This is a genomic window from Pseudomonas corni (assembly GCF_057128765.1).
The window spans coordinates 95,192-143,476 of record NZ_JBSKHW010000019.1; the positions used below are offsets into that span (position 1 = coordinate 95,192).

At 53.5% G+C, this 48,285-nt stretch carries 33 protein-coding genes and 1 pseudogene; 17 read left to right on the top strand and 17 right to left on the bottom strand.

What is annotated here, in order from left to right; genetic code table 11:
• Positions 1-362 precede the first annotated feature (362 nt).
• Positions 363-1,757 carry an ApeA N-terminal domain 1-containing protein gene (locus ACWKV9_RS24400; protein ID WP_483838669.1) on the top strand — a complete coding sequence of 465 codons (1,395 nt, stop codon included), beginning with the start codon at positions 363-365 and terminating at the stop codon, positions 1,755-1,757.
• 631 nt (positions 1,758-2,388) lie between these two features.
• Here ACWKV9_RS24400 and ACWKV9_RS24405 read toward each other — a convergent pair.
• From ACWKV9_RS24405 to ACWKV9_RS24420, 4 genes are all read right to left on the bottom strand, one after another.
• Positions 2,389-2,679, bottom strand: coding sequence for a hypothetical protein (locus tag ACWKV9_RS24405; protein WP_483838670.1), 291 nt, complete (start codon positions 2,677-2,679; stop codon positions 2,389-2,391).
• A gap of 57 nt (positions 2,680-2,736) precedes the next feature.
• The gene (locus tag ACWKV9_RS24410) at positions 2,737-3,120 is read right to left on the bottom strand and encodes a hypothetical protein (protein WP_483838671.1); all 384 of its coding nucleotides are present in this window, start codon (positions 3,118-3,120) and stop codon (positions 2,737-2,739) included.
• 82 nt (positions 3,121-3,202) lie between these two features.
• On the bottom strand, positions 3,203-3,625 hold the full coding sequence (locus ACWKV9_RS24415) for a hypothetical protein (RefSeq protein ID WP_483838672.1): 423 nt from the start codon (positions 3,623-3,625) through the stop codon (positions 3,203-3,205).
• A gap of 60 nt (positions 3,626-3,685) precedes the next feature.
• Positions 3,686-4,081, bottom strand: coding sequence for a DUF6957 family protein (locus ACWKV9_RS24420; RefSeq protein WP_483838673.1), 396 nt, complete (start codon positions 4,079-4,081; stop codon positions 3,686-3,688).
• A 228-nt stretch (positions 4,082-4,309) separates the two neighbouring features.
• Here ACWKV9_RS24420 and ACWKV9_RS24425 point away from each other — a divergent pair, with 228 nt between their 5' ends.
• The 4 genes from ACWKV9_RS24425 to ACWKV9_RS24440 all read left to right on the top strand — a co-directional run bounded on the left by ACWKV9_RS24425 (position 4,310) and on the right by ACWKV9_RS24440 (position 8,837).
• Complete coding sequence (locus ACWKV9_RS24425) at positions 4,310-4,792, top strand: helix-turn-helix domain-containing protein (protein ID WP_483838674.1); 483 nt, start codon at positions 4,310-4,312, stop codon at positions 4,790-4,792.
• 7 nt (positions 4,793-4,799) lie between these two features.
• Positions 4,800-5,165, top strand: coding sequence for a hypothetical protein (locus tag ACWKV9_RS24430; protein ID WP_483838675.1), 366 nt, complete (start codon positions 4,800-4,802; stop codon positions 5,163-5,165).
• A gap of 418 nt (positions 5,166-5,583) precedes the next feature.
• Positions 5,584-6,804: an RDD family protein gene (locus tag ACWKV9_RS24435; protein WP_483838676.1), complete on the top strand. Its 1,221-nt coding sequence runs from the start codon at positions 5,584-5,586 to the stop codon at positions 6,802-6,804.
• 401 nt (positions 6,805-7,205) lie between these two features.
• Entirely contained in the window at positions 7,206-8,837 is a 1,632-nt protein-coding gene (locus ACWKV9_RS24440; RefSeq protein WP_483838677.1) for an AAA family ATPase, read from the top strand.
• Between the two features lie 485 nt (positions 8,838-9,322).
• Here ACWKV9_RS24440 and ACWKV9_RS24445 read toward each other — a convergent pair whose 3' ends face one another.
• The gene (locus ACWKV9_RS24445) at positions 9,323-10,090 is read right to left on the bottom strand and encodes an SIR2 family NAD-dependent protein deacylase (RefSeq protein ID WP_483838678.1); all 768 of its coding nucleotides are present in this window, start codon (positions 10,088-10,090) and stop codon (positions 9,323-9,325) included.
• Between the two features lie 326 nt (positions 10,091-10,416).
• Here ACWKV9_RS24445 and ACWKV9_RS24450 point away from each other — a divergent pair, with 326 nt between their 5' ends.
• Both ACWKV9_RS24450 and ACWKV9_RS24455 read left to right on the top strand, forming a co-directional pair.
• A complete protein-coding gene (locus ACWKV9_RS24450; RefSeq protein WP_483838679.1) occupies positions 10,417-11,322 on the top strand; it encodes a hypothetical protein in 906 nt (301 codons plus the stop codon).
• A 612-nt stretch (positions 11,323-11,934) separates the two neighbouring features.
• A complete protein-coding gene (locus ACWKV9_RS24455; protein ID WP_483838680.1) occupies positions 11,935-12,732 on the top strand; it encodes a hypothetical protein in 798 nt (265 codons plus the stop codon).
• A 333-nt stretch (positions 12,733-13,065) separates the two neighbouring features.
• On the opposite strand, the gene ACWKV9_RS24460 is transcribed toward ACWKV9_RS24455, so the two are convergent.
• A complete protein-coding gene (locus tag ACWKV9_RS24460) occupies positions 13,066-14,382 on the bottom strand; it encodes a hypothetical protein (protein WP_483838681.1) in 1,317 nt (438 codons plus the stop codon).
• A gap of 1,685 nt (positions 14,383-16,067) precedes the next feature.
• Here ACWKV9_RS24460 and ACWKV9_RS24465 point away from each other — a divergent pair.
• Together ACWKV9_RS24465 and ACWKV9_RS24470 are read left to right on the top strand one after the other, a co-directional pair.
• Positions 16,068-16,958 (top strand): restriction endonuclease, encoded by an 891-nt coding sequence (locus tag ACWKV9_RS24465; RefSeq protein ID WP_483838682.1) that lies wholly within the window; start codon positions 16,068-16,070, stop codon positions 16,956-16,958.
• Between the two features lie 155 nt (positions 16,959-17,113).
• Entirely contained in the window at positions 17,114-17,599 is a 486-nt protein-coding gene (locus ACWKV9_RS24470) for a GIY-YIG nuclease family protein (RefSeq protein ID WP_483838683.1), read from the top strand.
• A 94-nt stretch (positions 17,600-17,693) separates the two neighbouring features.
• Here ACWKV9_RS24470 and ACWKV9_RS24475 read toward each other — a convergent pair whose 3' ends face one another.
• Both ACWKV9_RS24475 and ACWKV9_RS24480 read right to left on the bottom strand, forming a co-directional pair.
• Entirely contained in the window at positions 17,694-20,291 is a 2,598-nt protein-coding gene (locus tag ACWKV9_RS24475) for an AAA family ATPase (protein WP_483838684.1), read from the bottom strand.
• 503 nt (positions 20,292-20,794) lie between these two features.
• Positions 20,795-25,315, bottom strand: a complete 4,521-nt coding sequence (locus ACWKV9_RS24480; protein ID WP_483838685.1) for an NACHT domain-containing protein — start codon at positions 25,313-25,315, stop codon at positions 20,795-20,797.
• A gap of 409 nt (positions 25,316-25,724) precedes the next feature.
• Between ACWKV9_RS24480 and ACWKV9_RS24485 the strand changes: the two genes are divergently transcribed.
• Positions 25,725-26,645, top strand: coding sequence for an HNH endonuclease (locus ACWKV9_RS24485; RefSeq protein ID WP_483838686.1), 921 nt, complete (start codon positions 25,725-25,727; stop codon positions 26,643-26,645).
• A gap of 259 nt (positions 26,646-26,904) precedes the next feature.
• Here ACWKV9_RS24485 and ACWKV9_RS24490 read toward each other — a convergent pair whose 3' ends face one another.
• The 3 genes and pseudogenes from ACWKV9_RS24490 to ACWKV9_RS24500 all read right to left on the bottom strand — a co-directional run.
• Positions 26,905-27,867 carry a DUF2806 domain-containing protein gene (locus ACWKV9_RS24490; RefSeq protein ID WP_483838687.1) on the bottom strand — a complete coding sequence of 321 codons (963 nt, stop codon included), beginning with the start codon at positions 27,865-27,867 and terminating at the stop codon, positions 26,905-26,907.
• 928 nt (positions 27,868-28,795) lie between these two features.
• Positions 28,796-29,728, bottom strand: a complete 933-nt coding sequence (locus ACWKV9_RS24495; RefSeq protein ID WP_483838688.1) for a DUF808 domain-containing protein — start codon at positions 29,726-29,728, stop codon at positions 28,796-28,798.
• Between the two features lie 412 nt (positions 29,729-30,140).
• A pseudogene (locus tag ACWKV9_RS24500) lies at positions 30,141-30,464 on the bottom strand (calcium:proton antiporter); the annotation flags it as partial.
• 303 nt (positions 30,465-30,767) lie between these two features.
• On the opposite strand from ACWKV9_RS24500, the gene ACWKV9_RS24505 reads away from it, so the two are divergent.
• The 3 genes from ACWKV9_RS24505 to ACWKV9_RS24515 all read left to right on the top strand — a co-directional run bounded on the left by ACWKV9_RS24505 (position 30,768) and on the right by ACWKV9_RS24515 (position 34,071).
• Positions 30,768-31,865, top strand: a complete 1,098-nt coding sequence (locus ACWKV9_RS24505) for a BMP family ABC transporter substrate-binding protein (protein WP_483838689.1) — start codon at positions 30,768-30,770, stop codon at positions 31,863-31,865.
• A 128-nt stretch (positions 31,866-31,993) separates the two neighbouring features.
• Entirely contained in the window at positions 31,994-32,962 is a 969-nt protein-coding gene (locus ACWKV9_RS24510; protein WP_483838690.1) for a 2-oxoglutarate and iron-dependent oxygenase domain-containing protein, read from the top strand.
• A 155-nt stretch (positions 32,963-33,117) separates the two neighbouring features.
• Positions 33,118-34,071, top strand: a complete 954-nt coding sequence (locus ACWKV9_RS24515; RefSeq protein WP_483838691.1) for an adenosine deaminase — start codon at positions 33,118-33,120, stop codon at positions 34,069-34,071.
• 108 nt (positions 34,072-34,179) lie between these two features.
• Here the strand turns inward: ACWKV9_RS24515 and ACWKV9_RS24520 are convergent, their stop codons facing one another.
• Positions 34,180-34,872, bottom strand: coding sequence for an ArsR/SmtB family transcription factor (locus ACWKV9_RS24520; RefSeq protein WP_483838692.1), 693 nt, complete (start codon positions 34,870-34,872; stop codon positions 34,180-34,182).
• Between the two features lie 765 nt (positions 34,873-35,637).
• Positions 35,638-36,846, bottom strand: a complete 1,209-nt coding sequence (locus tag ACWKV9_RS24525) for a multidrug effflux MFS transporter (protein ID WP_483838693.1) — start codon at positions 36,844-36,846, stop codon at positions 35,638-35,640.
• A gap of 229 nt (positions 36,847-37,075) precedes the next feature.
• Here ACWKV9_RS24525 and ACWKV9_RS24530 point away from each other — a divergent pair, with 229 nt between their 5' ends.
• Together ACWKV9_RS24530 and ACWKV9_RS24535 are read left to right on the top strand one after the other, a co-directional pair.
• Entirely contained in the window at positions 37,076-37,435 is a 360-nt protein-coding gene (locus tag ACWKV9_RS24530; protein ID WP_483838694.1) for a hypothetical protein, read from the top strand.
• 101 nt (positions 37,436-37,536) lie between these two features.
• Positions 37,537-38,034, top strand: a complete 498-nt coding sequence (locus tag ACWKV9_RS24535; RefSeq protein ID WP_483838695.1) for a GreA/GreB family elongation factor — start codon at positions 37,537-37,539, stop codon at positions 38,032-38,034.
• A 151-nt stretch (positions 38,035-38,185) separates the two neighbouring features.
• Here the strand turns inward: ACWKV9_RS24535 and ettA are convergent, their stop codons facing one another.
• Entirely contained in the window at positions 38,186-39,850 is a 1,665-nt protein-coding gene (gene ettA / locus ACWKV9_RS24540) for an energy-dependent translational throttle protein EttA (RefSeq protein ID WP_483838696.1), read from the bottom strand.
• Positions 39,851-40,256: 406 nt separating this feature from the next.
• Here ettA and ACWKV9_RS24545 point away from each other — a divergent pair, with 406 nt between their 5' ends.
• Together ACWKV9_RS24545 and glyA are read left to right on the top strand one after the other, a co-directional pair.
• On the top strand, positions 40,257-44,099 hold the full coding sequence (locus ACWKV9_RS24545) for a sensor domain-containing protein (RefSeq protein ID WP_483838697.1): 3,843 nt from the start codon (positions 40,257-40,259) through the stop codon (positions 44,097-44,099).
• Positions 44,100-44,317: 218 nt separating this feature from the next.
• Positions 44,318-45,571, top strand: a complete 1,254-nt coding sequence (gene glyA, locus ACWKV9_RS24550; RefSeq protein WP_483838698.1) for a serine hydroxymethyltransferase — start codon at positions 44,318-44,320, stop codon at positions 45,569-45,571.
• A gap of 171 nt (positions 45,572-45,742) precedes the next feature.
• Here the strand turns inward: glyA and yjiA are convergent, their stop codons facing one another.
• From yjiA to ACWKV9_RS24565, 3 genes are all read right to left on the bottom strand, one after another.
• Entirely contained in the window at positions 45,743-46,717 is a 975-nt protein-coding gene (yjiA, locus tag ACWKV9_RS24555) for a GTPase (protein ID WP_483838699.1), read from the bottom strand.
• Positions 46,718-46,842: 125 nt separating this feature from the next.
• Positions 46,843-47,040, bottom strand: a complete 198-nt coding sequence (locus ACWKV9_RS24560) for a YbdD/YjiX family protein (protein WP_037018459.1) — start codon at positions 47,038-47,040, stop codon at positions 46,843-46,845.
• A gap of 18 nt (positions 47,041-47,058) precedes the next feature.
• A partial coding sequence (locus tag ACWKV9_RS24565) for a carbon starvation CstA family protein (protein WP_483838700.1) occupies positions 47,059-48,285 on the bottom strand: 1,227 nt, incomplete at its 5' end.

Here is a 48,285-nt window from a genome sequence, read left to right on the forward strand (position 1 = left end):
GCCAGCATCCGAGCGGTCATCATTCTGACCAGCGTCGGAACGGTCATCGTTCTCGCCGGCATCCGAACGGTCGTCATTCTGACCAGCGTCGGAAAGGTCGCCATCGTCTGTGTCGCCGGTCGCGATTTGCGTACCAGTAAGCGTTATCAGCGCGAGGAGTAAAGCTGTCAGCAAGGCCCGGACATTGGTATTTGCTCGCACGATTCGCCCCGTTGAGTAACCACATAAGATTCATACATAAAGCACCGGCTATTTCGGTATAGCTCGCGGATTGTAAGATGCAAGTGGTGACATGAACCAGCGATGGACAGTGCGATACGACTTGGGCGAGAGTGTAGACACCACCAAATTGGAAGTGCGGAATGTTCATCGCTGAGCCCATTACGAAAAGCGGTTTTTTCTTTCTCCCCGCTTCACCGCAACGCAAGTTTCCAGGCGTGCTTAAGATTTCAGACGGTGGCAAGGCTGAGCTTGAAATTACCTCCACCACAATAGCCTTCCCGACCGCTAATGGAACGCTGATTGGACGTCTGGTTGGTGAGGTGGAGGGAGGATATGTGACGCTTGAGAGCTGTTCTTATCGAAATATGGCGCTACCATTCGGTGAAATGCTAGGAAGGTCGCTTATAGGTGTCGAGACGGTTTTTGATGGTGTGGGGTTTACCGAGAGTCCAACATTCACGGCCATACGATTCTGCGTGGACGGCCTTAGTGAATGGTTCGGTGAGTCAGCTTTCAAAATCACCCACACAGACGCTTTTATAGGTACCACGGTTTCCGTTCAACATGCCGAGGAGGTCAAATGTGTACTCGCTGATGGATCCGTTTTCGAGATCAACATGGAAGTGAGAATACCTGGAATTATTAGGTACCCAAACTTAGAGCTCTTCCAGCAAGCCTACATCCAGGTGACAGCCTCAGAATCGAAGTCTCTGCGGTATTTTCAGCAACTCTCTCATCAACTCACCCGGTTTTTTTCGTTTGCAATAGGAAAAACAGTGGCTATTCACTCAGTGGTAGCCGTATTCGAAGACGAGAAGCTTTCGAAGCATCAATGCCACGTAAACGTCTACTATCAAAGTTTGAATGGCACCACAAAGGCAGTGTTTAATCGTGAGGCAATGCTTTTGCATTACCGCACCATGGCTCCAAGGCTGGATACAGTCCTGAAGGCGTGGGTCGAGGGTTACGAGAATTTAGTACCTGCGTTGCATCATCACTACTCGGTGCAGGATGGGGCTCAGCGTTATGCGGATACAAAGTTCATCGCCATCGCACAGGCCCTGGAAGCGCTACATCGCCGTTCTTCGGAAGTGCGTAAGTGGCCAAAAACCGAATATCAACAGCGAGTTAAATCAATACTAGAGGGATGTCCTGAGGACTATCGTCTTTGGCTCAAAGGCAAGCTTGCCCATGGGAACGAAATCTCATTAGCAGAACGGCTGCACCAGCTCATCGATAGATTTGAATTGGTATTTGGAGGGAATGACGAGACGCATCAAATCGTACGCGGCGCCGTGAACACTAGAAACTATCATGCGCATTATGACGCTCATGGGCGAGCCAAGGCGGTGAAGGGGCCAGCTCTGGTCGCTCTGACTTATCGACTTCGCGTATTGTTCACGCTCAGCTTACTGGTACACCTTGGATACCCCGTCGACGAGGCCATTGAACTCGCCGGGAAGGACTATTTAAAGCGCATGTTGTTAACAGCCCAAGCTTTAGATAATCATTCCCAGGATCCTGCTGCAGAGTGATCTCACGACGTCCCGACGGCTGGGCTTTAGATGCTCGACGGGTCGGCGGTCTCCATCGCCGGCTGCAGGCGCGCATAGCGAAGATATTTTCTCATTGAATGCAAGAGCCATAAAAAAGCCCCAATTAAGGGGCTTCTGAAACGCTTCTGGACTACGAACATCGCTGAAGTACACGCTGCAACACTGTGGACGAAGAGGAGAGAGACGTCAGTACAGAATGAAAACACTGTATATCCAGCCATTACTTTTGTCAACCCTGAGGATCGGGTGCGAGCGTCGAGTCATTCAATAATTGGACGTCGCCTGAACCAGATATGCAAACTCATCCCGGCGATGGCCTAATCATCATCTAGCGACAGCGGCCTTTGGAGCTCAATCTCGACATGCCCAACCAAATCTCTAAACCTGCCCACCGTCTCTTCATCTATCAGCCTGAGCTTCCCAGGATTGCAGAGCACGTAGCGGTCGATAATGTCGAGTATCGACAACACCTCCGGATCCACGGGAGAGTGATCTCCCGGATGGCATAACGCGTTGTGGGAATGTTTCATAGACTGACCTGGGAACGTAGTGGCAGACAAAGGAAACAGGCATTCACAGTGGAGGCCCGCAAGGTCACTCAAGGCGGCGATTAGATGTCGTACCACGGCTCCTCACCTACATCGAATTCGCCGAAGGAGCCTAGGTAAAGCCGGCGGCAAGGCATCAAGGTGATGAAGCCCTCTTCGAGGAGCATCTTCGGGATTGTCCACATCAGATCTGTTATTTCCCATGGTTCCGACACCGCCGGCTTGAGCCGCTCGACGATGGCGTCCAAGTCGAAATCCCGCATCGCGATAAATGGCCCAGACCTGTCGTAACTCTCGTAGATACCCGACGCGATGGAGATGACTTCGCCTTGTTTTACGATCGTGCCGGACATGTGTCTTCCCTCAAAGCTAAGCGGATTGCGGGCTCGTGTTGTGCCATTCCCTCATGATCAATGCGATACATACGGAGGCAAAGGATGCTGGCCGCTTGCTGGGCGCAGGAAGTCGCGAAGGCTTTTTCGACCAATGCCTTTTCGGAACGTAGCAATGGCATACCTGCTATTCAGCGTCGTCAGCACCCAGAAACGCCCCTCGCGCTGTGCCATAACGATGTCCGAAGTTCGGATGAAATGCCCATCTTCAAATCGTCCCAGGTCGTCTTTTCGTGTATGGCCGAAGACTACTCCAACGGCGGTTCCGGCCATGACGAATACACTGCAAAGATAAGCAGTGACAGGCCTGTGAAAGCCTTGGTCTTGAGCTTTAGAAATGCGCTTGAGGTCAAAATAGGTAAGTCGTTTCCCGTGGTAGTTAATTTCGATCGTATTAGTCATGTCGTGCACCTGGTACTCGTTTGCTGGCTGCAAGAACACACCGCCTCAAACGTGCAGGTTTGCTGAGGGCGCCTGTCTGAATTCAGGCAGCCTGGATCATGGTCGACAGGAAAATCGGCCGCAAATTTGTGAGCAAATCCGAGCGGAAATCTGGTTCGTGGGAACTGTGGTACGAGGAGCCATCCTCGACGGCTAGCAAATACACTTCGCACCCGGTCTGATCTCGGCCAACGGTCACTTGGGTGAGCGGCTCCGTAACCCATTTATTGCTGCCGTTCATCCATCCAGGCGTCGACACTTGAACATCAACGATCTTCATATCGGGATCTTGCGCGACAAGTAGCTGCTGAAGCTGTGGCTCGCTGTCCGCCAAGAACAAGACTTCAGTGCTGTGATCATCGCGCTTGGCTTCAACGATGACGTGGTAATAGTGGGATCTAAGCACTCGTGATATGAGGTGCCAGTGCGATAGGCCTTCCCCAAACATTCCAGGAAGGCCGGCCATGTCACGATCTTGGGTTCTAAACATTTGTAGGTGATCTCATGGGGCTGAGGCTCGAAGCGTTCATTTGAAGATGGAGAAGATGTCTTTGAGGCTTGCAGGCTGCTCATGACCCGAGCCTATAAGCACGTAGACCGTATTCCTCGTTTCTAAAAACACGCCATCCTCGAAGGTTTTGCACATGGTGGAACGTACAAAATCACCAGGCTGAAACCGGTGACAGCTGTCCTCAACCACTTTGTGGGCAAATACAATCCGGGGGAGGAGCCCGGCTTCGGAAAGTTTCACGAGCTCCTTGTCGGTGACTTCGACATGGAAAACTGTCCACTCCTCGACAAGGCAATAGGGCTTATCAGGGAAGCGCTTGGTTACCAAAGCTCGAGCTTCTGAGCTATCTGGCAGTCCCAGGGACGGCGTACTTGGCGCATCAAACCACTTCGTGTTTCCGACGGTAGCCATGGGCGTCCTTTCAGTAATATTCCGCAAATTGACAATTCAGTAATGATCGGTACCGCTGGCTCTGGACTAGGTCGTGGCCCCCGAACGGCCGCTGCATCGCTCGGCTCAAGAAGATCCAAGCCATGTAAAGTCAGCATCAAATAGCAAGCAGCACCACAAAACGGATGATAGCCCGTGTTATGGTGCTTCGCAATATGGCCTTATCCTCGATTTGCTCGGGGAGAAGTCATGGAGGCCGCAGAAGCGCTAGCTGTAGTGGTACGAGCAGTGCGCCGAAAAAAAGGGCTATCTCAAGAAAACCTGATCGGCATCGACCGCTCTTACTGGGGGCAGATAGAACGTGGAGAGGTAAACATCACCATTGATGTCCTCACTCGGCTGGCGGCCATACTGGAGATTGAGGCAGCTTCGTTGATCCTCATGGCGACCTCTCTGCAGTCCGGCGAACCATTCGCAGAAGGCTTGAGGCGACTGAGGAAGCAACTAGATAGGGTAAAAAAAGATGGTACCGATCTCGAGATGGGATCGTTGCTGCGAGCAGGGAAGTCATCACCTGGTCGCCCCGTCCGATCTGAAGCGGCCCAGAAAGTGGCAGAGGCTAATCGTCTTAGAGATGCGGGAGTGTCGGTGGCCGATATCTCAGTAATGCTGCGGCTATCGAAATCTACTGTTCGCAGATATTTGATCTCACCCACACCTGAACAACCATGAGCTTCGAATGACCAGCACACGGCTGAGCATGTCTCAGGAAGGGCAGCTTTGGAAAATTGCTCTAAAGCAGTTCGGCTCCACTGGCCTCAATGATTTTATCGTCAAACAGTGGGTAAAGGCGGGATCACCAGGCCGTGCAACTGTCGAGTACCTGGACATCGAATTTGTTGGAAAGGATGTGCTGAGTATTCTGAGAATTGCCCAAATGGCCGTTGATGCGGGCGTACCTGGCAGGCCCGCTGAGCCAGGAAGGATCGCTCTCTACTGCGCTCACGCCGAGCATCTGGCCGACGAGCTAATGAAGATCATGCCAGTCGGGAAGTTGTCGCGTAGCTTGCGAGGGAATCGGCTTGAGACTGACCTAGGAATATAGATCTTAGGACAATGGGAAGAGCGGTTGTTAGGCTAGCAAAGTAACCCTTAGGGATCAGGCTGACATGAGAGTGCAAAATTGCCCTCTGCTTGCTCACCTAATTGCATCGGTAGTGACCAATCAGTTGCATTGCATGTGATCATGCATACTCAGTAGCCATGATCGACTGAGAGCTTTGTATTGCTGCCGGTGGCGACAGGCAGTCATTCATAAGCGGGTGCTTCCGGCCAATAGCACCGTTCGCGAGAGGCCGATTTCAACCCGACGCAATCTGTCGCATGCGGTTGCAATTGACATAAGAAACAGCAATTGTATGATCAAATCCATTGGGTAGTTCTTGATCACTTTCATTTCGCTCATGGGAATTCATTATCAAAGCAACTAACAGACAAGTAGATTTCAAAAAAAAGGAATAAGAATGAGCACTTGGTGGTATGTAGTCAAGGATAAGAAGAAAGGCCCAGTTGATATTGAAGAACTTAAGAAATTAGTTCAGTCCGAGAGTATCGGAATTAAAACGATGGTATGGCGCGAAGGAATGGAAGCTTGGAAATCCATCGACGAAGTCGAAGAACTACGCCCAGTGATGTCAGTCATTCCACCACCATTTCCGTCTAAACAAGCAGTCAATCCGATAGATTTCCCAATGACAAATCGGTGGGCTAGATTTTTTGCGCGTATATTTGATGTTTGGTGGGAAACTCTACTCGTTGCGACGTGCTCCGCTTATTTTTTAGGCAGATACTCGGCTCACTTCGTTGAATGGATCAACTCCTACGGATCCAGCCAGATTTTCAGCATTTTATGCATGCCAGTTGCGCTGATCCTCGATGCAATTATCCATAGAGTGCTTGGCAATACCCCCGGCAAATCCCTACTGGGGATAAAAGTTAGAACAATTTGCGGAAAACGCCTAGGCTTCATCCAATATCTTATTCGTAACTTTTCAGTTTGGATGAAGGGCTTGGCTTTTGGTATTCCTCTCATCAATCTCGTCACAATGTCAGCCCAATCATCCAGGCTTGGCAAGGGTTTAGAGGCAAGTTACGACGAATCTTTAGGTTTTACTGCTCGATCAAAATCTCCAAACTGGATCAGAAAAATCGCTTTCGGGATCGCGTTCACATGCCTTTTTGGATTCATAGCCGTTCTTAATGAGGTTGAGAAAAACTCCGAGCGAGAATCGAGACTGATGACCATACAGAAAGATCTTTATTGGGAGAATCCTAAAACCTTGCGGAGCATCAAGGTTGATTCCCGGTGGAAACTCACCACACAGCCGATCAAAAACGGCATGCCGGTATATATCTTCACCGAGGCCGCTGGTTATGCCGTAGTCATTCTGGCCATGGAAGAATTCCCTGGCTATTCACTGAGTCAGTACGCACAAGCCTTCCAAAAAGGAACCGCCGCCACTATGAGTTTTTCGGATGGCGGACGTATTTTTGAGAGAGAGCGGCGTCAATTTTGGGAGGGCACTGGAGGGATGGTCTCTTCCGACAACAATCGCCTCAATGTCCAAATTTCTCAGGTTGGCGCCCCTTTCTGGAGGGTAGTGACCGTCCAGTCAATCCCTTATGACTACTCCAATGCAATGGTCGATAAACTCAAAACCGCACTGTGGAGCACATTGAAGTAGGTGAATCAATGGTGCGCGGAGTAGCGTTACTCTGCGTGCTTTGGCCTTAGCCGTCTGTAGCGCTTAAACGCATGCTCCCGTCAGCGTACGCCATCCCCTAAGTAGCGAGAATGGAGCACAGCTGACGCTAGCCGCAGTATTGCTACCAGCCGATCGTAGCCTGCCGCGATCGGCTGCAATGGGCCTATTGAAGTCGTCTCCAACAGACAGAAAGCAGCCAATAGCAGCCGTTCGCTGATCTCTGCTTTTTCGGCTACAGGTTGTCACATCAATCCTCAAACATTCTTATTGGCTTCCACGCTACTCCGCGCAGCTAGTCCACAAACCTGACAGAGCGTTGGTGGACTCATAGTATCATGGCGGTTTAGCATCATCTAAACCACCACCTCAAGGACGAATCAATGTCGTTAGAAATTAATCTAAAAATTCTAGGCACAGCTATGCCCATTGAACTTCGCGCAGGGTTGTCCACAATAATCGTTGGTGCGAACGGAAGCGGAAAAACGAAGTTGGCAGTGGAGTGCGAACAGCAGTTGCTGAGCAAAGCGCATCGTATTTCTGCGCAGCGGATGCTAGCGCTTGATCCGGATATTGAGAAGGTGAGCGAGGAGGCAGCTCGAGCTCAGCTACGCTATGGCTATCCAAGACCATATGAATATGGCGATGTCGACAAAGGGCGTGGCGCGAATCGATGGGGACAGGCCCAACCGCGCTTCATACTCAATGACGCAGGCGCACTTCTCCAAGTACTTTTCGCCGAACAGGCGAATACCGCAGTTAAGGTCTATAACGCTGCTGCGGATGGAGAACCGATAGTGAGCCCTGATACTTTAGTGCGAAAACTGAAAGCTATATTCCATAGGATTCTGCCAACTCGTCGTCTAGAAATCACGGCAGATAACATTACCGTTTCCGCAGACACTGACGATTCGGTAGGGGAATCGTACAGCATCACACAGATGAGCGATGGTGAAAAAGCTGTTTTTTATATTATCGGCCAAGTGCTAATTGCAGAATCTGACTCAGTTTTCATCATGGATGAGCCTGAAATTCATGTCCATCGCTCCATCCTTAGTCGCCTATGGGACGAATTGGAGGCCGCGCGGACAGACTGCGCGTTTTTCCTAATTACCCATGACTTGGAGTTCGCAGCGTCTCGAGCAGGCAAGAAATACGTGGCGCGTAGCTACACGCCGGCCACCGGCTGGGTTATCGACGAAGTGCCGGAGACGGCAGGGTTCAGCGAAGAGCTTGTCACGCTGATCTTGGGCAGTCGAAAGCCGATCCTTTTCGTCGAAGGTGAACATGGCAGTCTAGATCTTGCGTTTTACCGCGCATGCTACCCTGGCATGACAGTCGTACCCCGAGGCGGATGCGAAAGCGTTATTCACTCAGTTGCCACATTGCGCCGTAACGCAGCTTTTACACGGATTCAATGTGCGGGCTTAGTCGACGCAGATGGTCACGATGAAGCTGACCGCGCCAAACTCTCTGACATCGGCATCCAAGTTTTGCCAGTGTCAGAAATAGAAAACCTTTTGCTACTTCCCACGGTGTCACGTGCGATCCTTGAGATGAACGATCTTGAAGGGTCTGAGTTAGAGGCAAAGCTCGCCAATCTTAAATCTGCAATTTTCGCCGACGCTTCCGATGTACAGAATGCGAGCGAGGTCGTCCTTGGTTACTGCCGTCGACGTATCGATAGAATGCTTAAGCTGATTGATTTATCTGGTGACAAGTCGGTCGCGGATCTAGCTGTCAGCTACCATGCTCGTACGAGTGAACTGGACGTCGTCACGCTAGCAGCTGAAATGGAAACTAAAATCGCGGCCGCAATCGCCGCTGGTGATTTGGCTGCTCTACTTGCTATCTACGATCGCAAGAAGCCACTTCTTGCGCTGGCATCCTCCCACTTACGCAATTGGAAAGTAGAGGTTTTTAGCGCCTGGGCCGCAAGAGCTGTTCAGAGTTCACGCGATGACCGCCTTCGCAATGCCATTCGTAACGTGATGCCGGAGGTCACTACAGCTTGATACTTCCGCCTCTGGCTTCAAACGAAGCATTATTCATTCCCATGCAACGTCTTTACCTGAGATGTTGGCGGCAATGCTGGGCCGCCACTGAATAATTAACAGTTAGAGGCGACACCTATAGTGTAGATCTCGCTGCCGCCGCGTACCCGGTGTGCAATTAGACCTCCGGAGTACTGGAAAAAGTAAGGGCCGATCTATTCCCCGTACTTTACGGCCTAGTTTTTACCGAAAAGCGGATGTTTGTGAATGACCGCTATTGGCCGTAAACAGCCGCTCCAGACTTGCGCAATAACGAATGCCGCCGACTGCTACTTGTCAATAACATGCGCATCGAGCGCAAGCGGAGCGCGCCGGCCCACGATGGGCCAAAGGCTTGAGGATGGAAGCCCGTAGGGCCAAAACCTGCGCAGCAGGGTTTGGTTCACGACAGCCGCCCCCCGAATGGGGGCAAGCCCAAAGCGGATAAACCGTGAATCGCCATCGACCTACGATGCAGGAAGGTAACCGAAGGCCTCGCTCAGTAGACCCTGCGTCATAACCGACGCTTGACCATGGAGAAAGTACTCCTGACTGCTGATATCAAAACGCACCGGATTTATATGAATGACAGTCGCACCATTTCCCAAAGCACGTAACGGGAGTTCAGCCGCCGGGTAGACAATCCCCGACGTACCAATCGAGAGGAATACATCGCATTCCTCTGCAGCTGCCAGACCTGCACTCCATGCATCCTCAGGCAGCATCTCACCGAACCAAACGACGCCAGGACGGATATACCCATTACAGACACTGCATCGCGGGGGCTCAATCCGGCCCCCATTCTCAGGCAGCACGTCGGACGTATGGGGCAACGTATACGCGAGGCCGCAATCGATACACCGGGGAGAGTGCAGACTGCCATGCAGATGAATCACATTCTGGCTGCCGGCTCGCTCGTGAAGATCATCAACGTTTTGGGTGACGACCGTCAGCTTGGGTACATGCTTGGCAAGCTCAGCGATAGCGAGGTGCGCTCCATTCGGCTGCGCCTGGATGACCTTGTTCCGACGCCATTCGTACCATCCCCAACATAGACTCGGATCTGCACGATACGCCTCAGGGGTCGCCAGCTGTGCAGGATCAAACCGCTCCCAGAGCCCAGTTAGGGCATCCCTGAATGTCGGGATGCCGCTTTCCGCTGATGCACCAGCTCCAGTGAAGACCACAACGTGCTGAGCATTCTTCAATTGCTTGGCCAGGGTACTAGCAGTCACGAACTAACTCCTTAAAGGGCGGCAGTTGATCATCGCTCAAGCTGCCTAGGCCTGCTGCAAAATTTGACTTCGGTAAGTTGAATGGGTTGAAGCCGGGCCTTCTTTGCGCCATTCGGAAGCACTTAGTAATTTAAACCACCGTAAATCTTATATTGCGAAAGCCGTCAACGATGGGTAGCATCCACTCAAGGTTTAGAGAACCATCCCCTCCCGCCCCTCTTGGGCACGGTAAATCTCTGTTGAACAATTCTTTGCTGCGCTCCTAACTGAGCACTGAATGGCAATGGGAGGCCCCGTTCTTACATGTGCTCGTCATGGAGAAAGGTATGCCTGCTCTCAGCGTTGCCGAAGCCAAAGAATTAGCACACTACGTAAAACATTCTTACGCTCACATCTTTAATACCGTACCGCTCGGGAAATGGCTGACCGCTATATCCCATGCCTGTGGGTTTCGTAGCTGGAACGCGATGAGCGAAAGAGCGCCCAAAATCCCCGATTCCGCACATGATACGTGGGAGTACTCTGGTCTCGGTTTTGCTGCTGTTAGCGCCGGTGGGCGGGCGGCCTCCTACCATTTGATACATGATCGCAGCAACGCCTCGGACATGGTGCAAGTCGCCGAAAAGCTTGCTCGAAAGATTGCTGTCAGTACAGAACATCGCTTTTCAGGGGCGACTTCCAAGTTTTCGTTGCTAGACCCAGCCGAATCCGTCGAAGAATGGCCAGAATTTAATGCCCCCAGAAGAAGAAAGCATTCCACAGCGCTTCCCCCGGTGCAGGTCACGATACCGGACGGGGAAATTACCATCTGGCTATGGTGGCTACGTCCAAGTTACCGGTTTCGCACAGGCTATCCAGGGGAGCCGGAAAGCTTTGCCTTCTACTCTCTGAATGAGCAATCCACGACCTCCAAAAATGAGTGTGTTACAAGCTCATTTTTGCGCGAGCTAACGGGAAAAGCCTTGCCGAAAAGACACTGTTACTACTCCACCGAGCTTCCAAATGAGCGGCACATTTACAGGCTGATGCTCGTTCAGGAAGGCAGTCGTGATGGGCAGGCTACCGAATACGCCTATGACAATCTTGACTCCGCAACCCGGCAAAAAATGGAGTTGAATTCGAGCCTTGGATTGAGTCAGCGTGATGCCGAAGCCATATCAGCGGTATTCGCCATGTATGACCCTTACTACGAAGAAGATTACTTCGACGACTACTCGCACAACAACGACTGACTCAGCCACTGCCAGCTAGGAATCAATCTATATGTCAACGTATCACTATCAGTGCCAACATTGTTATTGCACCACCAGCATGTGGGAGGTGGAAGATGGCGAAGACGATTTTTATGGCGGTGCCATTGAAGACTGTGGCTGTACGTCGCACCATGGTAATCAAGATGACGATGATGACTAAGGCTTGACGTTTATAGGTCATGACGCAAGCGGAGCGCGCCGGCCCTTTGGGCCAAAGGCCTGAGGATGGTAACCGTCCGGGGACACACCTTCCTGAGGTCATCGCTTAAGGCGATGGTGTCCGTCTAAATTTGATTGGACGCCATTTCTAGCCTTTTTAAGCGGACACCCATGCCACAAGAACGCCGTTCCTATAAAAAAACCCACGTCATCGCCGAGTGTGCGCAGGCTGACACCTCGGTTGCCAATGTCGCCTTGACCCAAAACCTCAAATGCAAACTTTGTCCATAAATATATTTGCGGGCACAGGTTGCCTAGCAGTAAGCCTCGTTCCCGAAAAATATGTCAGCCCCAGATAGTGCTGGGTTGAATCTGTTAACAGATTTCTGCGAAGATCCGCTACGAAGGACACCAATATGGAAGGAGCCAGGCATGATCTGCGCATACTGTAAAAAAGACGCTCCAGCAACTCGTGAGCATGTAATTCCAGCGTTTATATATCGCTTTCAGAAAGAGCTGCAAGCTAAAGTGATTGGCTGGAATGAAGTCGCTAGCAAAATGGTAGGCGGCGAGCACCAAGTGAAAGATGTCTGTGAAAAATGCAATGGCGGAGTGCTATCCAGCCTTGACGCTTACGGAAAAGAATTTCTTATCGCCAATGGGTTCTTGACCCAGAATTACATCCAGCGCCGCGCCGAGCTTTCATATGATTATGACAGGTTAGTACGCTGGCTTTTGAAGATATCCTTCAATTCAACTCGCACTGACCAAGGCCACGTCCATTTATTTGAAAAATTCATACCTTATATTTTGAATGGTTCTCCATCACCTCAAAAGATGAATTTTGCAGTGCTGGCAACTCTAGCAGCTCCAGTAACCACTGAAGAACTAAATGGCCAATACAAAGTGTTTGATGATCTTGCAAACGGATCCGGCGTGGTGAATCCATTTTTAATGAGAATCGCCTATGGGCCTAATCAGTACGAAACATTTACATTAAGGGTGATAATGTTCGGCCCATTGACATTTTTCCTGCTTATGTATGTACCAGGCGTGTCGGCTGGCGAAGCGTCCATCGAAACCAAGCGGCTATTCAAAGAGTTTTCCAACCTCACTCAGCTGAAGCCTGGAACCACGAAAGCTTTTTTGACAGCTGGCTCCGCAACTTGGCTTGATTACTACGCCCCGCAGGTCAACAGAGTCAACGCTCTCGGCACTTACGCGCCTTAATGGACATCGCTGCGGCGCCTTCTACCTAGCGCCCCAGTGTCAAAATTCGAGCTTGCCTATTGATTCCAGCGTGCATTCCGGGGTGGTAACAAAACGGTTTGCAATGAATGCGCCCTTAGGAGGCGTGTAAGTCAACGACGTGACAAAGAATCGCCCTTGAGCCAGCAGGAACGTGATAAGCGCACGATAGTGGTCGCCACTGCATTGGTGCTACTTGCGGGCTGCGATCAGCCAGTGAAGCAGACCTGCAACGCGCCCGCTGAAGCCATTCGCGCCCAATATCCGTTGCACGTGCCGCTGGCAACCGGGGGTAGCCTACACAGCTCAGTTTTCCTAGTGGGCAATCTTACGCAGCGCAGAGTGCCTGACAGTGCAGTTGATACCACAGGCTTTTAGGGAGGCTCGAACCTCCTCTAATTCTACATCTGTGGCACTAGGGTGCATGCGCACTTCATGAATGATTTTTGCAAGTGGATAAGTAAGAACATAGCCTTTACCCTTGCGACGAATCACATGGTGGCTACGAGCCATTGATTCTGGGGACATACACGAGGTGATCTCGGCGCTCTCGTGAGACAACACTCCGCCAACACGTACTTCGTTACGAGCTTCAAATCCCGTCAAAACTGAATACTTCAAGAGATTGAATTCCAGTCGGTACTCATTCTCTTGCTTATAGCTCTCATTTTTTACACGGAACGGTTGTTGGCTAGCTTGCGGCTTGAGCTGGTCGTCATAAGTGAGCGTATAGAATTCGGCGGCTTGATCAAGTGGACGTGGCAAGCCGAACTCTAGAGCATAGTCTGTGCTAAAGATCGCAACACCGCCTTCGCCATAACCCTTCCACATTTCGGAGGACTCTTCGTCAGAGTTGTACCAGCAACTCAAATAGGTGCTTTTGCGTCCTACCTCTTTGCTTCCAAGCATCATTTCATCGACTCTCGACATCAGCTCTTGATCTTGGCCAGGTTGGCTTTGAAGGTGCTTGGTAAGAAACATGTGATCATAATCACCCTCTTGCAAGTCCGATTGATCGCACGCAGCACTTACGTAGATGCCTTTATCTTCTAAGAGATATTTGAACTTACTTAATGTCAGGTAGCGCATGATCGTTTTTGGTCTTGCCATGCTGTGATCTTCTAAGCGGAATGGTGAAAAAGAAATCGGGCTTCTGGACACGCCAGCCTCTGCAAGCAACCACTTACCTTCGCGGCGAAGCAATTCGACCGTGGCAGTCAGGAACACCCGCTCTTGATCTTGCTGGCCCTTGTAGGTAAGCGAAACTCCTAAGATGAGCATTCCGGTTGAATCGGCGTAATCAGTGGTGTCAACCGTCAAAGCGTCTACCGTGAACCCGCTTGCGTTTGTCTCCGCAATCGCACCGGAGAGCTGGTTTTCCAGCTCCTGATTCAGATATGCGTAGACATCGTCCTCGTTGATCGCGTCGCTAAAATCTCTGATCCCAAAGACAGCCATCATCAAGCGTGGATCCTCGGGGTTCCGCTGGGCGACCGTAGAAAACTCGTGGTAATCAGCGAAGCCTGCTTTTTGCACAAGTGTTTTTTGAGCCACAGAAAGCTTCAGGCCCTGATCACGAGCAAGTTGTTTAGCTTGAGATTTGAAGATGTTTAGCGGGGAAAAATCAGACATGGCAATGGTTCCTAATCTCCGACGCTTAGGTGTCCGATTGCCTGTTCACCGGGCAGCGCCTGGGTAGGGACATGCCGATGTAAAACGGGGGGGTATCTACGATGGGCTATTGCTTCGCGAAACAGGCGCCAGGCGACCATCACCGCCTGGCGCTGATCATAGGTCAGACAAATTCACTGCGCAATAGCATCGGAAATGTGATCACCAAGCTGCTTTTGCTGGAGGTGCCTGCGGGTTTGTTCGGATATAGGCCATGATCGCAAGCGGAGCGCGCCGGCCCACGACGGGCCAAAGGCTCGAGGATGGACGCCCGGAGGGCCAAAACCTGGCGAAGCCAGGGTTTGGTTTACAACAGCCGTACCCGACAGGGGCGGGCCCAAGCAGGGTTAGCTTGAATCGCTGTCAAACTATGGCGCAGCCTTCACCATGGCCTCGCGAATTATGCTCTGTATCATTTCGGAGGAGAGGCCTTGGAAACATTGCCACTGGTTGTCGGTAGTCCAGCCACATATGCCAAGGTCGTGTTCACTGGGTGGTGGCCCATCCTTGCACTTATTTGCCGCATCCAATTCGCATAATTCTCCGTAGTTCTACGGATGCCATGGGGCGTGAGCAGACTCACATCGATATTCGCCTTGCGAGCCCACGAGAAACAAATCCTCATCAGCGCCATTGACGATAGTGGACGTCCAGGAGCATTAGCCGCACGGAAAAGGTACTCGCCTTCTGACAACCTTGAGGCCATGACGTACTGTTTAAAGATCGCCCTGTGCCTAGCGGGAATTGCATCAATTACATTTCTGGTCTCACGGGTCTTCACGCCATACACCGCAGTACCGTGCCGCATTCTCGCCGCTAGGATCTCCCACGACCGCAGCGCACCCAGCATGCATGCGAGAAGCGCCCGATCTCTCAAGCTTCCAGATTCGGCAAGCATCTTCTCTAACGTCTGAATATGGTCGTTAGTCAAACCTGGGCGAACCCCACGAACCAAACCTAGTAACGGGTTATGGGCAGCGTCGGGAAAAACTTGTAATGTTTAAAGGCGACGAGCTTTTTCAGGGACAGATCGTCTACAAGGCGATCCAGCTCGAGTTGGCCTCCAGGCAGCTCTGATCCCTGCGAAAGAATACCTTTGATGGCGGAGCTAATTGATTGCCTGACGGCGGTTTCTAGCGGCACAGGTTGATCTGGTGGGCAGGTCTTTGAGGCCTTATTGAGATCGTGGAAGTTTTGATAACCCAGTCCTTGCGCGAGCGCGTCTTGAGCATCTGCCAGCGAGATTGGGGATGGGCCACATCATTGCTTTTGCAGCTGCTTGGCTAAGGTTTTGAAGCCACGATTACGAATCAGATCGTTCGGATAGACTGGGAAGCGCATAGCAATTCTCCGGTCGTCAGGGTGTCGGCTGCCCGCTGACTTTCGTCGAAATGCGTGCAATAAAGAGGGTGTTGCAACCTGTGGCATGGAGCCTTCACGAGCCGACCGTTTGATCCAGGAAGATCAAGGCTAAAACCTAGCATGGCGGTCTGGATGACGTCTATAAATACGACTCAAACTATGGCACGCGCAGGTCGGGGTGCAAGCATGCGTTTTAGCCCGTTTTGGGGCATATTAAGAACCGACTTTTGAACATATCTGGTTCTGGCATCGGATGCTGGGCAGATCAGGGATCGAGGACAGGCGTGGAGAATTTTAAATCGACAGAGATGCGGTTCCTTGATTCGATCTTCAACATGGGCGACGGATACGTTCTCGACTTCTCTAACCGCACGATGGACGAGTTCTTCCTAGAGGAGCTGGAGATTGACATCTCCCACGAGATGTTTTCTAAGGATGGCACCTCAAAGGCCAGGCGTGTCAGATGTCTCCTCCAGCATGCCGATCCTCCTACGGTAATCCGAGTGCTCCAAGCTCTTTGGAAGTACCGGCAATCCGTGCAGGAAAATACGAAAGCTGCTGAAGACGTTGTGAACGCCGAAGGGCGCTTTCTCTCCCTGCTCCAGTCAATTAGGTTGCCAGAGCAGGGCTCCGCAGTTGTACAAAATCCTTTCGCTGCTGCAGACGCTATTGATCATGGCCAAATTCTGGATGCGCTAAAGCAGCGGCTATACGAGCTCCGTGATCTGCCACCGCAGAAGCGTGGTTACGAGTTTGAAGGATTCCTCAAAGAGCTTTTCGACTCGTCCAAGCTCCAGGCGCGTTCACCATTCAGTTTGGTTGGCGAGCAAATAGACGGCAGCTTCCAGCTCGGACACGAAACCTATCTAATCGAGGCCAAGTGGGTCAGAGATCCAATTGGAGCAGCAGAGCTACACACTTTCCAAGGCAAGCTGGATCAAAAGGCTGCATGGGCACGTGGGGTTTTCATCAGTTATGGCGGATTCACGCAAGAAGGCCTCCATGCGTTTGGTCGTGGACGAAAGGTGATTTGCATTTCCGGCGAAGACATCTACAAGGCATTGGGACACCGAATTCCTATCGCGGAGGTGATCGACCGGAAGGTTAGAGCTGCCGCAGAAACTGGCTCTGCGTTCGTACCGCTGGATGAATTATTCGGCCAGTACAAACTATAGGTCGAAATCAGCGACCTAAAATTGTCTGCGGCTTGTTTGCAGGCTGTCGGGAAGACTCAAGAGATAAAACAATTCACGACTACACCATCAATTCGGGCAATCTCTTGGCCGTTATTGAAAGGGTAAGGAATAGCCGGTGTACGACTGGAGCGAAGATGATCTATTTTTTCATTGAAGACAGTAATGAGCAGGTAAAAATAGGTCGCGCCAAGGACATCGAGCGCCGCAGGAAAGGCCTTCAAACCGGGAATCCAAGGAAGCTAGTGCTGCTGGGATGGATTCGTACGGATGATGACGTACGGCTGGAAAAGGAGATCCATCAGCAATTCTCTCATCTGCGTGGCACTGGTGAATGGTTCGACCTAGATCCTTCGTACATTTTGCCGATCCTCGAACACTTTGGCATCGATGGATTCGTCGGTACGACCGAGGACTCCTTTGAGGTCACTGGCCATGATCGGGATGGTGTGCCTGAGTACCTCGGCGTTTGGAACTGGGGTGATTTGGAGTGGAACGAGTGCTGCCCTTTTTGCGGAAGCTTTTGCGGCATGCACTTTCAAGACGCATCGAGTATGTACCACTGCCTAAATTGCGACACGCTGACAACCTTTGATTTCCTGAGTAATCAGGAAGAGGAGTGATAACGCCGTAGATAGGTGTCATGTCGGTTCGATTCCGGTGTTGGGCCGGGTCAGAACCGAGTGCTCGACTGGATCCTGACCCTTGCTCAATATATTAGCTGGTTCTTGATCCAAACTCGGCTATCCATTTTTGCAAGGCTACGGCGTCGGCCTCGAAGACATCGAGTTCAAGAGTGCTGCTGGACTTCTCATCTGACTGTGCATGTTCAAATACTGAGTAGCGAGTCATCAGCTCATCAATGAACACGCAGTCTTCATTCGTCACCTTGGCGACCTTATGGAGCTTGCCCTGGGTGTTGATCGCACGTCTGAACCGGCCTACAACATCCGCCAACAGAATGTGCTCAATCGTTTTTTCGACAATCACCCTGAAGTCACTGCATGCACTTTTACCGAGCGTCTCGTAATCGTCGACTTCAGCCTTCTCTTGGTGTTTTTTCAGCCGCGTAATCGTATTGTCGATCAATCCGCGAACAGCACTTTCCGGCTTCAGGTCTCGAGCGCTAGCGGTCGCAACGATACCAGCCACCTTGTCCAGTCTCCTGAGGGAAGTCAGTGCCGGTTTGACAGATGGCATCCCTGGCATCTTGTTCCATTTTTCCGTAACCGCGTCTACCAATGCAACTAACGATAGTCGGTGAGTAAATATGATGACCTGCCTCGTCTGAGACAAGGACACAAGGCGTTCGACAACCTTCTCCTCAAAGTCTTGGTCGAGTGAAGATATTGGGTCATCGAAAATGAACGGGGCTAGTTGATTTGATCCTGTAGTATCCGCAAGAAACGCAGCGAGTGCGGCGATTCTGGTTTCACCTTCGCTCAAGATGTATTCCAAGCCATGAGTACCGTGCGCACCTACTAGATTCAAGCCAAAGGTGATCTTGCCTTTGCCACCCGATTTGCTTTGTGGAGCTATTGGAATGCGGTGGCCACCGAGCAGCCTAAGTTCTTCAATGAATCGAGCTTGGTAGCCAGCATCCAACTCGGTCTTGGCCAAGTCATTTTTCTTGGTGGTCAGAGCGTTGGTAGCCGCTGAGCGTGAAGCTTTGTCTATCGCGGCAACTGCGATCAGCCTAGCCCTTTCAGCGCTGATTGATGTTTTGTTTTGCGAGAGCCACTGCTTTGCTTGAAGGCGCTGAACTTGGTCACGCATTGCTTGACGATGTTCATCCTTCAATAGGGCCGAAAGGCTCGCTTCTTCGGCAATCAGATCTGCTGACTTAGTTGTTACCGCTTCGTTGATGCTCTTCCAGTCGAACGGTTGCAAGATGCCGACAGGGCTTCCCAACACGATTTGATCACGTCTCGCTTTGAGCATGCCAAGCCAGGAGATCGCATCCGTTTCCTCGAGGCCTAAGGTGGACATTTGAACGATCCAGCTTGTTTCCCCAGGAAGAGTTGGCAACAGGGTTTTCTGATCAGTAAAACTTTTTTCAGCCTTCTTGGCGGCTGTCTCAAGGCCGTCAGTGACGAACTTCTCAAACCCAGCTAGACGGGCTTTGGCGTCCTCATCAAGGCTTTGATGGCAAAGCACGCAGCGTGAATCAGTTGCAATATTGGGGAACTGAGATTGTGTGTAGGCCGTGCCGTTAGAGTATGCGCGTGCGTATTCCCACATATCCTGCCAGGTCGCAGAGCCAACACCGTCGAGCTCGGCTTTACCGAAAATCGCTGCCGCAGCTTCTTCGCTCGAATTCCTGGCCTTAACAGCGGCGTTTTTTAGGGTCTCTAGCGTACCTGCTGTCGCATCGTTCAATCCCTGTTGAAGAGTCGACATTGCTGTTTCAATATTTTTAAGTGCGGTTTTTTCTTTGTTGATGCTTAGTAGCCGACCCGCAATATCCTTCTCTGCGAGTAAGGCCTCTTTCTCTATACGCTCCCGATTAAGCATATCCGTGTACAGACTTTCCTTATCTATACTTGCGGTTGTGGTCGTGCTCTTCAGGCTCTGAAGCCATTTTGCTTCGGCAGTGTGATTCAGAGTTTCCGGAATGGTAGGGAGTGCTTTGCTGAGTAACGCTTTCTCTCTGGCAAGCTCTGCGTTTATCGCGTCCGCCGTGACGATCAGCGCCGATACAAACTTCATCCGACTCGGCTCATAGCATGCTTCAGTTCTGCCCATATACTGCTGAGCAGCCTTGCTGTCGAACACCTGTGCATGTCTTAGAGCTTTGTGTGGCCCGCTGGGAATGTCCCAGTGAACATCAGCCAGCTTACCGTCAATTGAAACCTTGAAATGAGCACGACATGGCGTAGGCGTCGAATCGAAGACATTGCTGCGTATATCGTCCTTGGATCGTGATCCGCAGATCTCTTTCAGCAGCCGTGCAAATCCGCTCTTGCCGGTTCCATTCTGTCCGTAGATCACCGAGAGGTTGCTTTTGCCAAATGGAAGGTGGGCGCCTGCCTTGATTGCGTTCAACCCATGCACATCTAGGATCTCTTCAATCCGAAGCAAAGGTCTGTTGGCAACCTGCGATAACGTGCCGGGGGTTACGGTCAAAAATCCGGGATCAGCTTCATCTTTGGCTTCGAGCTTGCAAAGTCTCGCGAGCGTTTTGATCTCTTCTGGATTCAACTGCCGCTTCGAGTCGATCAGCATGCGAGCTGCTGTCTGCTGCCACTTCGGGCGCCCGTTTAACCATGTCTCAAAATCATCAGCTACTACTGGTGCTATCTCAATCGTCGACATGGTGCGCTCATCTCAAGAGTAATCTTTGAGCATAGTCGCGAACTGGCGTCTTGGAATTATTTAGCCACTATCGTAGCGGCATGGCGTGGAAGTAGGATTCTTAGGTGTAACACAGCGCTTGAACAACGGATTTTCAGGGAGTGAGCAGCTTCGCAAGAAATACCAGCGATTACTCGCGAGCATGTCCCGCCAACTCACTGCCGTCATCTCTCCGCCAAGCGTCAAGTAGAACAAAGCTCTACGACACCTCGACTTGGAGTCGCCAGTGACATGGCGCATGTCACGTCCATCAGGCCATTTCGTGTGCGCCGAATATGCCCTGCTAAAGGTGGCCTTTGACTACTCCCGCATCAACCAGTCAGGGAAAATCGCGCACAGTAGATTTGCGACTCTCGATGGCTGAGATAGGCTAAGACCTAGCATATGGTGGAAAGCGCAGTACTGGCTGCATATCAGTCAGCCGAAGCGACGCAGTATAGGACGGTCTCAATAGAGTCTTTGAGCTAATCGTTGGCCGGAAGGATCATTTTCACAGCAGGGGAGCTTGCAAGCGGCGTGGCCTCCCGGTTCCGCCGGTCGTCCGTCCACGCCTTCATTTTCGCTCTACCTTTCTCATGCCAGACAACTCCCTCAGACCTTCGCCATGCTGCGTTGGAATTGCTTCCATCTGGCCACACAGTTCTTTCTGCAGCAAAAATCCACAAGCACTCCAGCTCATTTTTATTCAGAAAGTCATCAAAAATGTCTCGGCGGACGTAAGCATGCGATCCGTCATCAGTGCTCCTGCCACTGACGAACTGACGAACGCCATTAGGATCAACTTGGATTAGCAAGTTGGAGGCCAAAGGTGTCAGTGCCAAAGCCTTCCCCAACCATGGGGCGGGTATTATTGCAGTGGCGCCGTTAGGGAGTGAGGCGTCAAGGTGTAACTCCCAGCAATAGCTAAAACAAGGGAACGCGATCTCTACTTCTCCCAGTTTATGGAACTGCTCTGGCGTCCACATTTGCTGCTCCCACGTAGACCGCCATGGGGCTTCAAGCAGATAACCAGCATCGGTACAGCTTGGGCCCGACCAGTCCATAACGTTGATAGATTGCTGAGCAGCCAAGTAATCAACCAGTCGTTTGCGGTCTTTTTTCCGGACTATGACCGGCAACAGATAACGCCATTCCTGTTGGCGCAACCCATGCTCACGGCCTTCCTGATCTTCATAGCGATCCGTATCTGAACGATGCTCGTATAAAACTACCCACTCGTCTCCAGCTTGGTCTGTGCGGTGAACAAGATTCGCAATGCCTGTGCTTGGGTTGAGCTCAAATGGCCACTTCCGCAGATCGTCCTCCGACACCTGCTTAAGCACAACCGGAGCCGCATCCACAGAGCATCGTTCTCCAGCAGGAAGATCCGTGAGAATGGTGGGATCAATGTCTCTATGAAAACCCACGTCCAACGTCGTGCGGTATTGGCGCGATCCATCAAGACCTATTTCCTTCATCCATTTGCTATCGGCCAGACGACACAACAGTTCGTCCAATGCCAGCCATTCATATTTCGCACCAATGCGCTCGCACAATGGCCTGTCACGCGAATAGCCGTATCGGCGAGATTGGTCACCTCGGAAAAGGTCATGAGTCCATCCGTGATCATAAGCGCGCTTTGCTACCCAGCGTTGAGCGGCACCAATATCGATGTCTGGGAGACGGTAAGCACTTCCACCGGAAGTAGCAAATCGTGCCTGGAACTCTCCCCTGAATCTCAATTTTTCCTCTGGGTTTAGGAGCCTGAAAAGCGCACTCTCGAGCTGTCTCAACTGCTCAGAATTATCAGTGACATCCCTAACCTTTTCCGGATGCAATAATGCATGGAAAGCGTTGAATCTGAGACTCTCCATTTCCTCTAAGATTTTGCTTCTGTCTGAATAAGGGGAAATGACCTCGGTCTCAAAACGATCATATTTTTCTTTTTGCGTGTAGGGCATTGGAGACGATAACGGCACACTCGAAAAAACCCCGACGCGCGATTTGATTACATCGGCGAAGTCACTGATCCCGCCAGTGCAGGACTGCATTATCTCGTCCCCACCTGCCTTCTTCGCCCTCCCGATAAGACTCGATTTAGACGTGGAGAGTCTTACCGCTTTAGATTTATAGGGAGGCCGGCACACCTCAACATCAATCGTGACTGGTAAGCACGCCCGAGACTCAGCCAGTTCGATTATCCCAAAAGCGTAGTCCCTCAGCATTATCGACAGAGGTACACGTTCTTGGCAGAAAACATGGTCGTAAGCTGTCGTAGAGTACAGCTCCAGTCGTTGGGAGGATCTGTCGATACAGGCTGCTCCGTACCCGGCAGCATGCAATCTTTCCAGCACATACAGGTCGTCGATACCGGAGAATCTCGCGCACAGCTCGCTGTATAACTGGACGTTTGATAGGAGGAGTGAAGAGAGAGCTTTGGTTGCTTTGTCTCTAATTTCCCTGTGCGAAGATGCCGTCAGCCAAGCAACTGTCAAACCGCAGAGCAACTGCACATGAGAATCCGTTTTGTCGTTTTGACTGAAAGCACACCAATCCAAAAGCCGACGTGCAGTGCTGCCCTCATGTAGGTAAAGCTCATTGACCCTGGCTGTCCAAAACGCATCACGCTGTGGCAGTTTTTTATTGATCAATACCTTATGCAGAAACTCAGCATTCCATGGATGATCGATGCTGGCGCTTAGCTCAATTAGGATATGAAAGTGGCTGTCGTCAGAGGTTAGAAGCGCGTTATAAATCTGCAGCGTTCGATCTGAAAATCCCGCCGCATTGCGCCATCGCAAGCTCTCCAAAAAGGCATTTCTGATTGAGTAGTCATTGACCCAAGCATTTACGTCGCCGGGCATCACATCGATTAGCTCCACTCCAAAGTCTTCTGGTATCTGGATAGAAAGCGCTTCGGCTAATCCTGCCCACTCCCATTTAAGCGCCCCATTTTTAAGGATGAAGCTCAAATCACCGTCGCCTAGTGCGCGGCCAGGATCTGTCACATCAGCCAGCAATACGCCGGCCATGAGGTGATCTTGTAGTCGCTGAAAACTAAATCTTACGATGTCTTCTACAGGTAAGAAGGGATCGACCTTGCCAAGGCGTGGTGCTGGATCGCGTCGAAACATGCCGTTTTTCTGAAGCACCTCAAACCAGGTTCTGGAAGATGGTGCTGGATAATTTGCGAACTTCTCCGCTGCAATCTGCACAGCCTCAGCCAAGCTTATGTAGTCGCGCCTATCTTTTGCCATGAGCGCGGCAATGGCTGAGATCGCGGTTGTTGTCGGCACTACGAGCTCATCACTGCCATCTCGGCCCACGCCTAAATTACGCGCGACGCTATGGATGTAAAAAGCGAACACTGTCTTGGTGCCATGCAGTCCTTGAGGAAATTGCTTATACCCATCTCGGGCTAGGGCGATACAGGCACTTCGAAGAAATAACGGGTTCACAAACTCAGCTGAAAGCCATGGCGTGCTTGGTTGGGATATGCCGCGTCTACCTAGGAAGATCTTCGCCGCCCTTGACTGCTCTTCATCAGTTTCAAAACCACGGATGGTGAAGGACTCCACCGCATCAAGCACCTTGGGTGGCACCACATATGGTATGTATTCAGTACGACAGCTGACCACAAGGGCAAGGTTCTCGTAAGCGTTTACCCTAGCGATCAGCTTAGGAAGCTTATTTCTCCAGAGGTCTGCACCAGCACCTTCGTTTATCGCATCGATAAGAATAAGTCCGCGCTTTCCTGCTGCCTCAGCGGCGGCACTCAAGGCCTGCAAAAACGTTTCGGGCTCAACACACCCAAGTCCGACAGTTTCTGTAGCCTGGCCCCAAAATCCTTGAGATCCTAATTGCTGCCCCAAAAATAACAACACTGGGCGCTCGTCCGATATCGCTTTTTGAGCGATGCTCCCAAGCATATGAGATTTACCAGTTCCCGCCTTTCCTGAAAGAAGAGCGAAACGGTTTCGCTCAGCGGAATAGAACTTACCGCCAAGCTTTGAACTTAAGCCATAGATAGCATCAGAAAGCTTGTCTAACTGATGACTAAGATAGTTCAGATCAGGGGAAGAATAGTCCCTTCTGAACTCAGATTTGGGCATATTTTTCCAAGCCCACGACTTCAGTTCATGGATGCTCGACGATGCCATCGACAAGGCCTCTACGCACTCAGCAACCGGCCAAGGCTTCCAAAAGTCGGAGCGGAATTCGCTGCTGAATGCCGCAGCTCTAGTGGTTTCCAGCTCGATACGCTGAACACCAGCTATGAGTCTGGCGTCGACGCCATCTTTGATAAAACTCTTAAGTCTGGAGGACTTGACTAACTCTGAAAAGCTTTCCTCAAGCTCGGCTAAGATTTCTTCGTCCCGAAGGAGTGCTTTGAAGAGAATCTCGATCTGAACCTCAACATGGTCTTCCGGATGATATCGCTCATCTAGAGACTCTATGGCGAGCTCTACATTCTTTCGGAACCACTCCGATGATAACTCCAGTTCACCAAACCAGAATTTCCGTAGTCCTTCAGCGGTTGCCTGTAGCAGCTTGTCGGTTAACTCAGAAGCTGTCCAAGCCACGAACTCGACAGTACCAGGCCCGCTCTCTGCACGAAGCTTCTCCCAGGCGATCTTGTGCGAGTCCCAGTGCTCCCATCCCGTGTTGCCTTTGCCTTTTGCCCCGCTGCGATCTGTAAGGTCACAGGGAATGGCTATCACATAACGCTTTAGGCGAGGATGGGTTTTCAAAGCCTGTTTTACTGAATCATCAATCTTGCTCCAGTCGATACTGCCGGCCCTGAGGTAATATTTGGCTTGATAACCAACCTCAGCACCGTCCTCAAGCAACCAGTAGCTCTCAATTCCCCCGTCACCTCCCGAGCCCTCAATCCGCCTGAACTCCTTGGCACTATTGGGGCGCTCGCGTCTTGCAAGTTGGCAGGTTAGCTCCTCAAACGCCAATCGCTGGCCAATGTCTTTGCCGCTGATTTTTGAATAGTCCATTAAGAGTCCATTTGGCGTTGGGATTCGGGCGCAGCTTTACAAAAAGGATCTCAGCCTAGTCTATCTGCTCAGGTGAGCCTGTTGCGCCTCATCCTGTGCTCAGAGGGTCGCATTTGGCTGCAGTATTTCGAGTAGGTGTTTTACTGGATCTGTAGGGTGGGAGACAGGCGGCGTTGTGAATGGGGGATTCTGTTAAGGATGAAGTACCTTCCCTGTACCAAACCCAGGTTGCGCACTAAGGCGATTTGGTTTCAAACTGCCGTCCTGCTCGAGCTCGCGATTCAGCATAACCTGCAAGATTGTCATCCCAAAAACTGCGTTAAACGCCGCCGAGTGCATTCCAACATCACTGCAGTTGCCGTGGTTTCAAAAACCTATCGATAGTCTTGATGAAAAGGAATACGTGCCAATGGAGCATGAACACTGGCTGAAATCTGACGCAATGCTGGAAAGCTGGAAAGAAGGGTTCAGAAGCACCACTGTACCAACCGGGGTAGCGTTCATCAGCAGCGCAGTAAGGACTTTCAGACAAAATGAGAAGAGCCTGTGGACTGAGTACAGAGAGCCTTACTCCGGCATTCGACTTATAGCCTTTGAACTCAATCCGACCGTCCTGCCTCCCCGAGTGATGTGCCGGGTGTGGTTCTATCGCGATCGAACCGACCTTCAAAATAAGTTTTCAGCAACAAAGCTACCCGCCTTGCTCAGCCAAACCGTTAGTGCACCTATTGCGCCAGTCCCCAGAGGGTCATGGAAATCCGAGCTAGCGAGATTAAAAGTTGAAGTGGTTGGTGTGCAATACGATGTAAGACTTCCCGAAATTTTTGCACTTCCACCTACCGGCTCGGAAAATACTGCCGCCAGTCGCATCACGGTGGCAATGCAAGAGCTAGCTAAAGAGTTTCTATGTTGGGTCGATGCAACCTACTCAACGTCAGCCATCGCACCGACAGGCCATGTTGAGTCAGGCATACATCCGAGCGTCGATGAAAATGCCCCGCTAGTGGAGCACGAGACTGAGGGCAGCTGGCACGAAGTGACGGTCAGCGTTTATGAGAGAAGCAGTGCAAACCGCAAGGCATGTCTGGAACACTACGGGCCGTCATGCCAAGCGTGTGGGATGACCTTCAAAGATGTGTACGGGGAATTAGGTTCTAACTTCATCCATATCCATCATGAGATACCCCTACACACCATGGGCGTCGCTGGAGTGGTTGATCCCATCAAGGACATGAAACCGCTATGTCCCAATTGCCATTCCATGGTTCATAGATCTAGTCCCCCGGTAGCCGTCGAGGAGCTCAGGCAGCTTCTGGGAGGCTGTAACTGACGGATAGTCGTTTGATTGAGCATATTTTGCTGATACCGAGCAATAGGGCAATGCTGGTTTTGCTTAACAACGCCCAGTGATTTTTAGTAACTCAAAGACACGGCGGCTTTGCTCTTCACCACCTGCAGGCTACTTTCGTTGCAGCGCTGACCGAGTAGATCAGTTAACCCTTACGACATCCCAATCGCAATCAAGCGCCGCATTCCTTGGAGACCGAATGGGTTCATAAATCATTCAAGCACGGTATCAGTAGAGATTTTTACGATGGAGACTGCCAGAGTACCTCGACAGGTTTTCCATCACAGCGTAGTTCCACTCGTGTAACTCCAGACCGAGGCAGACGAAGTGCAGCCTGCCGTATATTTTCTTGGTAATCAGGCTCTGGAAGCAACCGTCCAAGCTCTCTACCGACGCGAGTGAAATCAATATAATCCCATTGTGACTTCGATCCTGCACGAAGATATACCAGCGGTATAGTCCCATCCACGCAGAAAGGTGACCATAGCGCTGAGCCATCCGGCTTGAATGGAGGAAGGTACTGCACGGCCATCGCAGGCGCCATCAACCCAAACTCACTGAGTCGTTGCCATCTCGAAAAATCGTCGCCGAGTTGCCACTGTGCACTGTAATCAACAGCGCTTCCGACGCTTTTGGCCCATGCGTAGCTGAAGTCATTCGCGGTCTCTTGATCTAGCTCGCTCAAAGCTCGGAGCGTGGCTAAACCGAACGAGCTTGGATGCAGGACTTGACCAGCAAGTATTCGACCGAATAGATCTTGCAAACGCTCTGACGATGCATCCTCAGCGAACCGCATAAAGCTGTTCATCCAGTCGTCATCAGGGGGTTGAGACGTTGCCGACGCATCATCACTTGTAGCGTCAGCTTCCAAATGCTCGGCTGCTCTGTGCGCGACGCTCAGGCGATTTTTTGCCTTTCGAATCGTAGTTGGTAGGTAAATTTCAGCAGCAACCTTCATCAGATCTACGTTGTTGCTCGCCTCGTCCACGGCAGCCTTCGCCAAGACGGCACTCACCATGGATCTCGCTTGGGTAGTGTCATCAATTGCCTGAGCGTATTGTTCCAACTTCGCAATCGGAACAGCCATTAAGCCGCCCAGAAGATCCGATATAGCTTTAAAAAACGATCTTCTGACCGGCTCTGGTATTCCACTAGCAACGGTTTCTATCAGAGACAGCACAGTAGGATCTGACGACTCGTTCATTTGCGATTCCTTGCGGTTCCAAACAGGTTTGGGGTACGAATCTTTTGAGGGACATATCCGTCCGAACGGCGCCACTACAAGCGCCTGCTCCATAACATCAGGCTATAGGTTGTCGCAGGTAAAGGGCAACGCTATTTTGGCGTCCATGCTTGTTTCCAGTGCCATGCTTACGCTCCAGTGACTAGCTATTGGTAGCCTCATGGTGAAGCCGGAGACCATAGGCACTCTCCCTCCGCCCACTCCAACCCTGCCCTACTACTGGAAACTAGATTTAAGTTTTTAAATGGATTTAGGCCATCGTTCAAAACCTGGCCTTAGCCATCCTTCGATGGTACGATTTAAGCTAATCCTTGTCATAGCGGAGTTGCTTGCAGTCTCAGAATCCGCTCAGACGCCAGCACCATATTAGACAGGCCCCGAATTCTTACCATTGAACAATTTTCCTAGAGACACGACCAAACTAACCCGCCGACGACTTTAATTTGAATCACCTTGAGATGGATGCAGTCATTATGCGGCAGGCGTCAAAAGCCAGGAACGACCCGGGTACACAGCTATTTAGTAATCCATATCGTTGGCCACGCTGCGCCGGCCTCGCCAGTAACCATATTTAGTCCCCCACTGACTTAGTACTGTAACCAGCGCAGGATATTGGTTGTCGTATGCAGAAAAGTAGGGGGCCACATACTGCGGAAATTGGTCGAAGCTAGACTCGGGCGTCTCGTCGCCACAGGAGAAAATTGATCTGGCAGCCCCATTAAGCTTGCATGGGGCTGGACATTAGCATCTGCCAATGCCTTCTACTCCTCATTAACCCAAACTCTTAGGCTTAACGCACTGATCCGGCGCGCTGCAGGGCATTTCCAAAAACCAACAATAATCGTCCTACTTAGGCTTTGCAGCATAACGGCCTACCTAGTCGCAATAATTAATCTTCGACCTTAGCTTTTTTAGCCGAAATCATGCCCTGCCCCGTACTCACAATACCGACCACAAGCCCCCCCAAACACGCTCCGACCAGCCCCTCTAGAAGCATCTCTGCAACCTTCTTCCACGCTCCAAAATTTCCAACAATTAGCTCCTTTAAATGTTCCAAGTACGGGACTCCTTCTACTACGAATGAACCGCCAACCAAGAACATCGCAACTGTTCCAATCCAGGAAAGGCCCCACATTAGTTTGGGCGCCAAAGTGACCAGAAACCCTCCAAACCATTTCACCATATTAGTGAACGCACCGCCCGCTGGACGCTTGCTTAATGCGAGCCCAACGTCATCCATCCTGACAATACCTGCCACGATGCCATACACGCCTACTGTCATCACGAAAGCGATAGTGATCAACGTGAGAATCTGTTGAACCATCGGCGCTTCAGCAACAATATTAAGTGTAATGACTATGATTTCGGCGCTCAGAATGAAGTCAGTGCGAACCGCGCCGCTAACTTTTCGCTTTTCGAAAGCAGCGATCTCTTCAGGAGATTTTACCTTGACCTGTCTGGCACCAGTCCTCTTCTCAGAGTCATTAGAAAAAAGTTTATCTTTAATCGCCTCAAACCCTTCATAACAAAGGTAGGCTCCGCCGGCCATCAGCAACCACTGAACAGCTGCCGGCAAAACCGCGTTGAGGATCAGGGCGAGAGGAACGAGGATCGCTTTGTTTTTCAGTGAGCCTTTGAAGACCGCCCACACAACGGGCAATTCTCGATCCGCCTTCATTCCTGTGACCTGCTCAGCATTCACTGCCAAGTCATCACTCAATACGCTGGCCGTCTTCTTGGCAGCCACCTTGCTCATAAGCGAAATATCATCCAGAAGAGTTGCAATGTCGTCTAGAAGAGCGAAGAGACTACTGCCGGCCATGTTCTTTCCTTACTGAAATCGCCAGTCGACATAGGCCGGTAGCTAGTAACCGGGTCTGACCCTGCACCGTGTTCGTAGTTCGGTAGCTCGCCGTCATCGCTTCAATTAACGGTGCTACCAAGTGTCGCATTCACTTCCATAACTATCCCGGTTCGAGGTTGAGCCTCTCTTAGCCAGCCGTCAGGCGTCCGGCAGGCTCAGACTGCAGTGTGTCAATGAGATTGGCCCCAAAGCACTCCCAATCAAATGCACGTCTAAATCTTATGATCACGGGAAGGAGCAGGAGCAGGAGCAGGAGCAGGAGCAGGAGCACCAAAGCCTTGTGGGCTTTGGAATCAAAAGCAAGGCAAGACCAGATCAAGAACAGTCAAAGCCTTGTGGGCTTTGACACCAAAGAGGTGTGTGTCTAGAAAATCACGGCGGAGTAAATAGTGTCCCGCACCAGCGTTGGCGAGGGCTCGTTGTTCATCATGATCGCCAGGATCACCACTTCAACCAGCACCGCCGAAAGCGTGAGGATCATGGTGCCGTAGGGGTCGCCGACCTTTTCCGCCAGCACCTCGGCGTGGTGTGCCACGCGCATCGAAGCACAGACGATAAAACCGACCAGCACGATGCCAGAGATCAGCGCGACGGCATGGCCGTGGCTGAGCAATTGATGTTCGAAGCCATACGCGAAAAACGTCGCGATGAGGGCTAACAGGAGAAATTTTTCTTGCTTGAGAATCGCGCCCATTGTTGCTTTACCTTTGCCACAAAAGCCGCGGCGTCCATGAGTTGATCGAGGTCCGAGCGCTTGAGAGTGCGGTTTGTGTCCAAAGGTTTCAAGGCAAAGGGCATTGAGTGCCTGTCTGCACCAGTTCGCGTCGATATGTCGCACCCATGCACCGGCGCGAGCCGCATTTGTCGCTGGAGGTGAGCGCGCAGAAGGCGGCAATCCCCGGCTGATGCTTTACTTGTCTACATGGTCAGCTTTTTGCATTGATTGCCCAGCCCGCCCAGACGGCCTGGCCAACAAGACCCAAGGAGCTCGACCTGCATGCTTTCCACCCTTCACTCGCGTCGCCCCCTGAAAAAACTTATGTGCGCCATGGCTGCTGTCGTTGGCCTGAGTTCGACGCTGATGGCCGTTGCCGCGGAACCGCTGAAAGTCGGTTTTGTCTACATCGGCCCCATCGGTGATCACGGCTGGACCTATCAGCATGAACAAGGTCGCAAGGCGATGGCCGATGCCCTCGGCGATAAGGTGACGACCAGTTTCGTGGAGAACGTGCCCGAAGGTGCCGACGCGGAGCGGGTCATTCGCAACATGGCCAAAGGCGGTTACGACCTGATCTTTACCACCTCCTTCGGTTACATGAACCCAACGCTGAAAGTCGCCAAGCAATTTCCGAAAGTGACGTTTGAGCATGCGACCGGTTACAAGCAGGACAAGAACATGGGCACCTACCTGGCCCGCACCTACGAAGGCCGTTACGTGGGCGGGTTCCTGGCAGCGAAGATGACCAAGACCAAAAAGATTGGTTACGTCGCTTCGTTCCCGATCCCGGAAGTGCTGCGCGACATCAACGCCATTCAGCTAGCACTGGATAAATACAACCCAGGCACCGAAATCAAAGTGGTGTGGGTCAACTCCTGGTTCGATCCGGGCAAAGAGGCTGACGCCGCCAACGCGTTGATCGACCAGGGCGCGGACGTGATATTCCAGCACACCGACAGCCCTGCGCCGATCCAGGCCGCCGAGCGTCGTGGAGTTTATGCCGTTGGTTATGCCTCGGACATGGCGCACTTCGGGCCCAAGGCCGTGCTGACCTCAATCGTCAACAACTGGGGCCCGCACTACACTCAAGCGACTCAGGGGGTGCTCGATGGGACTTGGAAATCGCAGGATTACTGGGGCGGTTTGAAGGAAGGCACGGTGCAGTTGCCGATCAGTGACGTGGTGCCTGCGCAGGTTAAAACCGAGGCAGAGAAGATCATCGCTGACATCGAAAGCGGCGCGTTTCACCCATTCACCGGACCGATCAAGGATCAGACCGGCGCCGTTAAGATTCCGGCTGGCACTGTCGCAACCAACGCCGAACTGGCTTCGATGAATTATTACGTGGAAGGGATCAAAGCGGATTTGCCGAAGTAACCACGCGGCATCGAACCACTGTAGGAGCGCGCTTGCCCGCGATAGCTTTGTTTCAGCCAACATAAATGTGGCTGCAATAGCGTATTCGCAGGCAAGCGCGCTCCTGCACAGATCAACACGGAGCACCCATGAACCCGCTTCCCATCATCGACATCTCCCCGCTCTACGCTAGCGACGACCAAGCCTGGCATGACGTTGCCCGGCAAATCGACAGTGCTTGTCGCGAGTGGGGCTTTTTCTACGTCTGCGGCCACCCCGTCAGCACCCATCGTATCGAGCAGGTAATCACCGCGGCCCAGGAGTTTTTCGCGCTGCCCAATGCCGACAAACTGAAGATCGATATCACCCAAAGCCAGCACCATCGTGGCTACGGCGCCATCGCCACAGAGCAACTGGACCCCAGCCTGCCAAGCGATCTCAAAGAAACCTTCGACATGGGCCTGCATTTACCCGCTGACCACCCGGAGGTGCTGGCCGGAAAACCACTGCGCGGCCCTAATCGTCACCCGGACATGCCGGGCTGGGAAGCGCTCATGGAGCAGCATTACAAGGACATGCAAGCCCTGGCGCTGACGCTGTTGCGCGCCATGACGCCAGCACTGGGCATTGACCTGGATTTTTTCGATCAGCGCTTCGAGCACCCCGTGAGCGTGCTGCGCATGATTCACTACCCTCCTCGCCACACCGCCACCAGCGAACAACAGCAAGGTGCTGGCGCGCACACTGATTACGGCTGCATCACCCTGCTGTACCAGGACGTAGCAGGTGGTTTGCAAGTGCGCGACGTGCGCGGGCAGTGGGTCGACGCACCACCAATTGCCGAGACGTTCGTGGTCAATCTGGGAGACATGATGGCCCGCTGGAGCAACGACCGGTATGTATCGACACCGCATCGTGTCATCAGCCCACTGGGCGTTGACCGCTACTCGATGCCGTTTTTCGCAGAACCCCATCCCGACACCCGTATCGAATGCCTGCCGGGCTGCACCGACCCGCAACATCCACCGCTTTACCCGACGACCACCTGCGCCGAGTTTCTGTTGTCCCGTTTCGCCGACACCTATGCCTACAGGCGTGATTTGGAATCCTCTCTGTAGGAGCGAAGTTGTAAGCGAGCCTTGGTTTCTATTGGCTCGCCAACAAGTTGGCTCTTACAGGATTGTGCAGCGAATGAACCGCCTGGTCAGGTTTTGCCCAGCCAACGGGCATGAATCTGTAGAATGCCGACCATTGCACCTGATGAGAAAAGCACATGTACGATTGGTTGAACGCCCTGCCCAAGGCAGAACTGCACTTGCATCTGGAGGGCTCACTGGAGCCTGAACTGCTGTTCGCACTCGCCGAACGCAACAAGATCGCCCTGCCCTGGAACGACGTCGAAGCGCTGCGCGGCGCCTACGCGTTCAATAATCTTCAGGAGTTTCTGGACCTTTATTACCAAGGCGCGGACGTGCTGCGCACCGAACAGGATTTCTACGACCTGACCTGGGCGTATCTGGAACGCTGCAAGGCCCAGAACGTGGTTCACACCGAACCGTTCTTCGACCCGCAGACCCACACAGATCGCGGCATCCCATTTGAAGTCGTGCTCAACGGTATAGCCGGCGCCTTGAAAGACGGCCAGCAGAAATTGGGGATCAGCAGCGGCCTGATCTTGAGCTTCCTGCGCCACTTGAGCGAAGACGAAGCTGAAAAAACCCTCGACCAAGCCCTGCCGTTTCGCGACGCATTTGTTGCCGTCGGCCTGGACAGCTCGGAAATGGGCCACCCACCGAGCAAGTTCAAGCGGGTCTTTGATCGTGCACGCGGCGAAGGCTTTTTGACTGTTGCTCACGCAGGCGAAGAAGGGCCGCCCGAGTACATCTGGGAAGCACTGGACCTGCTGAAAATCCAGCGCATCGACCACGGCGTTCGCGCTATCGAAGATGAACGCCTGATGCAACGGATCATCGACGAACAGATCCCGCTGACGGTGTGTCCACTGTCCAACACCAAGCTTTGCGTGTTCGACGACATGGCCCAGCACAACATTCTGGACATGCTCGAACGCGGCGTGAAGGTCACTGTGAATTCCGATGACCCGGCGTACTTCGGCGGCTACGTGACGGAAAACTTCCACGCGCTGTACACCCATCTTGGTATGACCCAGGATCAGGCCAAACGCCTGGCGCAGAACAGCCTGGACGCAAGACTGATCAAGCCTTGATCACCGCAAACCTGGGAAGCGACTTTCCGGGCAGTTGATTGGGTAACAAATGAAAAGGGGCAGCTTTGGGGCTGCCCCTTTCATTTCTGCTTCAGTACAGCAGTTGTTTCAGGCCGCTGAGGCGATTTTGTTGATCTCGCGCTGACCGTCCGAAGACACCTGCAACGTGCTGGACTCCTCCGTCGGACGCAACCAGCCCAGTTGCATGAACAGTTGCAGCAGACCTGCACCCAACGCGCCTCCCAGATGCGGATTCTGCTCTACGCAGTCGGCGCAGGCACAGGCGGTTTCGCGCTGGGTGTGCGCCAACGCCGTCACAAAAATCCCCCGCTCGGCAAGTTTGGATATGCCCACACTGGTCACCTCCAGCCGCTGCTCGGAATGCTCGATCCACCCCGCCCCCAGCATCCGCTGATACAAATCTGTCCCCAGATCACCACCCAGGTGGTCAGCGCATATACGTGCGCGACGCAGCGGCATGACGGGCAGCGGCGCAGGAACGCTGCGGCTTATCGCCTGGGCACTCACGATCGACGCACTGGCCAGCGCTTCTACCGCAGCGCCCACCTGGGGCGCTGCCAATCTGAAAAAGCGCTTTCGACCTCGTGCTTCCTGCTTGAGCAGACCGCCCGAGGCCAGCCGCGCCAGATGCGCACCCGCCGAGGATGTTGAAAGTCCGACCAGCAGCGCCAATTCATCCGCCGATCGAGAAGTCCCGTCCATCATCGCCCACATCATTGCGCTGCGCTTGGGGTCAGCCAACAGCGCGGCTATGTGGCTAATGCAAGGTGCGTTTTCCATGTGTTAACTCCCTGTTGAAACAATCGTCTATTGCGATGACATAGTGACATCGATTTGCCAACAACCAAGACGCTAAGCCGCCAAAAGCAAAGCCGTAATTTACCTGCCAGCCTTTTTACGGACCTAATACATTGCGCCTGACGATCCACGCAATCGATTCGGCTCAACATGATCAAACGCGCTGATTGATAGCCGTGAATGAGCACGAGATATTCCGTTAACAAGTTCTGTACAGATTGCTTGCAACTACCGTTACAGCCCCATGCGCGCACTTTCTATGCGACACATTCGGAACGTCAGTATAAGCGCTGTGAGCAGGATAGAAATTGGACCAATTGCGGCAAAGGCAGAGCAGCCGCGCCTGATAGCGAAAAACCGGCACAAGGTTGGCAACACACTACAAAGGCGATTTCCTCGGTTTTCACCCCGAAAGCCGCTTAATTTCAAGCCTGAAAGAGAATTGGAAAACAGCGCTTAATTCAGAGTGAGGTAATTGCCTACAACGATTACGCCAAAGTCCTTCACGAAAAACAGCTTTAGGAAATTCCACACGCCGCACCGAACTCGATATGGCCTCTCTCAACGGGCACAGTCACTGAGCCAACTTGTAGGACTTATCCGCAAAGCAAGTAGTCCGAGCCTGAAAACTTGAAATTGAACCGTCTGATATATGTGTACTGAAAGTTCGTTCCGATATCAAAACCAGACGACCCAAGGGCTGCGGAGCAAAACACTTTTGCAGCCCCTCAACGCTGTTTACATCGTTCAGATCCGCACATCGGGCCGCAAAGCCATCCCATCGCGTTTTTTATGCAGGCGACGAGTGAAAACAGCCAATGCCACAGCGAGCACACCACAGATGCTGATGACGGTTGCCATCGGCACCGCAGTGCCATCGTGCAGCACGCCCACTAACGCCGCGGCGCCTGCCGCCACGCTGAATTGCAGGCAGCCCAGCAACGCCGATGCGCTTCCTGCGCGCCGCCCCTGTCCGGTCATCGCGCAGGCCGAGGAGTTGGGGATGATGAAACCCAGGCTTGCGATATACACAAACAGCGGCACCAGCAACGGCCATAGTTTTTCCGTGTGCAGGTTGGCAATCAACAGCATCACCAGCGCTGCCGCCAGGTACATCCACACAGCCCGAGACAGTAGCCACGCAGGACCAAAACGACCGACCATTCTGGCGTTCACTTGCGCAGTCAAAATGAAGCCTGCCGCGTTGATTCCGAACAGCCAGCCATAGTGTTCAGCGGGTACGCCATAAAGCTTGATAAAGACGAACGGCGAACCCGCGATGTAGGAGAACATCCCGGCTATCGCGATACCGCCCGTCAATGCATGCCCCAGGAACACGCCATCTCCCAGCAGTCGCCGATATTGCGCGAATGCGCCAGAGAGAGGCTGACGTGGGTGATCTGCTGGCATGCTTTCTGGCAAACCCAGGGCGACGGCCAACGAGCTGAGCGCACTGAAAACCGTCAATACCAGGAAGATCGACTGCCAGCCATACACGTTGACCAACAGGCCGCCGAGCATCGGCGCAAGAATCGGCGCCAGCCCCATAACCAGCATTAACTGTGAGAAGACTTTTGCCGACTCCACCGGATTGCATTTGTCACTGACGATTGCCCGCGACAGCACCATGCCGGCACACCCGCCTAGCGCCTGGACGAACCGCGCGCCAATCAGCCACTCAAGGTTGGGGGCAAACGCACAGGCCAGTGACGCCAGGGTGAACAATCCGACGCCGAACAAAAGAGGGATACGCCGACCGAAGCGGTCTGCCACCGGACCGTATGCCAATTGCCCGATGCTCAACCCCAGGAAATAAGAGGCGAGCGTGAGCTGTACATGTTTCTCATCGGTGCCGAATGCCAACGCCATAGCGGGGAATCCGGGCAAATAAAAGTCGATGGCCAAAGGGCCAAAAGCGCTGAGCGCGCCAAGGATCAAAATGGTTCTGAGGTTCATCCGGCTTCCAAAGCTGTTTTAAGCAGACTGGGTAGTCTAACGCCCTTGAATGTTCGCAGGCCGTCTAGAGAAAAATTACTAAAAGTTTTTTCAGAATGATCAACCATTGGGCGCAATCGCTGAACTAAAGGCTTTATACCGAGCATCGGTTAATGCATTTCTCACCGCGTATTCACAAATAACTCACAGATCCGCTTCTAGACTTTCTCTAACTATTGAGGGATCGGAAATGAACGCGCGCTGGGTTGTGCTGTGGTGTGTGGTAGTGATTGCCGGCTGTCAGTCTACTCATGATCAGTTGTTGGCTGAGGGTTATCCCCCCGCCTTCGCCGATGGATTCCAGGACGGCTGCGGCAGTGGGCGGCAGGCTGTCGACGTGATGAAGGGGCAATTCAAAAAGAATGTGCCACGCTATTTAAAAGATTCGCTGTACGCACAAGGATGGGGGGACGGGTTCCGGCAATGCCAGGCCATGCTGGAGAATCAGAACAATCAGGATCAGGGACGCGCCAGCATATGGAACGACCGCGACCGGGACTGGGACCATCAGACGACCCAAGATATGGGACGCGCTTATCGCTCTAAGTGACATTGGTCATCAGGCTGGCAAAAGTTGCTGCTGAACATCCAGCGAAACTATTACGGCGCAAGCGTGGCCCAACTTTCATGACCTTAAAAAGGGAGAACGTCATGAGCAGGGCCTTTGTCAACGAAGAAAACGCTGCCGCGCAGGCCGATCAACCGGTCGAGCGTCAGGTCAGCGAGCAAACCAATTACGTTACTGCCAGTGGTCTGGCGCAATTGCAGGCCCATGTGGCCTTGCTGCAAGCGCAGCACAGCGAACAATCTGCGCTGGGCGAACAGGCCGATAAACAGCGCCAGGCAGACATCGAGCGCGATCTGCGTTATTTCAATCAACGGCTACAAAGCGCGCAAGTGGTCACACCAGCTGCGTCCACCGAGAAAATCCAAATTGGTAGCTGGGTGACGTTTGCCGACGAGCATGATCATCAACAACGTATCCAACTGGTCGGCGAAGATCAGGCAGATGCCGGCAGTGGTTTGATCAACTGGGCCTCGCCATTAGGCCGCGCTTTGCTTGGTGCACAGACCGGGGATGAAGTGAACTGGAAACGCCCGGCGGGTGATCAGGTGATCGAGATTGTCGCCATTGAGGCGGATGTTTGAGATGACTGACCGGTGATCATCTGTAGGAGCGAACTTGTTCGCGAGGCGATTTCCAGATGCTCCCAAATTCGCCAACAAGTTGGCTCCTACAGGAAGCAGACTCAACAAAAAACGGAGCCCGAAGGCTCCGTTTTTCATGACGCTTGCGTGATTACGCCAGCTTCTTGTGACGCACGCGGTGCGGCTGGGCTGCAGCTTCGCCCAGACGTTTTTTGCGGTCAGCTTCGTACTCGGTGTAGTTGCCTTCGAAGAAGACCGCTTGTGAATCGTCTTCGTACGCCAGGATGTGAGTCGCCACGCGGTCAAGGAACCACCGATCGTGAGAGATCACAATCGCAGCGCCCGGGAAGTCCAGCAGCGCCTCTTCCAGCGAACGCAGGGTTTCCACGTCGAGGTCGTTGGACGGTTCGTCGAGCAGCAAAACGTTGCCGCCTTCTTTGAGCGTCAACGCCAGGTGCAGACGGCCGCGTTCACCACCGGACAGGTCCTTGACGAACTTCTGCTGGTCGCCGCCTTTGAAGTTGAAGCGGCCCACGTAGGTGCGCGACGGGATTTCGTAGTTGCCGATCTTGATCTGATCGGAGCCATCGGAGATCTGCGCGAACACGGTCTTGCTGCCATCCAGGTCATCACGGCTCTGGTCAACACAGGCCAGTTGCACGGTTTCCCCGATTTCGATGCTGCCCGAATCCGGCGTTTCCTTGCCCATCAACATACGGAACAGTGTCGACTTACCAGCACCGTTACCGCCGATTACGCCAACAATCGCGCCCTTAGGCATCGAGAACGACAGATTGTCGATCAGCACACGGTCGCCGTAGCCTTTTGAGACGTTCTTGAATTCGATGACCTTATCACCCAAACGCGGGCCGGCCGGGATGTAGATTTCGTTGGTCTCGCTGCGCTTCTGGAATTCCTGCGATTGCAGTTCTTCGAAGCGTTGCAGACGAGCCTTGGATTTGGACTGCCGGGCTTTAGCGCCTTTACGCACCCACTCCAGCTCTTCTTTCATGGCCTTTTCATGGGCTGACTGTTGCTTGGATTCAGCCGCCAGACGATCGGACTTGGCTTCGAGCCAGCCCGAGTAGTTGCCTTCATAAGGAATGCCCGCGCCACGGTCAAGTTCCAGAATCCAGCCTGCCACGTTGTCCAGGAAGTAACGGTCGTGCGTGATCGCGACGACAGTGCCGGCGAAATCATGAAGGAAGTGTTCCAGCCAGGCGACGGAATCGGCGTCCAGGTGGTTGGTTGGTTCGTCGAGCAGCAGCATGTCCGGGGCCGACAGCAGCAAACGGCATAGCGCGACACGACGCTTTTCGCCCCCGGAGAGGTGTTCGATCTTGGCGTCCCACGCTGGCAAACGCAGCGCATCGGCGGCGACTTCCAGTTGGCGCTCAAGGTTGTGGCCGTCGCTTGCCTGCAGGATCGATTCGAGCTTGGCCTGTTCAGCAGCCAGTTTGTCAAAGTCGGCGTCCGGCTCGGCATAAGCGGCATAGACTTCGTCCAGACGCGCCTGGGCGTCCTTGATCACGCTGACCGCCTCTTCGACCACTTCACGTACGGTCTTGGTCGGGTCCAGCTGCGGTTCCTGCGGCAGATAACCAATGTTGAGTTCCGGCATCGGGCGTGCTTCGCCATCGAACTCGGTGTCGACACCCGCCATGATTTTCAACAGCGTGGATTTACCCGAGCCGTTGAGGCCGAGGACACCGATCTTGGCGCCCGGAAAGAACGACAGGGAGATGTTTTTCAGGATTTCCCGCTTCGGCGGAACAACTTTGCTCAGCCGATGCATGGTAAAAACGTATTGAGCCATGAAGTAAAAACCTAGCGTATGAGACTGTGAATAAGGCCGCGAGCGTGAGGTTGCGTCGCAGATTTGTCGCAGCTTTGCCGCAAGAGCAGCATTTATTTTTCGACCGACACTTGCCGTCTGGCTATTCCGGGCCTTGAATTGAACAGGCTGGTCCGCAATAACGGCGCGTGGATTCAAGTACGGTGATTGAGCTGGATCAAAGCTTGCAGGCGTGGAATCTCGCTTGCAGAAATCGGACACGCTGCGCGTCGGGCAAAGCTACCCGAATGCGGTCGACAGGGCAAACCGCCCGGCCCAATGGGGCTGGCAGTTCGCCACAATGCAAGGCATGCTAGCCGCCCTTTTGGCGCCAAGTTAATCGTGCCTTTCGCACCCGCTGATTCAGTCCAGTAGTCAGGATCATAGTTTGCCAACGACACCTGCGGTTTCTTCATTGCGCTCTGCAAAAAGCGCGGCATCCTCGCCCTGGCGCGGGTCGCTTAAAGGCATGCTGGCAGTGTTGATGCTGCTCCTGCTCATGCTGTTGTTGTGGCAACTGATCGAGCAGTTTCACCAGACTCAAGAGCGTCAGCGCCAACGTAGTGTCGATTACAGCGTTCAAATGGCCGATCGCCTGAGCCTGAACATGGCGCTTACCGCCCAAGTCGCCCTGAATCTGCTGGAGGAGTCGAGAAACAGTCCACACACTGCCGATCAGAAAGCGGCTCTGCTCGCCAGTCTGCGCATTGCGCTTCCTGCGCTGAACGACTTCGACTGGATCGATGCGCCTGGCGCGGTTCAGGAACACAGTGCTGGCATCAACCCGGACGCTGAGTTCGCAGCCCAAACCCTGGCCAGTAATCCAGACCACCCCTATTTTTACGCCAATGCGCCGGATGGCGAGCAGCTCTATCTCTTTATTCGCCAGCCCGGCACTGACAGCCGCAGCTATTGGATGCTGCGCTTTACCGGCCAAATGTTTGAGTCGCTGACGCGGCACAGCACTCAGGATTTCCAGCCTGTCTGGCAATTGGAAAACGTCAATAGCCAGCATGTCGTCTACAGCGATGGCAACCCGGAGGCTTTAGAGAACAAAGACAGCCCCGCTGAAACCGTGCTGCTCGCCCCGTTGGCGAACAGCAATTGGCAACTGCGCGGCCTTTATGATGCAGGCAAGGCGCGTCAGGAGCTGATCTCACCATTGATCGGTAAATGTCTGATTGCCCTGTTGTGCTCCATCGTACCGTTGCTGGCGCTGCTCGGACTGCGCCGTCGCCAGCGTGAGCTACACGACAGCCGCCGACGCTACAAAGATATCTTTGAGGGCACCGGCGTTGCCCTTTGTGTCCTGGATCTGTCTGACCTTCCGGACTACCTGAAGCGCCTTCAGTTGCAAACCAGCGAGGAGCTGACGACTCGACTGGAACGCCACCCTGCGCAGCTTCAGGGCCTGCTGCATCAACTGCGCATTACTGAAGTCAATCAGGTTGCAGCGTCCCTGTTGCGTAGCGAAACCGCCGAGCAGGTCTGGCGGCAACTCATCGAGGGCTGCCCTCGTAACGGCCAAGGCATTGGCCCGCTTCTTTTACATGCCGTGCTTGACGGCAGCAGCCAGTTGGAAATGGAAATCCGACTGCCCGATGCGCAAGGTTCGGATCAGCATCTGTGGCTGGTCGTGAGGCTCCCCGAGCAACCTGACGATTTCAATGCCGTCATCCTCAACATCACGGACATTACCCGCCGCAAGCAAATCGAGCTGTCATTGCAGGAGCGCGAAAGCTTTTGGTCTGACGTCGTGCGCACCGTTCCGGACCATTTGTACGTTCAGGACGTCGTGTCCCGGCGCGTTATTTACAGCAACCATCACTTGGGGCAGACCCTGGGCTACGACAAAGCCGAATTGCTGGAGATGGGGGAATATTTCTGGGAAATCCTCCTGCACCCTGACGATGCCCAACGTTATCAACAGTTGTACGCCGAACGCCTGGACGAAACGCGCGGCGACCTGACCCAATTCCAACTGCGCTTTCGCAATAAGCAGAATCAGTGGCGCCGCTTCGATATCCGCGAACAGGCCCTGGCCCGTAGCGACAGCGGACAGGTCACGCGGATCATCGGCCTGGCCAAGGACATCACCGAGCAGATCGAGGCCAGCGAATCGCTGCGCGACAGCGAACAGCGCTATCGGATGCTCGCTGAAAGCATCAGCGACGTGATTTTCTCCACCGATAACGTCCTTAAACCCAACTATGTCAGCCCTTCCGTTCATACGGTGCTCGGCTACAGCGCCGAGTGGGTTCTCAAAAACGGCTGGGCCTCCGCCATCGCCAATCCACAGCAGCTTTCAGGCCTGTATGACCTGGTGAGCCGTGTCGACAAAGCACTGGCCGACCCGCAAGCGCTGGCGCTGTTGCAAGGTCAGATACCGGCGCAGTTGTTTCTGTTCGATTGTCTGCGCGCTGACGGCCGGAAGATCCCGGTCGAGCTGCGGCTGGTATTGGTCTGGGGCGAGGACGGGGCTTTTGAAGGCATTCTTGGCGTGGGCCGCGATATCAGCCAACAGCGTCGCGCTGAAAAAGACCTGCGTATGGCCGCCACCGTTTTCGAACACTCGACCTCGGCCATTCTGATCACCGACCCTGCCGGGTACATCGTTCAGGCCAATGATGCATTCAGCCGGGTCAGCGGTTATGCCGTGGCTCAAGTGCTCGATCAACTGCCGATGATGCTGACCGTCGAAGATCAGCAGGAAGCCCATCTGGGTTACATCCTCAAGCAGCTCAATCAACGCGGCAGCTGGGAAGGCGAAGTCTGGCTCAAGCGCCGTAACGGCGAACATTACCCGGCCTGGGTTGGCGTCACAGCGGTCTTGGACGACGAAGGCGATCTGGCGAGCTACGTGTGCTTCTTCTCTGACATCAGCGAACGCAAGGCGAGCGAACAACGCATTCATCGACTGGCTTATTACGACGCATTGACCCACCTGCCCAACCGCACGCTGTTTCAGGACCGTCTGCACACCGCCTTGCAGCAGGCCGAACGTCAGCAAGCGTGGGTAGTGCTGATGTTTCTCGATCTGGACCGTTTCAAGCCGATCAACGACTCGCTCGGCCATGCGGCAGGCGACCGCATGCTCAAAGACATGGCCGGGCGCCTGCTCGAATGCGTGGCCGACGACGACACCGTTGCGCGAATGGGCGGCGATGAGTTCACCCTGTTGCTGCAACCGGGCGCGACTCAGCAGGTAGCGCTCAATCGGGCCATCCATGTGGCTGAGCAGATTCTTGCCAGTTTGGTGAAACCCTTTGTGCTGGAAGGCCGTGAGTTTTTCGTCACCGCCAGTATCGGCATCGCCCTAAGCCCCCAGGACGGCCATGAGCTGAGTCAGTTGATGAAAAATGCTGATACGGCGATGTATCACGCTAAAGAGCGCGGCAAAAATAACTTCCAGTTCTACCAGGCCGACATGAACGCCAGCGCCCTGGAGCGTCTGGAACTGGAAAGCGATTTGCGCCATGCCCTTGAGCAGCAGGAGTTCACGCTGTATTACCAGCCGCAATTCAGTGGCGACGGCAAGCGTCTGACCGGCGCCGAAGCACTATTGCGTTGGCGTCATCCGCGCCGTGGCCTAGTGCCGCCCGGCGAGTTCGTCCCCGTGCTGGAAGAACTGGGCCTGGTGGTGGAAGTCGGCGACTGGGTGCTGACCGAAGCCTGCCGTCAGCTCAAGGAGTGGCATTTGGCCAAAGTGCGGGTGCCAAAAGTGTCGGTCAACATTTCTGCGCGGCAGTTTGCGGACGGGACGCTAGGCACGCGTATCGCCACGATCCTTAAGGAAACCGGACTGCCGCCGGCCTGTCTGGAGCTTGAGCTGACCGAAAGTATCCTGATGCGCGAGGTCAACGTGGCGATGTTGATTCTCGATGGACTGAAACGTCTGGGCTTGAGCATCGCCGTGGACGACTTCGGCACCGGTTATTCGTCGTTGAACTACCTCAAGCAGTTCCCGATCGACGTGTTGAAAATCGACCGCACTTTTGTCGACGGTTTGCCCTCCGGCGAGCAGGATGCGCAAATCGCCCGCGCCATCATCGCCATGGCCCACAGTCTGAATCTGTCGGTGATCGCCGAAGGCGTCGAAACCCATGAGCAACTGGAGTTTCTACGCGAGCACGGCTGCGATGAGGTTCAGGGCTATCTGTTCGGACGCCCCATGCCGCCTTCACGCTTCGAAGCGCAGTTCAGCAATGACGCCCTTTTCATGTTGGACTGATTACAAAGCCCCCTGTAGGAGCCAACTTGTTGGCGAAGCGTCCGATGTGTTGTGTCATTCAATGCGTCTCGCGAACAAGTTCGCTCCTACAGAGGTCATCCGCGAGCGCCCCAAATGAAAACCGCTTGTCCCGCACATGACTGCCTTTCATATGCCAGACAAAAGCCGATAGGTTAGAATGCCCTCCTTTTTTACTGCCCCACGCCCCGAGGACCGCCATGTTCAGCCGTAATTTGACTATCGCCAAGTACGACTCCGACCTTTATGCCGCAATGGAACAGGAAGCCAAGCGCCAGGAAGATCACATCGAGCTGATTGCCTCGGAAAACTACACCAGCCCTGCGGTCATGGAAGCCCAAGGCTCGGTGCTGACCAACAAGTACGCTGAAGGCTATCCAGGCAAGCGTTACTACGGCGGTTGCGAATACGTCGACATCGTTGAGCAACTGGCCATCGACCGTGCCAAAGAGCTGTTCGGCGCCGATTACGCCAACGTTCAGCCACACGCAGGCTCCCAAGCCAACAGTGCTGTTTACCTCGCGCTGCTCAATGCCGGCGACACCATCCTGGGCATGAGCCTGGCCCACGGCGGTCACCTGACCCACGGCGCCAGCGTCAGCTCGTCGGGCAAGCTGTACAACGCCGTTCAATACGGCATCGACGGCAATGGCCTGATCGACTACGACGAAGTCGAGCGCCTTGCCGTAGAACACAAACCAAAAATGATCGTGGCCGGTTTCTCGGCTTACTCGCAAATCCTCGACTTCCCGCGTTTCCGTGCGATCGCTGACAAGGTTGGCGCCTACCTGTTCGTCGACATGGCCCACGTAGCTGGTCTGGTTGCAGCAGGCGTCTACCCGAACCCGATTCCGTTCGCCGACGTCGTCACCACCACCACGCACAAAACCCTGCGCGGTCCTCGTGGCGGCCTGATCCTGGCGCGCGCCAACGCCGAAATCGAGAAGAAGCTGAACTCAGCCGTCTTCCCGGGCGGTCAAGGCGGTCCTCTGGAGCACGTCATCGCGGCTAAGGCCATCTGCTTCAAAGAAGCGTTGCAGCCTGAGTTCAAGACTTACCAGGAACAAGTAGTGAAAAACGCCAAGGCAATGGCCGGTGTGTTCATCGACCGTGGTTTTGATGTGGTGTCGGGCGGTACCGAAAACCACCTGTTCCTGCTGTCGCTGATCAAGCAGGACATCTCCGGTAAAGACGCCGACGCCGCGCTGGGCAAGGCTTTCATCACCGTGAACAAAAACTCCGTACCGAACGATCCACGCTCCCCGTTCGTGACCTCCGGCCTGCGCTTCGGCACACCGGCTGTTACCACTCGCGGCTTTAAAGAAGCAGAGTGCAAAGAACTGGCTGGCTGGATCTGCGACATCCTGGCTGACCTGAACAACGAAGCGGTAATCGACGCCGTTCGTGTAAAAGTGCAGGCCATCTGCGCCAAGCTGCCGGTTTACGGAGCGTAAGAGATAACGCCTCACCTGTAGGAGCGAATTTATTCGCGAGCCGCAGGTACAGCCGATGAAGATATATCGGTTGTACCTGCCTCTTCGCGGACAGGTTCGCTCCCACGGTTCTAATGCGCCACATCTGCCTCTCGCGAATAAATTCGCTCCTACAGAATTTGCGTTGTCGCCCTACTCCGCTGCCACCTTCGCAAACCCCGCCCTAATCTTCTCTTCCGGCAAATCATCGGCAATGAACACGATCACGCTTTCGCGTTTTTCGTCTTCGGCCCATTCGGTGTCCCAGTCGAAGCCGTACAACTTCAGCACGCCCTGGAACACCATCCGCCGCGACTCGCCGGCAATGCTCAACACGCCTTTGTAGCGCAGCAATTGTTTGCCATGCTCTTCGAGCAGTTCATTCATGAATTCGCTGAGCTTTTCGATATCCAGCGGTGTGTCGCTGCGCAGCACCAGACTGCTGATGCGGTCGATGGAGTTTCCTGCCGGTGCGACAGGACGCAGGCTCATGCCAGCTCCCAAGTCGGCGTTGAGGTTGAAACCGCGCACGTCGAGCATTTCTGCCAGGTCGATCTTGCCGTGCTCGACCACACGAATCGGCGCCCGGCGGTTGATCCGGGTCAGTCGGTCACTCAATGCGGTGAATGTCGCCTCATCGACCAGATCGCGCTTGCTCACCAGCAACCTGTCGGCGAAACCGATCTGCGCCTGAGCGATGGTTTGCAGCAAGTGCGTTTCGGCGTGAGCGGCGTCCACCAAGGTGATGATGCCGTCGAGGATGTAGCGCTCGCGCAGGTCTTCGTCAATGAAGAATGTTTGAGCGACGGGTGCTGGATCGGCCAGACCAGTGCATTCGATCACCAAGCGATCAAAGGCGATTTCGCCGCTGTCCAGACGCTCAAGCAATAGATAAAGCGCTTTGGTCAGGTCGGTGTGGATGGTGCAGCACACGCAGCCGTTAGAGAGGGTCATCACCTGCACCGGCTCATCGCCAAGCAACTGGGTGTCGATGCCTGCATCACTGAATTCGTTTTCGATCACGGCGATTTTCAGGCCGTGTTCTTCCTTGAGCAGATGACGCAACAAGGTGGTTTTGCCCGCGCCGAGGAAGCCGCTGAGAATCGTGACCGGAATTGGTGTAGACAAACAAAAATCTCCCATGAGCTTAAAAAACTGTGGGAGGGAGCTTGCTCGCGACTCTGTCCGGCACCGCAGTGGTGACCGAACTGAAAAATCGCGAGCAAGCTCCCTCCCACACAGGTTCTAGCCAATCAACAGCACTTCGGCCCGCCCTTGCCGCCGTAACGCGCGTCCTGACGTTCCCGAAAGAACATCTCGTAGCTCATCACCGGTTTGTCGGGATGGGTCTTCTGCATATGTTCGACGTAGTTGTCGTAATCGGGCATCCCCACCATCAGGCGCGCAGCCTGACCCAAGTATTTCCCGAGTTTGCTCAGGTCATTGAACATATGCAGCGCTCCGGTCGATCAATGGGTTTCAGGGAATGGCTGGAAAGGCGATTCCTTGTCCGTACGTTCTTTCCTGATCCACGCCGCGCGACCGACCTTGATTGCGTAGAACAGAATGCTCAGGACCACGAACAGGAAGAGCACGGTCAACGTGGCGTTGGTGTAGGCATTGAAGATCACATGCTGCATCTGGTCCATGGTTTTTGCCGGAGCCAGAACCTGACCAGCATCGGCAGCAGCGCTGTATTTCTTCGCCAGCGCCAGGAAGCCTACCGCCGGGCTCGGATCGAACAGCTTGATGAAGCCTGCAGTCACGGTGCAGATCAGCAGCCACGAAGCCGGCAGGATAGTGACCCACGCATAGCGCTGACGCTTCATTTTGATCAGCACGACCGTCGCCAGCATCAGTGCGATCCCTGCCAGCATCTGGTTAGATATCCCGAACAGAGGCCACAAGGTGTTGATGCCGCCCAGCGGATCAATGACGCCTTGATACAGCAAGTAGCCCCACAGCGCGACACATCCACCCGTACCGATTGCGTTGGCGGTCCAGGATTCAGTGCGTTTGAGCGATGGCACGAAGCTGCCAAGCAAATCCTGCAGCATGAAACGACCGGCACGCGTACCGGCGTCAACTGCAGTCAGGATGAACAGCGCTTCAAACAGGATCGCGAAGTGGTACCAGAACGCCATGGTGTTCTGACCGGGGAACGCTTGGTGAAGGATCTGCGCGATACCGACGGCCAGTGTCGGCGCACCACCGGCACGGGCCAGTACAGTGTTTTCGCCAATGTCCTTGGCCACTGCAATCAACTGATCAGGTGTGATCAGGAACCCCCAACTGGAGACCATCGCCGCCACCGAGTTGACGTCGGAACCCACAATCGCCGCCGGGCTGTTCATGGCGAAGTACACGCCTGGCTCGATAACCGAAGCCGCCACCATGGCCATGATCGCCACGAACGACTCCATCAACATGCCGCCGTAACCGATGTAACGGGCGTTGGTTTCGTTATCCAGCAACTTGGGCGTGGTGCCCGAAGAGATAAGCGCATGGAAACCCGACACCGCACCGCAAGCGATGGTGATGAACAGGAACGGGAACAGCGAGCCTTTCCAGACCGGGCCGGAGCCGTCGGTGAACTGAGTCAGCGCAGGCATTTTCAGTTCAGGCGCGAGGATCAGGATGCCGATCGCCAGGGCCACAATGGTGCCGATTTTCAAAAACGTAGAGAGGTAGTCACG

Coding starts and splice junctions, on each gene's coding strand:
- ACWKV9_RS24450 (WP_483838679.1), top strand. CDS start 10,417: ATGCCTGCTCTCAGCGTTGCCGAAGCCAAAGAATTAGCACACTACGTA.
- ACWKV9_RS24460 (WP_483838681.1), bottom strand. CDS start 14,382: ATGTCTGATTTTTCCCCGCTAAACATCTTCAAATCTCAAGCTAAACAA.
- ACWKV9_RS24455 (WP_483838680.1), top strand. CDS start 11,935: ATGATCTGCGCATACTGTAAAAAAGACGCTCCAGCAACTCGTGAGCAT.
- ACWKV9_RS24535 (WP_483838695.1), top strand. CDS start 37,537: ATGAGCAGGGCCTTTGTCAACGAAGAAAACGCTGCCGCGCAGGCCGAT.
- ACWKV9_RS24425 (WP_483838674.1), top strand. CDS start 4,310: ATGGAGGCCGCAGAAGCGCTAGCTGTAGTGGTACGAGCAGTGCGCCGA.
- ACWKV9_RS24475 (WP_483838684.1), bottom strand. CDS start 20,291: ATGTCGACGATTGAGATAGCACCAGTAGTAGCTGATGATTTTGAGACA.
- ACWKV9_RS24485 (WP_483838686.1), top strand. CDS start 25,725: ATGGAGCATGAACACTGGCTGAAATCTGACGCAATGCTGGAAAGCTGG.
- ACWKV9_RS24405 (WP_483838670.1), bottom strand. CDS start 2,679: ATGTCCGGCACGATCGTAAAACAAGGCGAAGTCATCTCCATCGCGTCG.
- ACWKV9_RS24520 (WP_483838692.1), bottom strand. CDS start 34,872: ATGGAAAACGCACCTTGCATTAGCCACATAGCCGCGCTGTTGGCTGAC.
- ACWKV9_RS24470 (WP_483838683.1), top strand. CDS start 17,114: ATGATCTATTTTTTCATTGAAGACAGTAATGAGCAGGTAAAAATAGGT.
- ACWKV9_RS24400 (WP_483838669.1), top strand. CDS start 363: ATGTTCATCGCTGAGCCCATTACGAAAAGCGGTTTTTTCTTTCTCCCC.
- glyA (WP_483838698.1), top strand. CDS start 44,318: ATGTTCAGCCGTAATTTGACTATCGCCAAGTACGACTCCGACCTTTAT.
- ACWKV9_RS24410 (WP_483838671.1), bottom strand. CDS start 3,120: ATGACTAATACGATCGAAATTAACTACCACGGGAAACGACTTACCTAT.
- ACWKV9_RS24530 (WP_483838694.1), top strand. CDS start 37,076: ATGAACGCGCGCTGGGTTGTGCTGTGGTGTGTGGTAGTGATTGCCGGC.
- ACWKV9_RS24415 (WP_483838672.1), bottom strand. CDS start 3,625: ATGGCCGGCCTTCCTGGAATGTTTGGGGAAGGCCTATCGCACTGGCAC.
- ACWKV9_RS24435 (WP_483838676.1), top strand. CDS start 5,584: ATGAGCACTTGGTGGTATGTAGTCAAGGATAAGAAGAAAGGCCCAGTT.
- ACWKV9_RS24495 (WP_483838688.1), bottom strand. CDS start 29,728: ATGGCCGGCAGTAGTCTCTTCGCTCTTCTAGACGACATTGCAACTCTT.
- ACWKV9_RS24480 (WP_483838685.1), bottom strand. CDS start 25,315: ATGGACTATTCAAAAATCAGCGGCAAAGACATTGGCCAGCGATTGGCG.
- ACWKV9_RS24490 (WP_483838687.1), bottom strand. CDS start 27,867: ATGAACGAGTCGTCAGATCCTACTGTGCTGTCTCTGATAGAAACCGTT.
- ACWKV9_RS24560 (WP_037018459.1), bottom strand. CDS start 47,040: ATGTTCAATGACCTGAGCAAACTCGGGAAATACTTGGGTCAGGCTGCG.
- ACWKV9_RS24430 (WP_483838675.1), top strand. CDS start 4,800: ATGACCAGCACACGGCTGAGCATGTCTCAGGAAGGGCAGCTTTGGAAA.
- ACWKV9_RS24515 (WP_483838691.1), top strand. CDS start 33,118: ATGTACGATTGGTTGAACGCCCTGCCCAAGGCAGAACTGCACTTGCAT.
- ACWKV9_RS24505 (WP_483838689.1), top strand. CDS start 30,768: ATGCTTTCCACCCTTCACTCGCGTCGCCCCCTGAAAAAACTTATGTGC.
- ACWKV9_RS24525 (WP_483838693.1), bottom strand. CDS start 36,846: ATGAACCTCAGAACCATTTTGATCCTTGGCGCGCTCAGCGCTTTTGGC.
- ACWKV9_RS24510 (WP_483838690.1), top strand. CDS start 31,994: ATGAACCCGCTTCCCATCATCGACATCTCCCCGCTCTACGCTAGCGAC.
- ACWKV9_RS24440 (WP_483838677.1), top strand. CDS start 7,206: ATGTCGTTAGAAATTAATCTAAAAATTCTAGGCACAGCTATGCCCATT.
- ACWKV9_RS24420 (WP_483838673.1), bottom strand. CDS start 4,081: ATGGCTACCGTCGGAAACACGAAGTGGTTTGATGCGCCAAGTACGCCG.
- ettA (WP_483838696.1), bottom strand. CDS start 39,850: ATGGCTCAATACGTTTTTACCATGCATCGGCTGAGCAAAGTTGTTCCG.